This is a genomic window from Leisingera sp. (genome assembly GCF_982940295.1).
This window is the reverse complement of the sequence record NZ_CEYXRG010000018.1, coordinates 1-56,235: the sequence shown is the minus strand read 5'-3', so window position 1 is coordinate 56,235 and position 56,235 is coordinate 1. Positions and strand designations below refer to the sequence as shown.

53 protein-coding genes (1 of these 53 only partly in view) are annotated in these 56,235 nt (G+C 66.5%); 37 read left to right on the top strand and 16 right to left on the bottom strand.

The genetic code is table 11. The features are described from left to right. The 5 genes in view from AC4HIX_RS15895 to AC4HIX_RS15875 are tightly spaced (at most 57 nt apart) and all read left to right on the top strand, a layout consistent with a single transcriptional unit that may run on beyond the window. Positions 1-761: the 3' portion of a hypothetical protein gene (locus tag AC4HIX_RS15895; protein ID WP_490399692.1), read on the top strand. Its footprint begins 430 nt before the window's first position; only the last 761 of its 1,191 coding nucleotides appear in the window; its start codon lies off the left edge, out of view; the stop codon is at positions 759-761. A 55-nt stretch (positions 762-816) separates the two neighbouring features. After that, positions 817-2,877: a dynamin family protein gene (locus tag AC4HIX_RS15890; RefSeq protein WP_490399691.1), complete on the top strand. Its 2,061-nt coding sequence runs from the start codon at positions 817-819 to the stop codon at positions 2,875-2,877. Next, a complete protein-coding gene (locus tag AC4HIX_RS15885) occupies positions 2,874-3,866 on the top strand; it encodes a dynamin family protein (RefSeq protein ID WP_490399690.1) in 993 nt (330 codons plus the stop codon). The genes AC4HIX_RS15890 and AC4HIX_RS15885 overlap by 4 nt, the downstream gene beginning before the upstream one ends. Positions 3,867-3,923: 57 nt before the next feature. Further along, the gene (locus tag AC4HIX_RS15880) at positions 3,924-4,307 is read left to right on the top strand and encodes a hypothetical protein (protein ID WP_490399689.1); all 384 of its coding nucleotides are present in this window, start codon (positions 3,924-3,926) and stop codon (positions 4,305-4,307) included. After that, positions 4,304-5,086, top strand: coding sequence for a hypothetical protein (locus AC4HIX_RS15875; RefSeq protein WP_490399688.1), 783 nt, complete (start codon positions 4,304-4,306; stop codon positions 5,084-5,086). Before AC4HIX_RS15880 ends, AC4HIX_RS15875 begins: the two co-directional genes overlap by 4 nt. Positions 5,087-5,107: 21 nt before the next feature. Here the strand turns inward: AC4HIX_RS15875 and AC4HIX_RS15870 are convergent, their stop codons facing one another. The 4 genes from AC4HIX_RS15870 to AC4HIX_RS15855 all read right to left on the bottom strand — a co-directional run bounded on the left by AC4HIX_RS15870 (position 5,108) and on the right by AC4HIX_RS15855 (position 8,111). After that, positions 5,108-5,632 carry a redoxin domain-containing protein gene (locus AC4HIX_RS15870; protein ID WP_490399687.1) on the bottom strand — a complete coding sequence of 175 codons (525 nt, stop codon included), beginning with the start codon at positions 5,630-5,632 and terminating at the stop codon, positions 5,108-5,110. Between the two features lie 77 nt (positions 5,633-5,709). Continuing rightward, positions 5,710-6,462, bottom strand: a complete 753-nt coding sequence (locus AC4HIX_RS15865) for a hypothetical protein (protein ID WP_490399686.1) — start codon at positions 6,460-6,462, stop codon at positions 5,710-5,712. A gap of 285 nt (positions 6,463-6,747) precedes the next feature. Beyond that, positions 6,748-7,080, bottom strand: coding sequence for a GYD domain-containing protein (locus AC4HIX_RS15860; RefSeq protein WP_475054400.1), 333 nt, complete (start codon positions 7,078-7,080; stop codon positions 6,748-6,750). 140 nt (positions 7,081-7,220) lie between these two features. Then, a complete protein-coding gene (locus AC4HIX_RS15855; RefSeq protein ID WP_490399685.1) occupies positions 7,221-8,111 on the bottom strand; it encodes a LysR family transcriptional regulator in 891 nt (296 codons plus the stop codon). Positions 8,112-8,216: 105 nt separating this feature from the next. On the opposite strand from AC4HIX_RS15855, the gene AC4HIX_RS15850 reads away from it, so the two are divergent. Beyond that, complete coding sequence (locus tag AC4HIX_RS15850) at positions 8,217-8,507, top strand: putative quinol monooxygenase (RefSeq protein WP_490399684.1); 291 nt, start codon at positions 8,217-8,219, stop codon at positions 8,505-8,507. 22 nt (positions 8,508-8,529) lie between these two features. Further along, positions 8,530-9,546, top strand: coding sequence for a zinc-binding alcohol dehydrogenase family protein (locus AC4HIX_RS15845; RefSeq protein WP_490399683.1), 1,017 nt, complete (start codon positions 8,530-8,532; stop codon positions 9,544-9,546). A gap of 20 nt (positions 9,547-9,566) precedes the next feature. Here the strand turns inward: AC4HIX_RS15845 and AC4HIX_RS15840 are convergent, their stop codons facing one another. Then, entirely contained in the window at positions 9,567-10,025 is a 459-nt protein-coding gene (locus AC4HIX_RS15840) for an Lrp/AsnC family transcriptional regulator (RefSeq protein WP_475054392.1), read from the bottom strand. 113 nt (positions 10,026-10,138) lie between these two features. On the opposite strand from AC4HIX_RS15840, the gene AC4HIX_RS15835 reads away from it, so the two are divergent. Both AC4HIX_RS15835 and AC4HIX_RS15830 read left to right on the top strand, forming a co-directional pair. Further along, on the top strand, positions 10,139-11,341 hold the full coding sequence (locus AC4HIX_RS15835; RefSeq protein ID WP_490399682.1) for a methionine gamma-lyase: 1,203 nt from the start codon (positions 10,139-10,141) through the stop codon (positions 11,339-11,341). A 22-nt stretch (positions 11,342-11,363) separates the two neighbouring features. Next, entirely contained in the window at positions 11,364-13,760 is a 2,397-nt protein-coding gene (locus AC4HIX_RS15830; RefSeq protein ID WP_490399681.1) for a thiamine pyrophosphate-binding protein, read from the top strand. A gap of 42 nt (positions 13,761-13,802) precedes the next feature. Here AC4HIX_RS15830 and AC4HIX_RS15825 read toward each other — a convergent pair whose 3' ends face one another. From AC4HIX_RS15825 to AC4HIX_RS15800, 6 genes are read right to left on the bottom strand one after another with little or no spacing between them, the layout of a single operon-like run. Next, positions 13,803-14,576 (bottom strand): LamB/YcsF family protein, encoded by a 774-nt coding sequence (locus AC4HIX_RS15825; RefSeq protein WP_490399680.1) that lies wholly within the window; start codon positions 14,574-14,576, stop codon positions 13,803-13,805. A gap of 9 nt (positions 14,577-14,585) precedes the next feature. Next, entirely contained in the window at positions 14,586-15,602 is a 1,017-nt protein-coding gene (locus AC4HIX_RS15820; RefSeq protein WP_490399679.1) for a 5-oxoprolinase subunit C family protein, read from the bottom strand. Then, positions 15,599-16,345 carry a 5-oxoprolinase subunit B family protein gene (locus tag AC4HIX_RS15815; RefSeq protein ID WP_490399678.1) on the bottom strand — a complete coding sequence of 249 codons (747 nt, stop codon included), beginning with the start codon at positions 16,343-16,345 and terminating at the stop codon, positions 15,599-15,601. The genes AC4HIX_RS15820 and AC4HIX_RS15815 overlap by 4 nt, the downstream gene beginning before the upstream one ends. Then, a complete protein-coding gene (locus AC4HIX_RS15810) occupies positions 16,345-17,640 on the bottom strand; it encodes a TRAP transporter large permease (protein ID WP_490399677.1) in 1,296 nt (431 codons plus the stop codon). Before AC4HIX_RS15810 ends, AC4HIX_RS15815 begins: the two co-directional genes overlap by 1 nt. Positions 17,641-17,649: 9 nt before the next feature. Further along, positions 17,650-18,198: a TRAP transporter small permease gene (locus AC4HIX_RS15805; protein WP_490399676.1), complete on the bottom strand. Its 549-nt coding sequence runs from the start codon at positions 18,196-18,198 to the stop codon at positions 17,650-17,652. 58 nt (positions 18,199-18,256) lie between these two features. Beyond that, positions 18,257-19,228 carry a TRAP transporter substrate-binding protein gene (locus AC4HIX_RS15800; protein ID WP_490399675.1) on the bottom strand — a complete coding sequence of 324 codons (972 nt, stop codon included), beginning with the start codon at positions 19,226-19,228 and terminating at the stop codon, positions 18,257-18,259. Positions 19,229-19,434: 206 nt separating this feature from the next. Here AC4HIX_RS15800 and AC4HIX_RS15795 point away from each other — a divergent pair, with 206 nt between their 5' ends. Continuing rightward, positions 19,435-19,956: a winged helix DNA-binding protein gene (locus tag AC4HIX_RS15795; protein WP_490399674.1), complete on the top strand. Its 522-nt coding sequence runs from the start codon at positions 19,435-19,437 to the stop codon at positions 19,954-19,956. Between the two features lie 28 nt (positions 19,957-19,984). On the opposite strand, the gene AC4HIX_RS15790 is transcribed toward AC4HIX_RS15795, so the two are convergent. Next, entirely contained in the window at positions 19,985-21,268 is a 1,284-nt protein-coding gene (locus AC4HIX_RS15790) for a replication initiation protein (RefSeq protein ID WP_490399673.1), read from the bottom strand. A gap of 590 nt (positions 21,269-21,858) precedes the next feature. Here AC4HIX_RS15790 and AC4HIX_RS15785 point away from each other — a divergent pair. Both AC4HIX_RS15785 and AC4HIX_RS15780 read left to right on the top strand, forming a co-directional pair. Further along, on the top strand, positions 21,859-23,283 hold the full coding sequence (locus tag AC4HIX_RS15785) for an AAA family ATPase (protein ID WP_490399672.1): 1,425 nt from the start codon (positions 21,859-21,861) through the stop codon (positions 23,281-23,283). Beyond that, the gene (locus AC4HIX_RS15780) at positions 23,261-24,352 is read left to right on the top strand and encodes a ParB/RepB/Spo0J family partition protein (protein WP_490399671.1); all 1,092 of its coding nucleotides are present in this window, start codon (positions 23,261-23,263) and stop codon (positions 24,350-24,352) included. Before AC4HIX_RS15785 ends, AC4HIX_RS15780 begins: the two co-directional genes overlap by 23 nt. 260 nt (positions 24,353-24,612) lie before the next feature. Here AC4HIX_RS15780 and qhpR read toward each other — a convergent pair whose 3' ends face one another. Then, a complete protein-coding gene (qhpR, locus tag AC4HIX_RS15775) occupies positions 24,613-25,668 on the bottom strand; it encodes an AraC-like transcriptional regulator QhpR (protein WP_490399670.1) in 1,056 nt (351 codons plus the stop codon). Positions 25,669-25,828: 160 nt separating this feature from the next. On the opposite strand from qhpR, the gene qhpG reads away from it, so the two are divergent. From qhpG to AC4HIX_RS15725, 10 genes are all read left to right on the top strand, one after another. Continuing rightward, on the top strand, positions 25,829-27,187 hold the full coding sequence (gene qhpG, locus AC4HIX_RS15770; protein ID WP_490399669.1) for a flavin-dependent monooxygenase QhpG: 1,359 nt from the start codon (positions 25,829-25,831) through the stop codon (positions 27,185-27,187). Next, on the top strand, positions 27,163-28,686 hold the full coding sequence (gene peaA, locus AC4HIX_RS15765; protein ID WP_490399668.1) for a quinohemoprotein amine dehydrogenase subunit alpha: 1,524 nt from the start codon (positions 27,163-27,165) through the stop codon (positions 28,684-28,686). Before qhpG ends, peaA begins: the two co-directional genes overlap by 25 nt. 16 nt (positions 28,687-28,702) lie before the next feature. Further along, positions 28,703-30,127 (top strand): quinohemoprotein amine dehydrogenase maturation protein, encoded by a 1,425-nt coding sequence (gene peaB, locus AC4HIX_RS15760; protein ID WP_490399667.1) that lies wholly within the window; start codon positions 28,703-28,705, stop codon positions 30,125-30,127. Next, entirely contained in the window at positions 30,124-30,447 is a 324-nt protein-coding gene (gene qhpC, locus AC4HIX_RS15755; protein WP_019297900.1) for a quinohemoprotein amine dehydrogenase subunit gamma, read from the top strand. The genes peaB and qhpC overlap by 4 nt, the downstream gene beginning before the upstream one ends. Before the next feature lie 13 nt (positions 30,448-30,460). Beyond that, positions 30,461-31,540: a quinohemoprotein amine dehydrogenase subunit beta gene (peaD, locus tag AC4HIX_RS15750; RefSeq protein WP_490399666.1), complete on the top strand. Its 1,080-nt coding sequence runs from the start codon at positions 30,461-30,463 to the stop codon at positions 31,538-31,540. After that, positions 31,537-33,282, top strand: a complete 1,746-nt coding sequence (locus AC4HIX_RS15745; RefSeq protein WP_490399665.1) for an ABC transporter ATP-binding protein — start codon at positions 31,537-31,539, stop codon at positions 33,280-33,282. Before peaD ends, AC4HIX_RS15745 begins: the two co-directional genes overlap by 4 nt. Then, positions 33,279-33,935 carry a S8/S53 family peptidase gene (locus AC4HIX_RS15740; protein WP_490399664.1) on the top strand — a complete coding sequence of 219 codons (657 nt, stop codon included), beginning with the start codon at positions 33,279-33,281 and terminating at the stop codon, positions 33,933-33,935. The genes AC4HIX_RS15745 and AC4HIX_RS15740 overlap by 4 nt, the downstream gene beginning before the upstream one ends. After that, a complete protein-coding gene (locus AC4HIX_RS15735; protein WP_490399663.1) occupies positions 33,932-34,924 on the top strand; it encodes a helix-turn-helix domain-containing protein in 993 nt (330 codons plus the stop codon). Before AC4HIX_RS15740 ends, AC4HIX_RS15735 begins: the two co-directional genes overlap by 4 nt. A gap of 15 nt (positions 34,925-34,939) precedes the next feature. Beyond that, complete coding sequence (locus AC4HIX_RS15730) at positions 34,940-36,343, top strand: aldehyde dehydrogenase family protein (RefSeq protein ID WP_490399662.1); 1,404 nt, start codon at positions 34,940-34,942, stop codon at positions 36,341-36,343. A 67-nt stretch (positions 36,344-36,410) separates the two neighbouring features. After that, entirely contained in the window at positions 36,411-38,111 is a 1,701-nt protein-coding gene (locus AC4HIX_RS15725; RefSeq protein WP_490399661.1) for an AMP-binding protein, read from the top strand. Positions 38,112-38,118: 7 nt separating this feature from the next. Here the strand turns inward: AC4HIX_RS15725 and AC4HIX_RS15720 are convergent, their stop codons facing one another. Next, the gene (locus tag AC4HIX_RS15720) at positions 38,119-39,141 is read right to left on the bottom strand and encodes a nucleotidyltransferase family protein (protein ID WP_490399660.1); all 1,023 of its coding nucleotides are present in this window, start codon (positions 39,139-39,141) and stop codon (positions 38,119-38,121) included. A gap of 164 nt (positions 39,142-39,305) precedes the next feature. On the opposite strand from AC4HIX_RS15720, the gene ehuR reads away from it, so the two are divergent. From ehuR to AC4HIX_RS15655, 13 genes are all read left to right on the top strand, one after another. Then, a complete protein-coding gene (gene ehuR, locus AC4HIX_RS15715) occupies positions 39,306-40,700 on the top strand; it encodes a MocR-like ectoine utilization transcription factor EhuR (RefSeq protein WP_490399659.1) in 1,395 nt (464 codons plus the stop codon). A 95-nt stretch (positions 40,701-40,795) separates the two neighbouring features. Next, positions 40,796-41,812, top strand: a complete 1,017-nt coding sequence (locus AC4HIX_RS15710) for a TRAP transporter substrate-binding protein (protein ID WP_490399658.1) — start codon at positions 40,796-40,798, stop codon at positions 41,810-41,812. A gap of 69 nt (positions 41,813-41,881) precedes the next feature. After that, positions 41,882-42,448: a TRAP transporter small permease gene (locus tag AC4HIX_RS15705; RefSeq protein WP_490399657.1), complete on the top strand. Its 567-nt coding sequence runs from the start codon at positions 41,882-41,884 to the stop codon at positions 42,446-42,448. A gap of 10 nt (positions 42,449-42,458) precedes the next feature. Continuing rightward, the gene (locus AC4HIX_RS15700; RefSeq protein ID WP_490399656.1) at positions 42,459-43,745 is read left to right on the top strand and encodes a TRAP transporter large permease; all 1,287 of its coding nucleotides are present in this window, start codon (positions 42,459-42,461) and stop codon (positions 43,743-43,745) included. Positions 43,746-43,757: 12 nt separating this feature from the next. Continuing rightward, complete coding sequence (locus AC4HIX_RS15695) at positions 43,758-44,195, top strand: universal stress protein (protein WP_490399655.1); 438 nt, start codon at positions 43,758-43,760, stop codon at positions 44,193-44,195. 10 nt (positions 44,196-44,205) lie between these two features. Then, the gene (gene eutA / locus AC4HIX_RS15690) at positions 44,206-44,970 is read left to right on the top strand and encodes an ectoine utilization protein EutA (protein WP_490399654.1); all 765 of its coding nucleotides are present in this window, start codon (positions 44,206-44,208) and stop codon (positions 44,968-44,970) included. A gap of 18 nt (positions 44,971-44,988) precedes the next feature. Then, positions 44,989-45,996, top strand: a complete 1,008-nt coding sequence (gene eutB, locus AC4HIX_RS15685) for a hydroxyectoine utilization dehydratase EutB (RefSeq protein WP_490399653.1) — start codon at positions 44,989-44,991, stop codon at positions 45,994-45,996. Further along, positions 45,989-46,981 (top strand): ectoine utilization protein EutC, encoded by a 993-nt coding sequence (gene eutC / locus AC4HIX_RS15680; protein WP_490399652.1) that lies wholly within the window; start codon positions 45,989-45,991, stop codon positions 46,979-46,981. Before eutB ends, eutC begins: the two co-directional genes overlap by 8 nt. Before the next feature lie 19 nt (positions 46,982-47,000). Further along, positions 47,001-48,188, top strand: coding sequence for an ectoine hydrolase DoeA (doeA, locus tag AC4HIX_RS15675; RefSeq protein WP_490399651.1), 1,188 nt, complete (start codon positions 47,001-47,003; stop codon positions 48,186-48,188). A 3-nt stretch (positions 48,189-48,191) separates the two neighbouring features. After that, a complete protein-coding gene (gene doeB, locus AC4HIX_RS15670) occupies positions 48,192-49,184 on the top strand; it encodes a N(2)-acetyl-L-2,4-diaminobutanoate deacetylase DoeB (protein WP_490399650.1) in 993 nt (330 codons plus the stop codon). A 13-nt stretch (positions 49,185-49,197) separates the two neighbouring features. Further along, positions 49,198-49,677: an Lrp/AsnC family transcriptional regulator gene (locus tag AC4HIX_RS15665; RefSeq protein ID WP_027234599.1), complete on the top strand. Its 480-nt coding sequence runs from the start codon at positions 49,198-49,200 to the stop codon at positions 49,675-49,677. A 115-nt stretch (positions 49,678-49,792) separates the two neighbouring features. Next, positions 49,793-51,268: an NAD-dependent succinate-semialdehyde dehydrogenase gene (locus AC4HIX_RS15660; RefSeq protein WP_490399649.1), complete on the top strand. Its 1,476-nt coding sequence runs from the start codon at positions 49,793-49,795 to the stop codon at positions 51,266-51,268. 80 nt (positions 51,269-51,348) lie between these two features. After that, positions 51,349-52,722, top strand: coding sequence for an aspartate aminotransferase family protein (locus AC4HIX_RS15655; protein ID WP_490399648.1), 1,374 nt, complete (start codon positions 51,349-51,351; stop codon positions 52,720-52,722). A 45-nt stretch (positions 52,723-52,767) separates the two neighbouring features. On the opposite strand, the gene AC4HIX_RS15650 is transcribed toward AC4HIX_RS15655, so the two are convergent. Continuing rightward, complete coding sequence (locus AC4HIX_RS15650) at positions 52,768-53,463, bottom strand: MOSC domain-containing protein (protein WP_490399647.1); 696 nt, start codon at positions 53,461-53,463, stop codon at positions 52,768-52,770. After that, positions 53,460-54,002 (bottom strand): MarR family winged helix-turn-helix transcriptional regulator, encoded by a 543-nt coding sequence (locus AC4HIX_RS15645; RefSeq protein ID WP_490399646.1) that lies wholly within the window; start codon positions 54,000-54,002, stop codon positions 53,460-53,462. The genes AC4HIX_RS15650 and AC4HIX_RS15645 overlap by 4 nt, the downstream gene beginning before the upstream one ends. A gap of 143 nt (positions 54,003-54,145) precedes the next feature. On the opposite strand from AC4HIX_RS15645, the gene AC4HIX_RS15640 reads away from it, so the two are divergent. Together AC4HIX_RS15640 and AC4HIX_RS15635 are read left to right on the top strand one after the other, a co-directional pair. After that, complete coding sequence (locus AC4HIX_RS15640) at positions 54,146-54,853, top strand: ABC transporter ATP-binding protein (protein ID WP_490399645.1); 708 nt, start codon at positions 54,146-54,148, stop codon at positions 54,851-54,853. A gap of 3 nt (positions 54,854-54,856) precedes the next feature. Beyond that, positions 54,857-56,050: an ABC transporter permease gene (locus AC4HIX_RS15635; RefSeq protein ID WP_490399644.1), complete on the top strand. Its 1,194-nt coding sequence runs from the start codon at positions 54,857-54,859 to the stop codon at positions 56,048-56,050. Positions 56,051-56,235: the final 185 nt, after the last annotated feature.

Sequence of the window (56,235 nt, the reverse complement as noted above, 5' to 3'; positions counted from 1 at the left end):
CACTGCAGCAGGCCGCTGCCATGGCAGACATCGTCCTGTGGTGCAGCGAAACCTTCCCGGAGGCCGATCAGTCCCTGTGGGCGGCCATGCCCGACAGCACAAAGGACCACAGCTTCCTGGTCCTCACCATGGCCGACCGCCAGATCATGCGCGGTGCCCTCTCCGGCCTGATCGAGGCGCTGGAGCCAGTGGCCGCAGAGGAGTTCCTTGGCGTCTACCCTGTGGCCGCGATCCAGGGGCTGACGGCGCAGGCAGCCGACACCCCGGCGGAAGACCTCTGGCGCTCGAGCGGCGGCAAGCAGCTTGCGGATGATGTAAAACGCCAGATCGACCTGGGCCGCGCCTCGGACGCGGATCAGGCTGAGCTCCTGATCCGCCAGTTCGGCGGAGAGCCCTTGGCAGACACACCCGCTCCCGCAGCCGCAACCGCTGAAACCCAGCAAGCTCCAGCCGCCAGCCTGGCGGCCGCGCTGGACCAGCTGCAAACCGGCGCCGAGGACATGCTGGCCCAGGCCGAAGCGGCCGGCGGCCCGCAGGCGGGACCCGTTCTGGCACAATGCATGGATCTGATCCGCGGCCTGTCTGCCTCGCTGGAGGCCCTGCCCGGCAGCGCCGCGTTGACGGCTGCAAAAGAGGCCGCCCAGGACGGCGAGGAGCTCCTGATGCTGTGTCAGCTGGAACAGGACGAAGACGCGGCAATCGACGCGGTGACGCTGCTTTTCCAGCTGAAAAAGGAGCTTGCCGAAGACCCGCCCGGATAAAACCGCCCGGAAACGCGCCCAAAAACAAGCCAATGCAGGAACAGAAGACCCAACCATGAACATGGAAGCCCAGATCGAGAGTGCCACCGATATCCGCGCCTCTGCGCGGCCGACCAACCTGAACGCCGGGCTGGAGCCGCTGGCGGCCTTCGCCCGCAAGGCGCAGCGGCTGGACACCGCGCTGGCCGCCCTTGCCGGTGTGTCGGGCGAGCGCGTCCGGCGCAGCCTGACCCGCCTGCAGGCGGAGCTCGGCGCCTTTGAACCCAGCGTCACGCTGCTGGGGCAGGTGAAATCCGGCAAGACTTCTCTGGTGAACGCGATGGCGGGCTGGGCCGACCTGCTGCCGTCTGATGTGAACCCCTGGACCTCGGTTGTCACCTCGCTGCACTTGGAGCCGGGCGAAACCCGCACCGAAAACAAGGCCTGCTTCCAGTTCATGACCGAGGAGGAATGGGACCGGCTGCTCAACAAGGGCGGCCGCATCGGCGAGATGGCGGGCCGCGCAGGCGCGGACAGCGAGCTGCAGAAGATCCGGACCCAGATCGAGGAGATGCGTGAGCGCTCCCGCCAGCGGCTGGGCCGCAAGTTCGAGCTCCTGATGGGGCAGAAGCACGAATACGGTTATTTCGACAAGAACCTGATCGAACGCTACATCTGCCTCGGCGACGACTTCGGCGACGAGCAGCCGGGCGCGCTGGACGAACAGGGCCGCTTTGCCGATATAACCCGCGCCGCCGACCTCTACCTCAATTGCCGGGCTGTGCCGCACCGCCTCTGCCTGCGCGACACGCCGGGTGTCAACGACACCTTCATGATGCGCGAGCAAATCACCATCCAGGCGATCCGCGACAGCCGCATCTGCGTGGTGGTGCTGTCGGCAGGCCAGGCGCTGACCTCGGTCGACATGGGCTTGATCCGGATGATCTCCAACCTCAAATCGCGTGAGGTCGTGATCTTCGTCAACCGCATCGACGAACTGGCCGACCCCGCAAATCAGATCGCTGAGATTGAGGCCAGCATCCGCCAGACCCTTGCCGACCACCATGGCCCGCAGGAGGCCGCGATCCTGTTCGGCAGCGCCTATTGGGCCAATAAGGTGCTGACCGGCGGGCTGGAGGACATGGACAAAACCAGCTCCGCCGCGCTCCTGAACTGGGCCGAGGCTTCGGTCAACGCCTCCCACGCCAAGGCCACTGCCCAGAACATGGTGTGGGAGCTGTCGGGCATCCCGGCACTGAACCGCGCTGTCTCCGAGCGCATCGCCGCCGACCTCGGCACACCGCTGCTGGCGCGCATTGCCGCCTCCGCGACCACCGCCGCCACCGGCCAGCAGGCCGCCAACGCGGTCCTTGTGCAAGGCGAGGGCAGCAGCGGCGGCGCCAGCATGCACGACGTCCGCACCGCCTTTGAGGATCTGTGCCAAACCCATCTGCAAGCGCTGGAGGCGGAGATAGAAGTCGTCCTCGGCGCCTTCCGCGACCGCGCTGACCGGGCGCACGCCACCTTTACGGACCGCGCCACCCACGCGCTGATCGACCATCTGGAGAAATGGGGCGAGGACTGCCATTGGGAGTACGACCCGGCCGGGCTGCGGATGCTGCTGCGCTCCGCCTATTCCGTCATGGCCAGCCGCCTGCAATCCGCCGCGCAGACCCGCTATGAGGCCGCCGTGCAGGATGTGGCCGAGCTGCTCTACGACGGTTTCGGCCCGGCGGTCGAGGGCATCCAGCTGGCGGTGCCTGAGGTGCCCCAGCCCGCCTCCCCCGTCGCCCTGGCGCAGTCCATTGCACTGGATTTCAACGACAGCTGGTGGGCCTCCTGGTGGCGCCGCACCCGCGGCTACAAGGCCTTTGCAAAGCAGTTCCGCAGCCTGATCGAGGGCGAGACCGAAGATTTCATGACCCAGCTCAAGACCGTGCAGACGGCAGAGGCCAGCGCCGCAATCCTCGCCCGGCTGCAGGCCTTCCTGGACGAACAGCGCGACATCCTGCTGGAAATCGCTGACTGCAGCCGCGGCGGCGGCGACATGCAGGCGCTGTTCGCCGGCGAGGAGGCCCGCCAGCGCCAGTCCCGGACCGCCAATGCCTTGGAAACCCTCAGGAGCTTCACCGCATGACCTATCAAACCGCCATCACCGCCCCCCTCGCCCCGGAAGCGGCCCCGGCGCGCAAGCCGCGCCTGGCCTTGATGGGTGAATTCAGCGCCGGCAAAAGCACGCTCACCAACCTGCTGGCCGGCCGCGCCCCGCTGCCCACCCGCGTCACCGCTACCCGCTTGCCCCCGGTCTGGCTTTCGCACGGGGCCGAAGGTGCCCGCATCATCGGCACCGATGGCAGCGATACTCCGGTGCCGCTCGAAGACATCGCTGATGCGCCGCTGGAGAGCACCGCTTTGATCCGCCTGACCCTGCCCGCCGAGGCGCTGGAGCTGTGCGACCTGATCGACATGCCGGGCATTTCCGACCCCAACATGCCCGCCAGTGTCTGGCAAAACCTGCTGCCCGAAGCCGACAGCGTTATCTGGTGCACCCACGCCACCCAGGCCTGGCGCCAGTCCGAGGCCGCGGCGTGGGAGGAGATTTCCAGCCGTATCAGCGGCCCCAGCACCCTGCTGATCACCCACTTCGACAAGCTCCGCAATCCCCGCGACCGGGACCGCGTGCTGCGCCGCGTGCAAAACGAAACCGGCGATGCCTTCAACGCCATCTTCCCGCTGTCGCTCAGCCAGGCGCTGACCGCGGGCGAGGATATGGAGGCCTGGAAGACCAGCGGCGCTGACCGCTTTGTCGAATATCTGGTGGACCTGCTGCTGAACTGGGAAGAGCCCGGCCGCCGCCCGGTCCAGGCCGCAGCCCCTGCTCTGCCCCTGCCTGCCGCGCAAGCTGCACCCCAGGCGGGCGGAGGACCGCGCGCCGAAGTGCTGGATTTCGGCAGCAAGCGCGAAGCCGCCACCCAGGTACAGCCGCAGACACAGGTGCAGGCCCAGGCGGGGGCCGGCAGCGCCGATCCCGCCAGCCGGGTGATGCCGCGCCGCGTGGCTCCTCCGGCCAAGCGCAGCCAGCGTCCGGGCCGCGTCCGCCCTGAAACCCAGCCTGCCGGAGACTGATACCGCCATGCCAGCCGCTGCCGCCCCGGATTGCCTGCGCCGCAAAGGAGACCCAAGGTGACGCTTGCCCGCCAGCTCGACACCCTGCGCCAAAGCGCGGAGGGCTGCCGCCTGGCGGCCTTCGGCGATCTGGGCGCCAGCATCGTCCTGCGCAGCAGCAGCGCCGCCAGCCACCCGCAGGAATACCTCGACGCGCTGTGCCAGCAGGCCCGCCGCAGCTTCCTGCTGCTTGACGCCGCGGTGCAGGCCGGGCCGGAGGCCGCCCGCCCGCCCGCCGATGACATCCTGATGCTTGCCCCGGGCGAAGCCCGCCTTTGCATCCGCGCGGCCGACGGATCCGGCGACGCGCTGCTGTGCGTTTGCAGCGACGCAGACACCGCCGCCCGCCTCGCCGCCCCGGCCCGCACACTGCTGGCCAGCCTGAACGGAGGGCCAGGATGACAAGCCCCGCCCGCCAGATCCCGGGCGCTGAGCCCGCCCCGGACGCGCTGCACCAGGCGCTGCGGCAGCTGGCGCAGCCGGTGCAGGCGCTGACCGCCCGCACACAGCACGCCGCCGCGGGGCGGGAACCGCTGCTGCCCGCCGTGCTGCGCGAGATCGGGGAGACAATGCTGCCGCGCGAGATCACCCTCTGCATCGGCCAGACCCCCGCCGCCATTCTCATCGCCGCCCACCGCAGGCTCGCAGGCCTCACCCTGAAGGGCACGGCGGAAGCGGGCGCCGCGCCGGAGGATCCCGCCGCCGCCGCCCGGCTGTTTGCCGCCCGGCTGAGCAGGCTGGAGGCGGAGGCCGCAGGTGCCGGGTTCTCTCTCCGCCGCCGCCCCTGCAAGGCTCCGGAGGGCGCAGGGAGCTGCACCCCGGAAATGCTGAAGGAAGCACTCGCCGCCCCTGCCCGAAACCCGCTCAGCAGCATCCGCGCCGCTGCCGCAAAACACGCGCTGGCATGGATCCACTGCAGGCCTAGCGGGCAAGCACCGGACACCGGCGGCCCCCCGCCCCTCCTCAATCAGCTGCAAGCGGTCCGCAGCGCCTATGCTGCCAGCGCCGCCCGCCCGGGTTCGGCCAGAATGCCTGCCCGCAAGCCGGACTGCACGCTGCTGCCGGTGTCACCTGAAATCCGCATTCTGGCGGCGGCGCACGAAGAGGAGCTCCTGCTTCTGGCCCTGCCGCCCGAAGCTGTTCCCGGCCTGATCGAAACCTGGAACGCCCTGTTCTCCTGATGTCTCCCGGCCCGGCGCGGGTCAGACCGTGCAGCCCGACGGGCCGCAGCCGTCCACGGCCCCGTCCGGCGCCGTGCCCGCCGCCGCCGGTACGCCTTCCGCCATCAGCGTGGCAATTTCCGCCCCCAGCCGCAGCTCCGGGACCTCGCCGAAGTGATGCGCGCGCAGCTCCCCGTCCCTGCCGATCAGCAGCAGGCTCGGCGTTCCGCGCATCCCGTAGGCCTCCATCGTGCGCGGCAGCGGCCCTTCGCCGGGGCGGTCAACGCCCACCGGAAAGGTAATCCGGTATTCCTTCAAAAACGCCTCCAGCGACACCGGCGTCATCGCCGCATGGTGCTCGAACACCGTGTGCAGGCCCAGCACTGCCACCCGGTCCTGCGGAAAGGCGGCTCGTACCCTCTGCGCCAGCGGCAACCCGTGGCTGACACACCCAGGGCACAGCATCTGGAACGCCTCGATCACCACCACCCGGCCCCGCAACGACTGCAGGGTGACGGGACCGGGGCTGTTGAACCATTGCAAGGTATCAAGTTCGGGGGCGGGCATGTCTTTCTCCTTGTCTCCGCTCAGTCAGAAACGCTGCCCCGGCCCGCCCGCCAAAGGGGCCGCCGGGGCAGCAGATGTCACAGCTTGCCCGGCAGGCTCAGGTCGCCAGAGGCCACATCGAACACATCGGTCACGCACAAGAGCGGCGCGTGGATATTCGCGTTCACCCTCAAGGCCGCCGTCACCCCGTCATAGGCCGCGCCCTCCAGCGCCACGTCCCGGCCAAAGGCTGCCGTCACCGCAATTTCCGGCCCGTCGAACACCGGCGAAAATCCGGGGCTGTCAAGGAAGATCGGGAATCCGGGCCAGGTCGCGGGCAGTTTGGGCGTTTCGCCTTCCGGAATGTCCCGCACCGCCAGCGCACCGGGGCCGCAGGCCTCAGTGGGGGTCAGCACCACCCAATGGCTGTGCCAGATCACCCCGTCATTGGCCGGGTCACCATCCCCGTTCTCGTCATAAAGCGGCGTGTCGTCGAAATCCGGATGGCTGGTCGCGGCCAGCGCAAGAATACCGGTGCCGCCCTCAAAACCGACTGCCGACGGGTCCAGCGAGGTCGGCCAGACATAGGACAGCACCTCTGCCCCGCCCACGGCGCCAGCCGCCTCGGGCACCTCAGCGCCTGCGTCGCCGTTGGTGGTCATGTGAAAGGTCACCAGGTTGCCGTTGCGGTGGGCATGGGCCGCCAGGATGTCAAAAGCCGACCGCGTTCCCTCCGCTGCTGCCGACAGGACAGCGCCCTCCTGATTTACCGCATGGGTGTGGCCGTCATCCGCCAGGGCCGCGCCTGCGGCCAGCATCAGCGACACGCCCGAAATGATTGAAATCCGCATTGCCAGAGTCTCCGGTTCAGTTTGTGACGACTCCTTTTAGTTTCGACTCGCTACATTATGCAAGTATTATTTCGACTCGCTATCATTAGGCGCGAACTGGAACCTATCTGACCCGCACCGCAGACATCCGCACTTGAGGGGCAGCGCGCGCCAGCCCGCCGCCCCTCAAGCGGAAATTTCGGGGAAGGCCCCCCGGAAGCGCGCCCCTCTAGCCTCCGCGCACTGATCGCAGGCGGCTTCCGCACAATAGATCTGTCAGATTACAAAACCCGGCTCAGGTTTCGCTTACTGGCCGGGCGCCTTGTATGCGCTTGCAATGCTGCCGGCTTTTTTCTGCATTTCGGTGAATTCACCCGAGGTGAAGGCGCGCACGGTCTTGAGGTTGCTGACCGCGCCGCTGGCACCGGCCGCGATCAGTCCCGCCAGCAATGCAGACACATCGTCAATGTTCACCTGGATGGCAAAATCGCTTTCCCCCGTGGTCAGGAAAAAGCTCTCCTGGGTGCCGCCAGCCGCTTCGACAAGAGCGCGGGACGCAGCCTCGCGGTCACTGGGACTTTCGACCATCGCCTTCATGGCAGAGGACGTATAGCAACCGGTCACGATAAATCTTGGCATTCTGACTCTCCCTGGGGGTGGTGAGGCGAGCCGCTCCTGGGCACGATGCCGGACAGTCCGGCCCGCATGCCCCCGGGGCCGGATAGTAGCACAGACCGGGCCATTTGGCATTTGAAACCGGGCCGGGGCCAGCGCCCGCGCTACGTCCTGACCGCCAGCGCCGCGCTGATCGACTCCGCCAGAGCCCGGACGCGCCGCGGCTGCGCGCGCCCCGGTGGGAACATCATCTGCAGCGGATTGGGCGGCGGCAGATGGTCTTCCAGCAGCGCCACCAGCCGCCCGGCCTTCAGGTCGCCCGCCACATCCAGCTCCGATTTCAGGATGATCCCCTGCCCCGCCAGCGCCCATTGCCGCACCAGCCAGCCGTCATTGACGGTCTTGTTGCCGCGCACCGTCACCGCCTGCTGCGCCTTGCCGCTGCCAAAGCGCCAGACGTTGTCCAGGGTCCGCCCGAACCGCATCACCAGGCAGTTGTGCCCCGCCAGATCGCCCGGCTTCGCCGGCGCGCCATGCGCCGCGATGTATGCGGGCGCGGCGCAGACAATCCGCTGGAACTCCCCCAGGCTGCGGATGCGCAGGGTGCTGTCGGTCACCGCGCCAAACCGCAGCGCAATATCGAACCCCTCGCCGACGATATCGACATACCCGTCGGACAGCGACAGCTCGATGGAAATCGCCGGATGCGCGGCAGCAAAGTCGGCCACCACATCCGACACGATGCTGCGGCCCAGATCCACCGGCGCGCTGACCCGCACCGGTCCCGACAGCGTCTGCGCCTCGTGGCGGATACGGGCATCCAGATCGTCGACCTCTCCCAGCACCACCCGCGCACCCTCCACCAGCGTCCGGCCCGCCTCCGTCAGGCTGATGGAGCGGGTGGTGCGGTTGAACAGGACCACGCCGTAATGCGCCTCCAGCGCCGCCAGCCGCTCTGACACGGTGGTGGCCGACAGCCCCAGCTCACGCCCGGCTGCCACCAGGCTGCCCTTCTCGGCAATCTTCAGAAACAGGCGGATGTTGTCGATCAACATTATACGGATTCTCCGGATTATCATTCCGACCTTGGCCCGTTTATCCGGAAATCGCCAGCGCGTATCTTCCCCTCAGCAAATCGACACACCCAAAGGACCAAGCCAATGCCCAACCTGACCATTGTCGCCAACATCACCGCAAACCCCGGCAAGACCGATCTGGTGAAGGCCGAGCTGGAAAAGCTGATCGCCATCACCCGCGCCGAAGAGGGCTGCATCACCTACGATCTGCACCAGGACAACGAAAACCCCGCCCACTTCATGTTCTATGAAACCTGGGAGAGCCGCGAGCTGTGGCAGACCCACATGCAGGCCCCGCATCTGGCCGCCTACATGGACGCCACCGAGGGCGCAGTGGCCGAATTCACCCTGCACGAAATGACCCTGATCGGCTGAGACGACGCAAGGAAGGACCAAAATGATGAAAGCTGTAGGCTACACCAGCACCGGCCCCATCGACCGCCCCGGCGCGCTGATTGATTTCGAGACGGACAAGCCCGAACCCGCAGGCCACGACCTTCTGGTCCGGGTTCAGGCGGTCTCGGTCAACCCGGTGGACTACAAGATCCGCCAGAACCGCGCGCCCGAGGGCGATACCCCTGCCATCCTTGGCTGGGACGCGGTGGGCGAGGTGGTCGCAACCGGCGGGGCCGCCACCCGGTTCAAACCCGGCGACCGCGTCTGGTACGCCGGTGCCATCGACCGCCCCGGCACCAATGCCGAATACCACCTGGTGGATGAACGTATCGCGGGCCGCGCCCCAGCCTCCGCCGCCAATGCCGCGGCCGCGGCGCTGCCGCTCACCACGCTGACCGCGTATGAGATGCTGTTCGACCGGCTGGAGGTGGCCCGCCCTGTGCCTGGTGCGGCCAATGCGGTTCTGATCATCGGCGGCGCCGGCGGTGTCGGCTCCATCGCCATTCAGTTGCTGAAACAGCTGACGGATGCCACCATCATCGCCACCGCCTCGCGTCCCGAAACGCAGGACTGGGTGCGGGAGCTTGGCGCAGATCACGTGATCGACCACTCCAAACCGTTGCCGGACCAGATCGCTGCCCTTGGCATCGGCGCCCCGGCCTTTGTCTTTGCCACCCAGCACTCCGGCAGCTACGTGCCGCAGATCGCAGAGCTGATCGCGCCGCAGGGCCGCTTCGGGCTGATCGACGACCCCGAAAGCTTTGACATCATGCCGTTCAAGGGCAAATCCGTGTCGATCCACTGGGAGCTGATGTTCACCCGCTCGCTGTTCACAACCGCGGACATCGCCCGCCAGGGCGCCATTCTGGATGAGGTTGCCGGACTGGTCGATGCGGGCCGGATCAAGACCACCGCAACCGAGGCCTTCGGGACCATAACTGCCGCCAACGTCACCCGCGCCCACGCGCTGCTGGAAAGCGGCAAGGCCCGCGGCAAGATCGTGCTGGAGGGCTTCTGACGCCCCCCTCTGCGGACCGGTCAGGAGGCCGGCGGGAACACCGCCGTCTTCTTGACCGTGCCGTACACGAAACTGGTGTCGATCGAGGCAATGCCGCCAATCGGGTGAATGCGGTTGCGGATAAAGCTCTCATAGGCCTCCAGATCCGGCACCAGCACCCGCAACTGGTAATCCATCGCCCCGGTCAGCACATGGCACTCCAGCACCTCGTCCATCCGCCGCACCTTGCCTTCAAAGCTCTGCACGTCGGTTTCATTGTGCCGCTCCAGCCGGATCCGCACAAAGACGGTGATCGCCATGCCATAGGCGGCGGCGTCCACATCGGCGCTGTAGCCGCGGATTACCCCGCTCGCCTCCAGGTTCCGCACCCGGCGCAGGCAGGGCGAGGGCGACAGGTTCACCGCCTCGGCCAGATCCTGGTTGGTCATCCGCCCGTCCCGCTGCAAGGCGCGGATGATCTGTCTGTCTTTGCTGTCCACAAGGCCCCCGCTTGGCAGATTATGCCAAAATCTATTCCGATACTGGCATAATTGGCAATCCATCACCCTCCGGACAGGCGCAATATGGCAATAACAGAGATAAGGAGCCCGACATGAAACGTTCCGCAGGATTTGCCACCCGCGCCATTCACCACGCCTATGACCCCCAGGACCACGACGGGGCGCTGACCCCGCCGCTGCACCTGACATCGACCTTCACCTTCGAGACCGCCGAAGCCGGCGGCGAGATGTTCGCGGGCGAGCGTCAGGGCCATATCTACAGCCGCATCTCCAACCCCACCTGCGACCTGCTGGAACAGCGTATCGCGGTGCTGGAAGGCGCCGAGGCCGGCCTTGCCCTCTCCAGCGGCATGGGCGCGATCACCGCAGTCTTGTGGACGCTGCTGTCGCCCGGCGACGAGGTGATTGTCGACAAGACCCTTTACGGCTGCACCTTCGCCTTCATGCGCCACGGGCTGGCGAAATGGGGCGTCACCATCACCCACGTCGACATGACCGACCCGGAAAACCTGCGCGCAGCGGTCTCTGACAAGACCCGCGTGGTTTATTTCGAGACCCCGGCCAACCCGAACATGCGTCTGGTCGACATTGCCGCCACCGCCGAGATCGCCCATGCGGCCGGCGCCACCGTGGTGGTCGACAACACCTATGCCACGCCCTACCTGACCCGCCCGATCGAACACGGCGCCGACATCGTGCTGCACTCCGCCACGAAATACCTGGGCGGCCACGGCGATGTGGTGGCCGGTCTGGTCGTTGGCACCGCCGAGCAGATCGCCGAGATCCGCCTGGTTGGCATGAAGGACATGACCGGCGCGGTGATGGCGCCGTTCAACGCGATGCTGATCCTGCGCGGCATCAAGACCCTGAACCTGCGGATGGACCGCCACTGCGCCACCGCCCGCACCGTCGCCGCCTATCTTGAGGCGCATCCCGCCGTCGGCGCGGTGTATTTCCCGGGCCTCGACAGCTTTGAACAGCACGCCATCGCGGAGCGCCAGATGGACCAGCCCGGCGCCATGATCGCCTTTGAGGCCGAGGGCGGCCTGGCCGGCGGCATCGCCCTGATGAACCGCCTGCAGATGATCCAGCGCGCGGTGTCGCTGGGCGACGCCGAAACCCTGATCCAGCACCCGGCGTCGATGACCCACTCCACCTACACCCCGGAAGAGCGCGCCGAGCACGGCATCAGCGACGGCCTGATCCGCCTGTCGGTCGGGCTGGAAGACGCCGAAGACATCATCGCCGACCTGGAACAGGCCCTGCCCCCCGCAGCCCTCCAGGCCGCCGAGTAAACCGCCCCTCAAGGAGACCGCCATGCGCCCCGATCCTGCCCATCTCAAGACCATCGAACAGCGCCTGCTGTGGCTGTCGCACTGGATGGTCCACCACGCCAACCACATCCGCCCCAAGGCGGACGGCATCAAGGTGGGCGGGCATCAGGCATCCTCCGCCTCGATGGTCTCGATCATGACGGCGCTCTATTTCTCTGCCCTGCGGCCCGAGGACCGGGTGGCGGTGAAACCCCATGCCGCCCCGGTCTTTCACGCCCTGCAATACCTGATGGGCAACCAGACCCGGGAGAAGATGGAGAACTTCCGCGGCTTCGGCGGCGTGCAGAGCTACCCCAGCCGCACCAAGGACGTGGACGACGTGGACTTCTCCACCGGCTCGGTCGGGCTGGGCGTGGCAATCACCTCCTTCGCCTCGCTGATCCAGGACTACATCACCGCCAAAAGCTGGGGCGCAGACGCCCCGATGGGGCGCATGGTGGCCCTGGTCGGCGACGCCGAACTGGACGAGGGCAACATCTACGAAGCCCTGCAGGAAGGCTGGAAAAACGATCTGCGCAATTGCTGGTGGATCATCGACTACAACCGCCAGTCGCTCGACGGCATCGTCCGCGAGGGCCTGTTCGAGCGGATCGAGAAGATCTTCGACGCCTTCGGCTGGGACGTGATGCGGGTGAAATACGGCGTCCTGCAGCGCGCCGCCTTTGCCGAACCCGGCGGCGACAAGCTGCGCGGCTGGATCGACGCCTGCCCGAACCAGGAATACTCCGCCCTCACCTTCATGGGCGGCGCGGTCTGGCGCCAGCGGCTGCTCGACGACCTCGGCGACCAGGGCGACGTCACCGCCCTGATCGAACGCCGCAGCGATTCTGAGCTGGCGGCGCTGATGGAAAACCTCGGCGGCAACTGCGTCGAGACCATGGCGGAAACTTTCGACGCCATCGACCACGACCGCCCGGTTTGCTTCCTGGCCTATACGGTCAAGGGCTGGGGCACCCCGATTGCGGGCCACAAGGACAACCACGGCGGCCTGATGAACACTGCCCAGTTCGCCCAGTGGCAGGCCCATATGGGCGTGCCCGAAGGCCAGGAGTGGGAGCCCCTCGCCACCGTCCAGGACCCGGCAGCCTTGCGCAAATTCCTGTCCGAGGTGCCGTTCTTTGCCCAAGGCACCCGCCGCTTTGCCGATGCCCGGCTGCCGGTGCCCGACATCGCCGCCCCTGCCGGCCGCGAGATTTCGACCCAGATGGCCTTCGGCAAGATCCTCGACGATCTCTCCAAGGGCAGCAGCCAGCTGGCCGACCGTATCGTCACCACCTCGCCGGACGTGACCGGCACCACCAATCTTGGGCCTTGGGTGAACCGGCGCAAGCTGTTCTCCCGCACCGCCCAGGCCGATGCCTTTATCGAACACCGCATCCCCTCCACCGCGAAATGGGAGTTCACGCCGGAGGGCCAGCACATCGAGCTGGGCATCGCCGAGATGAACCTGATGCTGCTCCTGGGCGCGGCGGGCCTCTCGCATTCGCTGTTCGGCAAGCGGCTGATCCCCATCGGCACCGTCTACGACCCCTTCGTCAGCCGCGGCCTCGATGCGCTGAACTACGCCTGCTACCAGGACGCGCGCTTCATCCTGGCGGGCACCCCGTCCGGCGTCACCCTCGCCCCCGAAGGCGGCGCGCACCAGTCCATCGGCACGCCGCTGATCGGCATGTCCCAGGACGGCCTCGCCGCCTTTGAACCCGCCTTCGCGGATGAACTGGCGGTGATCATGGAATGGGCCTTCGACTACGTGCAGCGCGACGGAGAGGGCGACCCGGACGAGCGCACCTGGCTGCGCGACGAAACCGGCGGCTCGGTCTATCTGCGCCTCACCACCAACCCGCTGGAACAGCCCGGCAATCGGGCGGATGACGCCTTCCGCCAAGGCACCATCGACGGCGCCTACTGGCTGCGCCCGCCGGGGCCGAACTGCGAGGTGGTGATTGCCTACCAGGGTGCCGTCGCACCCGAAGCGATCAGGGCCGCGGGCATGATTGGCGAGGCGCGCCGCGACATCGGCGTGCTGGCGGTGACCTCCGCCGACCGGCTGAACTCCGGCTGGACCGCCGCCCAGCGGGCGCGCTCGCGCGGCAATACCGCGGCCCAGTCCCATGCCGAAACCCTGATGGGCGCGCTGCCGCCGCACTGCAAGCTGATCACCGTGATCGACGGCCACCCCGCCACCCTGTCGTGGCTCGGATCGGTCGCAGGCCATCAGACCATTCCGATGGGGGTGGAGCATTTCGGCCAGACTGGCACCATCGGCGACCTCTACCGCCACCACGGCATCGACGCCGCCGCCATCGTCGAAAAGGTGAACGGCCTCACCGCAGGCAAACAGGCCGCCCGCGGCGCCTTTGCCGCCATGGCGCGCAGCTGAGGCCTGAAAAAAGCGGGGGCTATCTGCCCCCGCTTCACCCTTTTACAGCACTTCGCCGCTGAACTGGGCCAGCGCCACGCCGCTCTCCTGCAGCGCGCGGCGCACATCGGCGGCAATCGCCACCGCCGTGGGCGTGTCGCCATGCAGGCAGATGGTGTCGATCCGCGCCGGGATGCGCTTGCCGCTGGCGGTGATGATGGCGCCCTCGCGCACCATCTCCACCATCCGCCGCCCGGCCTCTGCCGGATCATGGATCACCGCACCGGGCAGGCTGCGGTCCACCAGCGTCGCATCGTCGTTATAAGCACGGTCGGCAAAGATCTCGCAGGCCGTCTTGCAGCCCAGCTCCTGCGCCGCCTGCTGCTGCGCGGTGCCCGCCAGCACCATCACGATGATCTCCGGATCCACCGACAAGGCCGCCTGATAGCAGGCCCGCGCCATCGCCAGGTCTTCCGAGGCCATATTGGCCAGCGCCCCGTGCAGTTTCAGATGCCGCACCGCGCCGCCCGCCGCGCGCGCCATCGCCTGCGCCGCGCCCAGCTGGTAGCGCACCATATTGCCCAGCGTCTCATGCGCCACCGACATGCGGCGGCGGCCAAAGCCCTGCAGGTCGGGAAAACCGGGATGCGCGCCGATGCCGGTGCCCTTGGCCACCGCGTGTTTCATCGTCGCCGCCATCACATCCGGATCGCCCGCATGATAGCCGCAGGCGATATTGGCCGAGGTCACGATATCCAGCAGCCCGGCATCATCGCCCAGCGACCAGGCGCCAAAGCTTTCCCCCATATCGGCATTCAGATCGACAGTTCGGGTCATGTCATCTCCTCACAAGACATCTTCTTCACCGGCAATCACGCCGCTGATCAGCTGATAGGACAGCAAGTTCGCCATGGTGCGCGGATCACGGATCAAGGGATAGCACTGGCTGCGCAGCCCCTCGCGCCGCTCCGCCTCGGCCCGCTCCAGCTCTACCGCCTCCTCCAGCGGAATGAAACGGAAGTGCAGCTCCGCCCCCGCCGCCGCCTGCGCCAGCAAGGGCAGGTCGCACGGCAGCACCGTGCCGATCCGCGGGTAGCCGCCGGTGGTCTGGCTCTCCGCCAGCAGCACGTAGGGCGTGCCATCGCCAGTCACTTGGATATCGCCGGGAACGATCACCTCCGACACCACCGTGCGCGCGCCATCGGGGCGGAAGCCCTCGCCGTCGCTCTCCATCGGAACGCCCATCCGGTTGCCGCGGGCGCCGCGGCGGAAGGCCGTCTGCTCGAACCGCGTCAGCTCGGCCTGCGGGAACAGCGAAGTCTGCAGGCTCGCCACAACCCGCACGGTGCCGCCCTCGAACCGGTCGTCCGGCGCCAGCCCCAGCCCGGTGGTGCGGCCGCTGTCAGGACCGGTTTCCAGCACGTCGCCTTCTTTCAGCGGCGCGCCGATGCCCGCCGCCAGATGCGCCGAGCGCGCGCCCAGATGCTCCGGCGTCTGAATGCCGCCGCCCACGTGCAGATAGCCATAGCTGCCGCTGCGTGCCGCGCCGATCACCAGCCGCGCCCCCGCAGGCAGCAGGTGGCTGGCGTTCCAGGCCACGGCGGTGCCGTCGATGCTCGCCCGCATCGGCGCGCCGGTCAGCGCGATGCGCAGATCGCTGTCCGCCTGGAACTCGCCGCCCATACCGGCCATCTCGACCGCGGCCAGATCCGCGCCCTGCCCCAGCAACGCCGCGCCCTCGGCCAGCGCCAGCCGGTCGGCGGCACCGCCGCGCGAGACCCCGTATTCCAGCCAGCCCGGGCGGCCGCCGTCCTGAACCGTCACCCCAGGTCCTGCGCGCAGTACGGTCAACGTGCCGGTCATGACAGATACTCCGCCTTGGCGCCGCCCAGCGGATCGCGCCGCAAGCCCTGCAGCTCTTCCGGCGTCACCGGGGTGAATTGCACCTCATCGCCGGGGCGCAGCAGGAACGGCTCCTCCGCATCCGGGCGGAACAGCCGCACCGCGGTCTGGCCCGCGTGCATCCAGCCCGTGGGCGTGGCGACCGAGAACAGCACCAGCTGCCGGATCGCCACCGCCAGCGCGCCTTCGGGGATGCGGGTGGTCAGCTGGGTCTGGCGCGGAATGTCCCACGCCTCCGGCAGCTCGCCCAGATAAGGTTGGCCGGGGGCAAAGCCGATGGTCTGCACCCTGACCCGCGCCGCCGACAAGGAGGCCACCGCCTCTGCCTCTGTCATCCCCGCGGCCTCTGCCGCCTGCGGCAGCTGCGGCGCCAGCTCGGTGCCGAACACCGCCGGGATCCGCCACAGGCGGCGCTGGCCGGGCAGCTCTGCCGCGTACCAGTCGCGCTGCGCCAGCAGCGCCCCCAGCCGCGCCCGCAGAGCCGCATGGTCCAGATGCCGCAGGTCGAACCGCACATAGGCCGAAACCAGCGAGGTGGAGACCTCCTCGACTCCGTCCCAGCTTGCCTCCGCCAGGGCGGCGCGGAACGCCAGGGCGGCGCGGTTGGCCGGCTCGCTCAGGCGGCTGCCAAAGCTCACCAGCATCCCGTCCACCCCCACCGTGCGGATTTCGGGGCCGGGAGTTGCTGCACTCGCCTCAGCCATCACATCTGCTCCGGCAGGAAGGTCACGATGGACGGGAACAGCACGATCAGCACCAGCGCCACGACCATCAGGAAGAAGAACGGCAGCGCCGCCTTGGCCACGGTCAGAATGTCCCGCCCGGTCAGCGACTGCAGCACAAACAGGTTGAAGCCGACCGGCGGCGTGATCTGCGACATCTCCACCACGATCACCAGGAAGATGCCGAACCACAAGGGATCAATCCCCGCCTCCAGCACCATCGGCATGATCACCGAGGCGGTCAGCACCACCACCGAAATCCCGTCGAGGAAGCAGCCCATGATCACAAAGAAGATGGTCAGCGCCGCCAGCAGGGTGAAGGTCGACAGGTTCAGCGAGCCGATCCACTCCGCCAGAATGCGCGGAATGCCGGTGAACCCCATCGCCACGGTCAGGAACGACGCCCCCGCCAGGATAAAGGCGATCATGCAGGAGGTGATGGTCGCCCCCATCAGCCCCTCGGTAAAGCTCTGCCGGGTGAGCGAGCCGGACTGCCACGACAGCAGCAGCGCCAGCACCACGCCAACGGCGGCGGCATCGGTGGGCGAGGCAATCCCCGCATAGATCGAGCCGATCACCCCGCCGATCAGCAGCACCACCGGCAGCAGCCTGCGGGCGCGCTTCAGCTTCTCGCGGAAGGTGGCCGCAATGTCCTCGGTCGGCAGCTTGCTGCGGTTCAGCAGCGCCCAGACCACAACATAGCCAACGAACAGCCCGACCAGCAGCACGCCGGGCAGCACGCCTGCGACAAACAGCCGGGCGATGGATTGCTCGGTCGCCACGCCATAGACGATCAGGATGATCGACGGCGGGATCAGCAGCCCCAGCGTGGCGGACCCGGCCAGCGTGCCAATCACCAGCTTTTCGGGGTAGCCGCGCCGGGCCAGCTCCGGGATCGACAGCTTGCCGATGGTGGCAGCGGTGGCCGCGGACGACCCCGACACGGCGGCAAAGATCCCGCAGGCAAAGACGTTCACATGCAGCAGCTGCCCCGGCAGCCGGTTCATCCAGGGCGACAGCCCGGTGAACATGTCCTCCGACAGGCGCGAGCGGAACAGGATCTCACCCATCCAGATGAACAGCGGCAGCGCCGCCAAGGCCCAGGAGTTGCTGTGGCCCCACATGGTGGTGGCCATCACCAGCCCCAGCGGCGCCTCGGTGAACAGCGCCATGGCGGCGATGCCCACGCCCAAGAGGGCAAAGGCCACCCACAGGCCGGCGCCCAGGAACAGGAAAAGAAGGACCAGAAGAATGATGGAAAGCGCGGCAACCGACATGATGATCCCCTATTCGCTCAGAAGATTTTCGCCCTTGCCCTCCCAGGAGGGCAGCGCGCCGCGCAGCATGCAGACCAGCTCGTCCGCCAGCGCCAGGGTGAGGATCGCAAGGCCAAGCGCCACCGGCGCCTGCGGCAGCCACAGCGGCACCGACACCATGCCCGCGCTGCGGTCGCCGAACTCCAGCGACTCCAGCAGCAGCAGCCCCATGTACCAGGTGGCATAGCCGCTCATCGCCAGTGCCAGCAGGGTCACCCCCAGCTCCGCCGCCCGGTGGGCAGCCTTCGGCAAGCGGTTGGTCACCAGCGTCACCCGGATATGGCCGCCTGCGCGCAGCGCATAGGCCAGCGCCAGAAAGGTCGAAGCCGCCAGGAAAAAGCCGGTGAAATCCGCATAGGACGGGATCGTCAGGCCCACTCCGGTTCCGGTCAGCGCCACCGCGATCTTGTCAGCGAGGTTCAGGCACACCTGTGCAAAGACCAGCGCCACAATGGCCACGATAAACAGTGCTGCCAGCCCCCCGGCCGCACGGTAGATGAAATCAAGCACAGCCCGCATGGCCGCTCCTCCTCCCCAGGAGACCGGACGCCGCACCCGGCGTCCGGCCATGGTCACGTTACTGCTGGTAGGCGTTCAGCAGGGTGGCACCGGCCTCCCCGGCCTCGCCCTTCCAGTTTTCCAGCATCTGCGCCCCAATCGCGCGCAGGCCTTCCATCAGCTCTTCCGACGGCTCGGACACGGTGATGCCGTTTTCCTTCAGCACCTCGATCTGGCTGCTGGTTTCGGCCCGGCTCATCTCCCAGCCGCGCGCCTCGGCCTCAGCCGCGGCTTCCAGGATGGCGGTCTGGGTCGCTTCGTCCAGACGGCGGAACGCGCGCTTGTTCACCACCACGATGTTTTTCGGGATCCAGGCCTGAATGTCGGTGTAATGGGTCAGGAAGTCCCACGCCTTGGAGTTCACGCCGGTGGAGGGCGAGGTGATCATCGCCTCGACCCGGCCGGTGCTGAAAGCCTGCGGAATGTCCGGCACTTCAACCTGCGTCGGCGCGGCGCCCGCCAGGTTGGCGAACTGCTCCAGCGTCGCGTTGTAGGTGCGGAACTTCAGCCCCGCCAGATCCTCGACACTGTTGATTTCCTTGGTGGTGTACAGCCCCTGCGGCGGCCACGGCACGGCGTACAGCGCCATCAGCCCCTGCTCGTCCAGCAGCCCGTCGATCACGTCCTTTTGCGCCGCCCACAGCCGTTCGGCCTCTTCATAGCTGGTCGCCAGGAACGGCAGCGAGTCGGCGCCGAACGCCGGGTTGTCATTGGCCAGCAGCGACAGGAAGAACTCGCCCGCGGGCACCTGGCCGCTGCGCACTGCCTTGCTGATTTCGGGGTGCTTGAACAGCGATCCGGCCGAATGGACCTTGATCTCCAGCCCGCCCTCGGTCGCCTCGGCAACGTCGCTGGCAAACTCTGCGATGTTCTTGGTGTGGAACGTGGCGTCCGGATAGGGCGTCGGCATGTCCCAGGTTGCGGCAAGAGCCGGGACGGACAGCCCGGCGATCAGGACGGCCGCGCCGCCCAGCATACGCGAAAATTGCATTTTCTCCTCCCAATGCGAAACATTGCAATAATGTATCCATAACGCTGATAATTTGTCAACGTTTTGCCAAGATGCAACCTCCACCCCTGCCCCGTCCGGCGGCCGCCAACGCTCTGACAGCCTGCTTGATCTCCTTGATACTTTACCCTTTTATGACCACATGCAGATAAAACGCCGGGGTTTTATCGACAAAGAAGGGGCAAAACATGGCCGAAAAGAAACCCGATTCCCGCCGAATCGTCTCCTCCCGCCACCTGGCAGAGGGCGAAGGCTGGGAGCTGTCGGAGCTGGAATTCGGCCTGATCATCGCCTCCAACGCCTTTTCCCGCTGGATGACCCGCTGCATGTCGGCGGCCGGCCAGCCGGATCTGAACCCGCTGGAAATCCTGATCCTGCACAACGTCAACCACCGCGGCAAGGACAAGCGCCTGTCCGACATCTGCTTCCTGCTCAACATCGAGGACAGCCACACGGTGAACTACGGCCTGCGCAAGCTGCTCAAGGCCGGGCTGCTGGCCTCGGAAAAGCGCGGCAAGGAAGTGTTCTACCGCACCTCCGCCGAGGGCGCAGAGCTGTGCTCGGCCTACCGCGACGTGCGCCGCCAGTGCCTGCTGGACGGTCTCTCCGCCGCCGACTTGCCGGGCAAGGACCTGCGCGAGCTGGCCCGCAGCCTGCGGGCGCTGTCCGGGCACTACGACCAGGCCAGCCGCGCCGCCGCCTCGCTTTGACGCAAGGGGGCAGTCGACGCCCCCTGCCCTATCCGGCCAGTTCCTCGAACGCGCCGGGTATCAGCTCCTCCCAGAACTCCGCCATCTGGCTGGCCAGCAAGGCCGCGGCCCAGCCGCGGTTGCGGAATTCCTCGCGGTCGATCTCATCCTCCAGGCGGCTCAGGAACAGCCGCTTGTCGGCATCCCGCTGCGTGGGCGAGCGCCCCGCCGCCAGATCGCGGATCCGCTCCAGCCGCTGCGCCCTCAGCGTGCGTTCCCGCGCCTTGGCCGCATCCTCTGCCGCAGCCTTACGCGCCGCTTCAGCCTCCGCCGCCTTGCGCGCCTCAGCTGCCGCCAGCGCTTCCGGGGAAACCTCTTTCACCGCCTCGGCAGGCGCATCCTTATAGTCGTCCCGCAGCGCCGCGCTCAGATAGCGCACCGGGCTGTCCACCCCCTTGCGCCCCTTCAGATAGCCGATCTTCTCCGAGACATACTCCTCTCCATGCTCGGCAATCCACTGCCGCGCCAGCCGGTCGCTCACCCCCAGTTCCATCAGCTGGCCGTAAACCGCACCCTGCCGCACCCCGGCGCCATCGTCGATATCCAGCATCGCGAGCTGCGGGTTCTCCTTGATCAGGAACCGCACCTCGGCCACCTGCCGCCCCATCTTCTTGAACTCCGGCGTCAGCAGGATGTTCGACGTCTTGTTCACCTCCGCCACCGCCGGCTTGATGATCTTGGCGTTCAGATGCTTGAAGCTCTCGTAATAGGCACTTCCGTCCACCCCCATCAGGCGGCGGAACAGCGCAATGTCCCACCAGCCGGTCGAGCCGGTCCGCACAAACCGGTAGCAGTTCTCATAAAGCGCCAGCGCATGGCCGCTGGTGAACCGCCGCTGAATGTTCAGATTGATGAGGGCAAAAACCTTGGGGTCATGCAGCTTCTCCGCCAGCGCCGGGCTGTAGGCGTATTCGCACACCCCGCCCTGCAGCTTGGCGTATGACAGCAAGGAGCTCACCCCCCACTCCTGCTTGCCGTTCTCATCCAGCATGTCCCATTCCGCCACCGTCTCCGCCAGGCTGCGCAGCGATTGCTTCAGCGTCTCCATATCGTTGGAGTTGTAGCCCACCATCATGCACAGCGTCTGCGCATCGATCTGGTGCTTGGGCTTGGAGATCAGCGCGTCATAGGCATTGAGCAACAGCACATTGGACAGCTTCCGCTGCAACAGCGTCAGCTTGCCCGAGACATGGATCGCGGCGACATTCTTCTTCACCGACCCCCGGCGCAACGGCCCGGTCAGCTTGCTGTGCGGGATATCGTCTGGATCCATCGCCCTGCCCTCTTGCCCCTGGCGGCTTGACGCTCTTGCGGGGATTCTGCTCTGGACAGACTATGGCGCAAAAGGAACCCGCGCTCAATCCCGGCTTGGGGACCCGTTTACGGGAGAAGGCCATCCCGGAAACGGGTACCTTTAAAGCGGACCGGCCCCCGCAGGCCCCGATTGGCGCCGAATTCCCCCGGTTTCCGGCCGTTCCGGGCGCTCAAACCGCCCGATTTCGGGTCTCAGGGGCGCGGGTACCCGTCCTCCCGCGAATCGGGCCCCTTGCTCCCGCAGACAGGTACCCATGATCCTGCAAACGGGTTCCTTTGCTCCCGGATGCGGGTTCCCAAACCGGATCAAGTATTTGAAATCAAACGGATTACCAGACCTAAAGACTCTAAACTGAATCAAAGATTCACAACATTTCAACCTGTTTGTGCGATAGTATTTCTTGGGGAAAAGAGACATATATTCCGCGGATTACGGACGGCAGCGGAAAACAGATGCGCTGCCAGATAATGATTCACTCTCTCCCACAGATGTGCGACAAAAACGGTGATAACACGCCAAACAGGCGATTTTACCGAGGCACACGAGACATGGCAAAGAAACCGGACACTCCCCTGCCCCCCTATTTCAACCTGGATCCGGAGGCGGCAGCGGCCAAGCTGGGCGAGCTGGTCGACACCGCCAGATTCGCCAAGGCCGCGGCGTTTGCAGGCCGGGGGCGCGATGATCTGGCCAAGCGCGGCTACGCCCCCGACGGGCGCAAGCGCTTGCGCAAATTCTCTACCTGGGAGATCACCCGTTACCTGATCCCCGTCGCCCCCGCGCACCTGCGCCGGGTCCTGAACAAGAACCCCGACTTGCCCCAGGGCGAGGGCGCCAGCGGCTCCAAATGGTTCACCTTGGAGGAGGTGCTGAAACTGCGCGACCATTTCGCGGAGGAAGGCATCTCCACCAAGGAATACCGCCCCTACCGCCCCGAAGGCCTGCCCGCCAAGGTGGTCGCCGTCGCCAACTTCAAGGGCGGCGTCGGCAAGACCTCGACCGCCGCGCATCTGGCGATGTCCGCCGCGCTCGACGGCTACAAGGTGCTGGTGGTGGACCTCGACAGCCAGGGCTCGATGACCTCGATCCTCGGCGGCCAGGTGGCCGACGAATGGCAAACCGTCTTCCCCCTGCTCGCCCGCGATTATGCCGAGGCGGTGGAGGCCGAGAACAAGGTCCGCGCCGCCGCTGGCTCAGACCCGATCCCGCTGGATGAGACTCTGACCGAGGCGCGGGAGGTTTCGCTGCGAAACGTGGTCCAGAAAACCCACTGGCCCAACATCGACCTGATCGGCGCCCAGCTGAACCTCTACTGGGCGGAATTCCAGATCCCGGTCTGGCGCATGGGCCTGCGCAACTGGGCGCTGTGGGACGCGCTGACCAACGCGCTGGACCAGGGCGGTGCGCTGGATGACTACGACATCATCCTGCTGGATACCCCCCCTGCCCTTGGCTACCTCACCATCAACGCGCTGGCCGCAGCCGACATCCTGATGGTGCCGCTGGGCGCGTCGTTCCTTGAGTTCGACTCGACGGGGCGTTTCTTCGACATGCTTTATTCCACCTTCGCCTCCATCGAGGATGGCGAGAACGCCGCCCGCCGCCGCGCCGGGCTGCCGGAGATGAAGTTCGAATGGGACGTGGTGCGCGCCCTGATCACCCGTTTTGACGCCAGCCAGCAGACCGATCTGGCCAATGTGATCCAGGCATATTTCGGCGACATGATGAACGCCTACCGGCAGGATTACACCGCCCTGGTCGGCCAGGCCGGCGAAAGCGTCTCCGGCATCTACGAGGCGGATTACCGCAACTTCAACCGCGAGACCTATACCCGCGGCCGCGAGGTGTTCGACCGCACCTATGCGGAATTCAAGGAGCTTCTGATCGGCAGCTGGTGGCGCGATCAGCAGATGGAGCAGGCAGAACAGACCCAGCAAGAGGACAGAGCAGATGGCACGCCGCAGACAGCTTGAGACCCCCTCGCCCGAGGCGCTGAAAGAAATCGAAGCCGGCATCGACCGCGACCTGGCGCGCAGCCCGGGCCTGCGGCCGCCGATTGCCGATGTGGTGGCCGACGCCGCCCGCCATGCCGACCCCCTGCCCCAGGCAGGCCGTGAGGCCGCGGCCCGCGACCGCGCCGATGCCGAACGGCTGCGCGCGGCGGAAGAAAAGGGGCTGGTGGCGGTGGAGCTGCCGATCACCGACATCACCGCCGAGGCGCTGAACCGCGACCGCATCGTCATGGACGAAGACGAGATGCAGGAACTGATGAGCTCGATCTCCGTCAACGGCCTGCGCCTGCCCATTGAGGTGTTCGAGCCGCAGAACCACGAGGACGCGGGGAAATACGCGCTGGTATCCGGCTACCGCCGCCTGACCGCGCTGCGCCGTCTCAATGCGCTCAGCGGTGGAGACCGGTTCCAGACCATCCCCGCCTTCATCCGCGCCCCCGGCAGCATCGCCGATGCGCTGGTCGCGATGATCGAGGAAAACGAGGTCCGCTCCGGCCTCAGCCAGTACGAGCGGGGCCGCGCTGCTGCCTCAGCGGTGCATGACGGCGTGTTCCCCACCGTCGACGAGGCGGTGGCGGTGCTGTTCCAGACCGCCTCCAAGGCCAAGCGCTCCAAGATCCGCTCATTCGCCCTGATCCACGAGGAGCTGGGCGACATGCTGGCCTTTGCCACCGGCCTCAACGAACGCCAGTGCCTGCGGCTTGCGGGCGCATTACGGGCCGGTCTGGCGGAACCTCTCCGCACCGCGCTGGAACAGGCCGGCGGGCGCTCAGCCGCGGAGGAATGGGATGCCATGCTGCCGCTGATCGAACAAGCTGAAGGCGCGCCGCAGGATCCCAGCCGCGGCGGCCGCCCGAAGGCCGCGCAAAAGATCGAACGCGCGCGCAAAACCCGGGTGGCCCGGGGCATCACCATCGAGCGTGAGCTCGGCCCCAGCGGTTATGCCATCCGCTTTTCCGGCAGCGAAGTGACCGCGGAACTGGTCGACGCAGTGATGGACAACGTGCGCCATCTGCTGGAAAACGGCTGAGCGGGCAGGGCGCTTGCCCCCGGTTTCGCAGCGAAACCCCCGGGCTTTGGCCGGGGGTTTTTCTTTGCTGGGGGACGTGCAGCCGTGGTGTTTCGCGGGGTTTCGCTGCGAAACCCAATGCCGCTCGCCCAACAATCTGCACTCTTGCAACGCATGAAATTCCTTCTAAGGGTTGTGACCGCACCGGCAGGTTTCGCTGCGAAACCTCTCCGTGCGGGCTCGGGCCGGGGGGAGCGCGACCCTCTCAACGGCGCAGCCGGTCAGTTGGCGGCTGAGACCGGTTTCCGGACCGTAGTCCCGGAACTGTCTGAACAGGACTGCTTGCGGAACTGGCTGGGGGTCGCGCCCTCGTGCTGGCGGAAGGCGCGCTCGAAAGCGGAGACTTCGGAATAGCCCAGCCGCTCCGAGATATCGTGCAGCTGCGCGCCCGGGGCCAGCAGCATGCGCTTGGCGATCTCCATCCGGCAGCCTGCAAGCAGGCGGGAAAACTTCTGCCCCTCATCCTCCAGCCGCCGCCGCAAGGTGCGGCGCGACATGCCCAGGGCGGCTGCGATGGCCGTCTGCTCAAATCCTTCGCGGCCGATCCGCATCAGCAGCTCGCGGCGCACCCGCACGGTGACTGGTGCATCGCGTTCGCTTTGACGGGCGGTGCGGACAATCGACTGCGAGGCGGATTTGAAGGCGGGGTTTTCGCGGTCCGCCAGTGGCAGATCGAGGAGGCCTGCGGAAAACACCAGCGTGTTCGAGGGCGCGCCGTACTGCACCGGGCAGCGCGGCCCGGCGGCGCTGCGGCTGTGCAGGGCGCTTGATTCGTGCTCCAGCGACAGCAGATCGGGCCGCCAGTCCGGCCCGGTGGCGGACCGGATCAGGCTGTGGAACACCGACAGCGTCAGCTCCGCATCCTGCTGCCGCGGCCAGATGCGGGTGTCGAGGATCCGGTAGGTCAGCCGCGCCTTGTCGCCATCGACCGTCAGCCGCAGTTCCGAGTCGCTTTGCACCATCGGAAAGGCATTGCGGAACAGCGCCAGCGCCGCCCCCAGCGTTGGCGCCTGCAGGATGTATTCCCCAAGCGTGCCAAGGTTTTGCAGGTTGAAGACCGAGCCCACCCGCCAGCCGAAATCGGGGAGGTTCAGCTGGCCGGAGGCATGTTCGCAGAAGTCCACGAATTTCTTCAGTCCGATCTCGCCGTCCAGGTCCTGCGGGCTGATCCCGGCGTTGCGGGAGATCGCGGCGGCATCGCCATTCATGAACTCAACGGCCCGCAGCGGGTCGTTCAAAGTGGAGGCGGAAATCCGGGGCTGATAGGTGTGTGGCATCGCGCAGTTCCTCAGGATTGCGCCAGAATACCGCAAAAATCCGCTATTCCAGAAAAATTGCCGTATGCGGCGCTGAAGCGGCCGATTCTGTCCGGAAATGTCGGGTTGTTGTCCGGATGTGTCCGCCACACGGCACCGCCCGGCGGGGCAGCCTAGGCAAATGGCACCTCAAACAGGCACCTTTGATATTGCGATTGCAGGCGGCGGCCCGGCCGGGTCGGTGGCGGCGGTTCTGCTGGCGCGGGCCGGGTTCAGCGTGGCGCTGGCCACTCTGCCGCCGCGCGGCCCCCGGTATGAGGGGATGTCCGCCCGCGTCGCCGCGATCCTGGCGCGGCACCGGCTGCCGCTGGCCGGGATCGGCCCTGCGGCGCAGCGCCATGTCAGCTGGGGCGCGTTCCAGGGCGGGCAGAACAGCGAGCATCTGGCCGACCGCCGTGCTTTTGATACCGGGCTGCTGGAGGCGGCACGGGCCGAGGGCGTGCATGTTGTCTTTGCATCGGTGTCCAGCGTGCGGCCCGATGCAGGTGAAATCCGCCTGGCCGATGGCACATGCCTGTCTGCCCGGCTGCTGTTCGAGGCCCGCGGCCGCCGGGCGCCGCGCCAATCCACGGAAATGCAGCGGACTGAACTGGCCGGGCCGGACACGATTTCGGTTGCCGGGTTTGTGCCGCCGCAGGCGGGAGATATGGAAACGCCGCGGATCGAGGCGCGGCCCGGCGGCTGGGTTTGGTCGGTGCCGGTGGACAGGGACCGGCTGTGGCTGCAGGCGGTGGGCGCTGCGGCCTCGCTGGGGCAGTCAGGTGGCAAAACGGCTGTGGCAGCGCTGTGGAGCGCTGCGGCGGGAGAGACCCAGCTGCCGCGCCGCCCCGTTGTGCATGCGATTGCGCCGCGGCTGGCGGCGCCGGATCTGGACCCGCGCTGCCCGCGGCTGGGTGATGCGGCGGTGGCGCTGGATCCTCTGTCGGGGCACGGGATGTTCTGGGCCGTGTCCTCGGCGCTGATGGCGGTGCCCATCGCGCGGGCGCTGCTGGCCGGAGAGGCGGACTTGGCGCGCGATTTCTACCGTAACCGGGTTGCAGAGACCTTCTGGCGGCAGGCGCGGGTGGGCCGGGATTTCTACCGCGAGGCGGGGTTTCAGACGCCGTTCTGGCAGCAGCGTGCGGCCTGGCCGGACGAGGCCCCGGCGCATGACACGGACATCCGCCCGCACACCGCCATGCGGGTGGTGGTGCAGGACGGTTTTCTGGCCCGGCGCGAGGTGCTGATCACCCGCGATGCCCCAGGCGGTGCGGCCTTTACCGCCGGGCAGGAGATCGTGCCGCTGCTGCGCCGCCTGAACGGCCAGCCGCTGCCGGACGCGGACCGCTTTCACAGCGCGGTTCTGCCCGAGGCCCCGCCGCAGGCGGCCCGGGCGATCCATCAATGGCTTTTGTCACAAGGGTTTACCGAGGGGGCGCAGATCCCCTGGGACACTGTAAACAGGGAGACTGAACCATGCAACTACGACCCCGCGGCCTGACGGCTGCACTTCTGATATCTGCGGCGGGCGCGGTGCCGGCACTGGCCAGCGAGGACCTGCTGAAAAACACCTGCTCAAGCTGTCACACGGCGGAGGAGGGCGGTCTGAGCCGGATCAGCGGCCAGCGCAAAAGCCCCGAGGGCTGGATGATGACCATCGTCCGGATGCAGCAGGCGCACGGGCTGGAGATCGGCGCAGAGGACCGCCGCGCCATCGTGCAGCATCTGGCGGACACGCAGGGTTTAGCACCGTCCGAGGCCGCGCCGTTCCGCTATGCGCTGGAGAAGGACCCGAACGCGCAGGAAAGCTTTGACGAGCCGTTCGCCTCGATGTGCGCGCGCTGCCATACCGGCGCGCGGGGGCTGCTGCAGAACCGCACGGCGGAGGAGTGGGAGCTGCACATGGATTTCCATGTCGGCCATTTCCCGACCATCGAATACCAGGCGCTTGGCCGCGACCGGGAGTGGTACAAGATCGCCCGCACCGAGATCGCCGGCTATCTGGCGGAGCAGAACCCGCTGGAGACGGCCGCCTGGGCGGACTGGCAGGCGGCGGAGAAGCAGCCGGTGGCGGGCGATTGGGTGGTGATGACCGACCTGCCCGGCATCGGCGAGGCCTATGGCAAGCTGACGGTCAGCGGCGATGCCTCGCCCTATCAGGTCAGCGGTGAGTTCATGACGGCGGACGGCACCGCGCATCCGGTGTCGGGGCAGATGAACCTCTATACCGGGTATGAATGGCGCGCCAATCTGGACATTGGCGGTACCGCCTACCGCCAGGTGCTGGCACTGTCAGAGGATGGCAACAGCCTGCAGGGCCGCCAGTTTGACCGCAGCAACGACGCCTTGGGCGCACCGCTGACCGGCGCGCGGGACGGGGCTGGCAGCGTTATCCTGGGCACGGTTCCTTCTGCCGTTCCGGCGGGTGAGGCGCAGGTGCAGGTGGTTGGCACCGGGCTGGACGCGCTGGACGCCTCTGCCGGTGAGGCGGCTGCGAACACCTATGGCGCGGGGCTGTCGCTGGCGGCGGAGGGCAATGGTGTTGTCACCTTCAGCGCGGGCGGGGCAGAGGGGCAGATCGCGCACTATGCCTCGGTCGACAGCTTGCGAGTGGAGCCGGAATTCACCATCGCCCGAGTCGGCGGCGGCAGCGAGGAAGGCCCGGCGGCGGTGCCTGCTTATTTCAACGCGGTTGGCATGTGGAACGGGCCTGACGGCGAGGCCGGGACCGATGATGATGTGCGCATCGGACGGGTTGAGGCGCAATGGACCGTGGCCAACGCGCATGAGCACGCAGCGCACATGAAAGATACTGAATTTGCTGGGGAAATGCAGCCAAACGGCATCTTTGCGCCCGCGGTTGCCGGCCCCAATCCGGACCGGCCATTTAGCGCTAACAATGCGGGCGAGCTGACAGTGCAGGCGGAGGCGATGGGCCAGCAGGCGGAGGCGATGCTGATCGTCACCGTACAGCGTTTCATCGACCCGCCGATCCGCTGAGACAGGGGGAGAGACCATGAAAGACTTTCACTATCAGCCGGCCAATGCGCACCGGGTTGAGGTCGAGGGGCGGGAGGTTCTGTTCCATGTGCCGACCACCTCGATCTTCGAGATGGATGGGGTGGACCGGGATATCCTTGATTATGCCGCGCAGGAGCAGGCGTTCTCCATGGATGAGTTCGAGGCGCGGTTTGCAGCGGAGGATGCGGCGGCGCGGCTTGATGGGCTGGTGCGGCTGGACATCGTCAATGACGGCCGCCCGCTGCAGCCGGAACGGCCGCCGATCGAGATCGAGACCTTCCCGCTGACCACCATCGTTCTGAACGTCAACACCGGCTGCAACCTGGCGTGCTCCTATTGCTACAAGGAGGATCTGGCGGTGCCGTCCAAGGGGCAGAAGATGGCCTTTGACACCGCGCGGAAGTCGGCGGAGATGCTGCTGGCGGAGAACCCGGACCGGGACAGCTATAACGTCGTGTTCTTCGGCGGTGAGCCGCTGTCGAACCTGCCGTTGATCCGGCAGGTGGTGGAGTGGGCCGAGCCGCATTTTGCGGCGCTTGGCAAGGAGGTGAACTTCAGCCTGACAACCAATGCGACACTGCTGACCGAGCCGCTGATCGACTGGCTGGATGAACACCGTTTCGGCCTGACGGTCTCCATCGACGGACCCAAGGCGCAGCATGACCTGAACCGCAAGACGGTGGGCGGCAAGGGCACCTATGACACCGTGGCCGCCAAGGCGCGGCTGCTGCTGTCGCGGTACAAATCGAAACCCGTGGGCGCCCGCGTCACCCTGACGGCGGGGATCACCAATATCGTCGAGATCTGGGACCATCTGATCAACGATATCGGCTTTGCCGAGGTGGGGTTCTCGCCGGTGACTTCCGGCGAGATGGATGCCTTCAACCTCAATGGTGCCGAGCTGCTGGAGGTGTTCGAGGGGATGAAATCCCTTGGCAGGCTCTATGTCGAGGCGGCGCTGGAGGGCCGCAACATCGGTTTTTCCAACATGCATCAGATGATGAACGACCTTTACGAAGGGCGCTCCAAGGCGCTGCCCTGCGGGGCCGGGGTGGGGATGCTGGCGGTCAACCACGATGGCGCGCTGAACCTGTGCCACCGGTTCACCGGATCGGAAATGGACCCGTTCGGCACCGTCGATGAGGGCATCAAGCGCAAGGAGCTGTCGGGGTTCATCAAGGCACGCTCCGACCGCACCGAGAAGGGCTGTGCCACCTGCCGGATCCGCAACCTGTGCGCGGGCGGCTGCTACCACGAGAGCTATGCCCATTTCAGTGACCCGATGATGCCGACCTATCACTACTGCGACCTGATGCGCGACTGGATTGATTTCGGGGTCGCCGCCTATGCCCGGCTGATCGCCCAGGCGCCGCAGTATTTTCACCAACATGTTGCGCCGAGGAGGGCGTTTGGAAAATGAAACCGCTCAATCAGAAAGCCGAACGCGTTCAGCAGGCCGCGGCCGAAGGCCAGATGGACGAGGTCCGCGCGATGCAGACCGTGACCGCCGGATGCGCCACCACATTCGACCCGGGCTGGGAGGTCGATCCCTTTGGCGGGCTTGCCGCCCTGTGCCAGCCGATGGAGGCGGACCTTTACGGCTGCTCCGACCCGTGCTGGTGGCCTGCGCAGGTGCCCGACATCATGGTCAACCACCCGAACTGGGACGAGGGCGCGCCCAATGCCGCCAAGGACTGGCGGGCGCTTGGCGCCACCTATCCCACCGATGCCGAAACCTGAGGAGACCCGCATCATGAAATCCGCGCTTTTTGCTGCTGCTGCGTTTTGCGCTTCAGCCCTGCCGCTGGCCGCTGGCGACCTTCTGGTGACGGTGGCCCGGCCCTCCAACCTCTATGTCTTTGATGCCCAGGACCGCTCGGTCAAGGCCGACTGCGATCTGGGGGCGAATGTGACGCCGGGCGTCATTGCCATGTCGCCGGACAACCGCATCGCCTATGTGCTGCTGAACCATTGGCAGGATGTGGTCGGTGTCGATATCGAGACCTGCGAGAAGGTGTTCCACGCGGCCCAGTCCGAGGGCGATGTGACCCGCCGCTCGCTGGCGTCGCTGGCGGTGTCCAAGGACGGCAGCCAGATCTACACGGTGCGCAATCCGGTGCGCAAGAAGACCGACCGGTATGAGGTGATGCAGCCGGAGTTTGCCGTCTATGACGCCGGTGCCGGGCTGGAGGCGAAGCCGTCCGCCACCTTTGAGGCGCCGCGCCGGTCCACCCTGATGGCGAGCGACCGCAACGGGCAGGTCTATGTGGCCGGGCATGAGATCTACCGGGTGGACCCCTCCAACGGTGAAACAGAGGTGGCGATTGCCAATGCCAGCTGGGACCGCCCCACCTACAGCCCGCCGGATGTGCTGGCGTTCTGGCCGACCGGCAGCCAGAACGACGAGATGCTGCTGATGTACACCGCCGCGGTGTTCACCGATGAGACCCAGCAGGAGATGGCGGATTTTGTCTGGGGATATCAGTCTGTTGACCTCACCACCGGGGAAACCGAGATCGCTGATTTTGCGTCCTTCGAGGTGCTGATGTTCTCCGCCGTGCGCAGTGCGGTGGATCCCAAGCATCTCTATGGCGTCTATACCCAGCTGTCCAAGCACAACCTGGAAACCCGGGAGCTGGTCAAGCGGGTGGACCTGCCGCACACCTACTACGTCATCAATGTCTCCAGCGACGGGAAAGAAATCTACGTCGCGGGCACCAACGACGATATCGGCATCTATGACAGCGAGACGCTGGAGCGGGTGGGCGAGATCCGGATGCCGTCGGGCGGGGATATGTCCGTCTCGACCCTGCATGTCGTGCCGCAGGGATGACCGGGCCTGCTGCCAAACTCTCCCCCCAGCCGGGCGGCGGTGCTGCCGCCCGGGCCGCCTGGCCGCGCCTGCCATCACGTGCGGGCGCGGCGCTTTTCACGCCTGCCACGGCGGCTTGGCTGCTGCCCATGCTGCGCCCGCACCGGCGGCGGCTTGCGGTGCTGTTGCTGATCAGCTTTGCCGCTGCCGGGCTTGGCCTGCTGCCGCCCTATATCAGCAAGCTGGTGATCGACCGCGGGCTGATGGCGGGGGATGCGGCGCAGCTTGTGATCTGGTCCGCGGCGCTGTTTGCTGTTGGCCTGCTAGCCACCGGCACCGGCGCGCTCAGCAATATCCTGCATATGCGCGCCTCGGTCCGGATGCTGGCGCGGATGCGGCAGCGGCTGCTGTCGCGGCTGGCCGCCAAGCCTGCCGGCTGGTTTGCCAGCCAGCGCGCGGGTGAGCTGCTGGCGCGGGTGGATGGCGACGCGGCGGAGGTGCAGAAATTTGCCTTTAACGCGGTCTTGGGCGGCTCTTCGGCGCTGATCCGGCTGGTTGGCGGCTCGGCGATGCTGATGGTGCTGGACTGGCGGCTGGGGCTGCTGACGGCGCTCTTGGCGCCTGCGGAGCTGGCCTTTCTGATCTGGGCGCGGCCCCGGACCGAGCGCCACGCGGCGGCGGTGCGCGAGAGGCAGGGGCGGTACAGTGCGGGGCTGTCGGAGACGCTGTTCGGCCTGCCCGCGCTGCAGGCGGCGCGTGGAACGGCATGGGCTGAGCGGCGCAGCCTGCGCGATCATGCCGGGCTGAGCCGGAGGCTGATTGCCCAGAACCTGTGGGGTGAGTTCACCCGCGCGGTGCCGGTGCTGCTGTCGGCCTTGACCCGGTCGGCGATCTTTCTGGCGGGCGGGCTGATGGTGATCCGGGGCGAGTGGCCGCTGGGCTCACTGATCGCGTTCGTGGCCTACATGGGGTTCATGACCGGGCCGATGCAGTCGCTGCTGGGCCTGTGGCACGCGCAGGCGCGGGTCAAGGTTGCGGCGGCGCGGCTGGATGCGGTGATGCAGGCGGATGGCCCCGCCCGGGCCGCCGGTTTTGCGCCTGCCGGGTATGCTCTGCGGCTGGCGGGCGTGACTGTTTCGCGCGGGGCGGCGGCGCCGGTTGGGCCGCTGACCCTGACCATTCCCGAGGGTGCCAAGGTGGCGCTGAGAGGGGCCAGCGGGGCGGGCAAGACCTCCCTGCTGGCGGTGCTGAGCGGGCGGGCGCGGCCCGTAGCCGGGCGTGTGACGCTGGGCGGTGCGGATCTGGGGCTGCTGGGCGGGGCAGCCTTGCCGGAGCGGGTCGCCTATGCCGGGCAGCGGCCGTTTACCCTGCGGGCCAGCCTGCGGGACAACCTGTTCCAAAGCCGCGCTTTCTGGGCTGATCCTGAGACTGAAGCGCGGGTCTGGGCGCTGCTGGAGTTGTTTGGCCTGGCCGAGAGGTTCCGCGGGGCAGGGGGGCTGGACACCATGCTGGGCGAAAGCGGGCTGACCCTGTCGGGTGGCGAGCGGCAGCGGCTGTGCCTGCTGCGCGCGCTGCTGCAGCCGTTTGATATCCTGATACTGGATGAGGCGCTGTCTGAGGTGGATCCCGCCACCGCCGCCCGGATCCTGGCCCATATCGACACCAGCTTCCCGAATACAACCCGCATCCTGACCGCCCATGGCGGGGCAGCGGCGGGCGGGGACTTCGATATCGAGATCGACCTGACGGAGGGGGCGGTATGACCCGCGCGCCGCTGATTGCGCTGATTGACGGGCCGCTGGCGGCGGATGCGCCGGGCCTCGCCGCCCGGATGGACCTGTGCGAGATGCACCCGCGGGCTGCCGAAAGCCCGGCGGCGCTGCATGCCAGCCACATGGCCGCCGCCATTCGGGCCAATGCGCCCGAGGCTCGCATTCTTGGACTCAGCATCTTTCCGGGGCGGCTGGCCACCTCGCTTGCCACCGTGGCGGAGGCGCTGCGCCAGGCCGCGGAGTCGGAGGCGGAGATTGTGCATTGCTCCTTTGGTCACGGTGAGGCCAGCCCGCTGCTGGTGGAGGCAGTGGCGGCGGTGCTGGTGGCGGGCAAGCTGCTGGTGGCCTCCGCCCCAGCGCGCGGAGCGCCGGTCTATCCGGCGGGGTGCGACGGGGTTCTGTCCGTTCAGGGCGATGCCCGCTGCGCGCGCGGCCAGTGGTCGCTGCTGGATCTGCCGGGGGCGCGGTTCGGGGCCTGCCCGGGCGCTCCCGGCGCGCCGGTGCGCGGCGCCAGCCTGGCGGCGGCGCATTTCACCGGGCTGCTGGCCCGGGCCTGCATGGACGGCGGGGTTGAGGCGATGCTGCGAGCTCCGTCCTTCACGGGCCGCGAGCGCATCGGGGCAGGGGGGCCGCAGGCGGCATGAACTGCTTTGACCATTGGAACAGCACCCTGCGTGCCAGCTGCGGCCACTATTATGCGGCCCCGGACCGGGAGGTGCGGGACTGGGCGGGAAGCTTTGACCTGCGCCAGCGCGGCGGCGTCGATGTGGCCGAAGTCCGCTGTCCGCCCGCCCGCATCGAGCGCACCCGCAAGGGCATCCTGCGCGATGATCAGGAGCATTTCTTTCTGCTGCGCCAGCTGGAGGGTGAAACCGGCATCCTGCACGCGGGGTGCGAGGTGCTGCTGCGGCCGGGGGAGTTTCTGCTGCTCGATTCCACCCGCGCGGCGGAACTGTGCGTCACCGGCCGGCCTGCCGCGTTTCTGTCGGCGCATCTGCCGCGGGCGCTGGTGCTGGAGCGGTGCCGGCAGATGCCCGCCGCAGGCTGCAAGATCACCCCGGCGCATCCGCTGCACGCCAGCCTGTGCGGGCTGCTGGATGGTGGCGGGGCGGAGGATAACGCGGGTTATATCTTTGACCTGGTGCCGTTGGCCTTTGCCGCTGGCGCGCGCCCGGGGGCGGGCAGTTTGGGCAGCCGCAAGCACCGGTTCCGGCTGGTGCGCGAAACGCTGGAGCTGCTGAGCGCAGACCCGGGGCTGACGGTGGACGCGCTGGCCGCGCGTACCGGGCTGTCGCGGCGCCAGTTGCAGCGGGAGTTTCAGGAGAACGGCACGACTTTCACCGAGTGCCTGACCCGCGCCCGGCTGGCCGCGGTGGCAGGCAAGCTGCGCCATGCGGCGCGGCAGGGCGTCCGGGTGCCGATTGCCCAGATCGCCTATGGCGCGGGGTTTGGCGATATCTCCCACTTTAACCGGGTCTTCCGCCAGCAGTTCGGCTGCTCACCGCGCGGGTTCCTCAGCACCTGCACTTTCAGCGGATTTTTGGCGCAGGACGCAAACTCTTTGGCACCGGCGCCCAAGACCGCGCAGGCGGGGCGTGGTTGTCTTTTTCAATCAAACCCGGCTGACGGATAAACAGGGAGAACGGCAATGGACTATGGCATGCTGATCAACGGCGAACAGGTCTCGGCGGAGCGCATGATCGAGGTGATCAACCCGGCGACGGAGGAGGTGTTTGCCCGTGTGCCGCATGCCTCTGAGGCGCATCTGGAGCAGGCGGTGGCCGCTGCCAAGGCGGCGCAGAAGGGCTGGGCGGAGACACCTATGGCGGAACGGCGCGCCAAGGTCGAGGCGCTGGCCGCCGCCATCGGCGAGGAGGCGGATGAGCTGGCGCGGCTGATCACGATGGAACAGGGCAAGCCGCTGCCCGAGGCGCAGGGCGAGGTGGCCTGGTCGCAAGGGTATCTGGCGCATACCGCGACGCTGGAGCTGCCGGACCGGGTTATTCAGGACGACGCCGAATTCCGGATTGAGACCCGGCACAAGCCCTTGGGCGTGGTCGCGGGCATCATCGCCTGGAACTTTCCGCTGCTCTTGTGCTGCTGGAAGATCGGGCCTGCGCTGATGGCGGGCAATGCGATTGTTTTGAAACCCGCGCCGACGACCCCGGTGGCGGCGCTGAAGCTGGGCGAGATCTGCGCCCGGATCTTCCCGGCGGGGCTGGTGAACATCATCACCGATGCGAACGACCTTGGTCCCAAGCTGACGGCGCATCCGGATGTGGCCAAGATCGGCTTTACCGGCTCGTCCGAGACCGGCAAGCGGATCATGGCGAGTGCTGCCGACACCATGAAGCGGGTGACGCTGGAGATGGGCGGCAACGATCCGGCGATCGTGCTGCCGGATGTGGATGTGAAGGCGGCGGCCGAAAAGGTCTATGGCGGGGCGTTCCTGAATGCGGGGCAGGTGTGCCTGGCGGTGAAGCGCGCCTATGTGCACAGCGATATCTATGAGGAGTTCTGCGGCGAGCTGGCGGCGTTGGCGGGGCAGGCGGTGGTTGATGATGGCATGAAGCAGGGGACGACGATTGGGCCGATCCAGAACAAGGCGCAGTTCGACAAGATCAAGGGGTTTCTGGAGGATGCGCGCGCCTGCGGGCAGATCATTGCGGGCGGCAGCGCCAAGGACGGTCCGGGGTATTTCGTGCCGCCCACCATCGTGCGCGATGTGACCGACGGCCAGAAGATCGTCGACGAGGAGCAGTTCGGTCCGGTGCTGCCGGTGATCCGCTTTGACGACGTTGACGATGTGATCGCGCGGGCCAATGCCTCTGATTACGGGCTGGGCGGCTCGGTGCATTCTGCTGATACGGACAAGGCCACCGAGATCGCCGGGCGCATCGAATCCGGTACGATCTGGGTGAACCAGCAGTTGAACATCGGTCCGCATATCCCGATGGCGGGCTTCAAGGGTTCCGGCCTGGGGGTGGAACAGTCGGTCGAGGGGCTGGCGGAATACACCCAGATGCAGGTGATCAACGTCGCCCGCGGCTGATCGCGTTTGAAATCCGGCCGGGCTGCCGCCGCGGCGGCCCGGTCCGCTCTATTAGCAGAGAACACCCATGACTGACCCGCAAACTGACCTCACCGCCCCGATTGACGGCCTGTCGCATGTGCAGGGGCCAGATGAGCCGCCGCTGCAGCATATCACCATCCCGGCACTGCTGCGGCAGGCGGTGGCGCAGCATGGCAGCCGCGAGGCGCTGGTGTTCCCGGATGCGGGCATCCGGATGACCTATGCGGAACTGGCCCGGAAGGCGGATGAGCTGGCGGCGGGGCTGCTGGAGCTGGGGGTCAAGAAGGGCGACCGGGTCGGGATCTGGTCGCCGAACCGCTGCGAATGGGTGCTGACGCAGTTTGCCACCGCCCGGATCGGCGCCGTTCTGGTGACGATCAACCCGGCCTACCGGCTGGCGGAGCTGGAATATGCGCTGAACAAAACCGGCTGCAAGGTGCTGATCGCGGCGGAAAGCTTCAAGAGTTCCAACTACCTGGGCATGATCCGCGAGCTGGCGCCGGAGCTGGCCGCAGCCGCCCCCGGCCGGCTGGCGGCGGCGCGGCTGCCTGCCTTGCGCCATGCGGTGGTGATGGCGGCGGATCCTGGCCCCGGGGTTCTGTCCTTTGAAACCTTGCAGGAGATGGGTGCGGATGCGGACGCCGCCGCGCTGGACGCACTCAGTGCGGGGCTGACGCCGGAAGAGGCGATCAACATCCAATTCACCTCCGGCACCACCGGGCTGCCCAAAGGCGCGACGCTGACGCATTTCAACATCGTCAACAACGCCCGGTTCGTCACAAGCCGGATCAAGCTGACCGAGGCTGACCGGCTGCTGATCCCGGTTCCGCTGTACCATTGCTTCGGCATGGTGATGGGTGTGCTGGGGGCGGTCTCGAAAGGTGCCGCAATGATCTTCCCCGGCGAGGCGTTTGAGTCGGCGGCAGTGCTGGATGCCGCCGCCGCGGAACGGGCCACCGCGCTCTATGGCGTGCCCACGATGTTTGTTGCCATGCTGCAGGAGCTGGACCAGAGCCCGCGCGACATTTCCTCCCTGCGCACCGGGATCATGGCGGGCGCGCCGTGCCCGATTGAGATCATGCGGCGGGTCAACCGGGACATGCATATGCAGGAGGTGACGATCTGCTATGGCATGACCGAAACCGCGCCGGTGTCCTTTCAAAGCTTCACCTCTGATCCGGCAGAGAAACGCTGCACCACCGTGGGCCGGGTGCATCCGCATCTGGAGGTGAAGGCGGTGGACGGGGAGGGGCGCACCGTGCCTGCGGGCGAACGCGGCGAGCTGCTGGTGCGCGGCTATTCGGTGATGCAGGGGTATTGGGATGACGCGGAGGCAACCGGGGAGGCGATCCGGGACGGCTGGATGCGGACCGGCGATCTGGGCACCTTTGATGCGGAGGGGTTTTGCAGCATTACCGGGCGGGTGAAAGACATGATCATCCGCGGCGGCGAGAACATCTATCCGCGCGAGATCGAGGAGTTTCTGATCCGCCATCCGGATATCGCGGATGCGCAGGTGTTCGGGGTGCCGGATGAGAAATTCGGCGAGCAGGTTTGCGCCTGGGTGGTGCCCGCGCCGGGCGCCAGCCTGGACGAAGAGGCGGTGCGCAGCCATTGCCGCGGCCAGATCGCGCATTTCAAGATCCCGCAGCATGTGCGGATCGTGGCGGAGCTGCCGATGACCGTCACCGGCAAGCCGCAGAAGTTCCGGATGCGGGACGAGATGGTGCGGCAGCTGACCGGCTGAGGCGGGCTCAGGACGGCAACGTGTCCAGCAGGGCGCAGGTCTCCGGCATCTGCTGCAGGCTGGCGGCGATGCGGGCGCGCCAGGCGGGGCCGCGCTCCATCGCGGTCTCATAGGCCTCGGCCAGGTCGTCGGGGCGTTCGGCGTGCAGAACCTTAATCAGGAAGGCCGCTTGGGCACGGTCCTTGCGCGATTTCAGCGCGTCCGTGCCGCCGCGGCGGCGGTCGGCGACGATCAGCTTGTGAATGGCAAAGCGTTCGGGCCGGGGGATCTGGATCAGCACGCCGGAGCGGTAGAGCAGCGGCGCCTGCAGCGGTTCGGCAATCAGATAGTTGAGGAAATGCAGGCTTTGGGCGCTGACGCCGAGGGCGGGCAGCTCGCGCAGGCCCTCCTGATCGCTGAAGGAGGGGGTGAGGAATTCCACCAAGGTGCGGCGGTCGGTCTGCCGCCAGCGCCAGACCTGGCCTTTTTCGGTCGAGGGCAGGGGGTCGAACTTCAGTTCCGAGAAGACATCGGCCAGCGGGGCGTCGACACTGTCCTGCAGCACCAGCGAGAGGCGTTCGAAACTGGCGATGTCGATGTCGTCGGTCATCGCCGCCTGGTCGAAGGTGATACGCACGCCCAGTTCGCCCTCGTAGCAGCGGAAAGCCTGGGTGCCGACCAGGGTGCCGCCCAGCCGGAACACCCCGGCGCGGGCCATGGCGGAGATCACCTGGCCGCTGCCGGCATCCGCCATCAGGTAGCCCTCGGCGCGCAGGGTGCGCATCAGGCGGGCGCGCTCGCGGCTGGCCTGTTTCTCGGCCTCGGCAATGGGTTTGTGCCGCTCCAGCCGGCTGCGGAGTTCCTCCGTGTCCTCGCCGATGTAACGGTCCACGGTCTCGGTGCCGATCCGGTAGTGGTCGTACCAGTAGCGTTTGCTGCCGATGGTCTTGAGCTTGGGGGCGCCGCGCAGGCCGGAGACGGCGCTGTCCTTGAGCGAGCGCAGAAGATCGGTCCAGGCGGCGGTGCCGGCGGCGGAGTGGTGCTGGATCACGGGGTTACCCCACAGAAAGTTCTTTGTGGGGTATGTATAGCCGGTTTTCCTACCCTACAAAATATTTTTTGTGGGGTAGAGCGTGCGGGAGATGAAACGGATGATTCTGTGCCGTGCGGCAATTGTGTTGGGAATTCCGGCGCGGGGCGCTATACAATTGCACCATGACAATCTGGTATCCCGATCCCGCCGCCCTGACATCGCCCCTGCACACCAGCCTTGCCGCCGCCATCGCCAAGGCCATTTCAGACGGCCGGCTGCCCAAAGGCACGCAGCTGCCGACCCACCGCAGGATGGCGGAGGAGCTGGGGCTGAGCGTGCATACCGTCAGCAAGGCTTATGAGGCCCTGCGGCGGCAGCGGCTGATTGACGGGCAGGTGGGGCGCGGCAGCTATGTGCTGGACCCGGATACGTCCAATGACCAGCCGTTCCAGCTGAGCTCTGAGAAGGGCGGCGGCTTTGATCTGTCGATCTCGCGGCCGCTGATTTCGCAGCATCACGCGGAGCGGTTCGAGCAGGCGCTGAAGGCGCTGCCGGAGGGGCTGGATCCGAGCTATTACCTGTCCTGCCGCCCGAACGTGGGCCATGACGCGCACCGGGCTGCCGGGGCGGAGTGGCTGAAAATCTGCGGGCTGGAGGTGCCCGCGGAGCGGATCATCATGACCAACGGCGTAAGCCACGGCATGTCGGCGGCGCTGTCGGCGCTGACCCGGCCCGGCGACACGGTGGTGTCGGACAAGATCACCCATCATCTGCTGGTGTCGGGCTGTTCCTACCTGGGGCTGAACCTGGCCGGGCTGGAGACAGATGCCGGCGGCATCCTGCCGGACGCGCTGGAGCGCTATTGCCGGGAGCAGTCGCCCAAGGTGCTGTTTTTGCTGCCCTCCTTGGCCAACTCCACTGCCGGGATGATGCCGGAGGACCGCCGCCGGGCGCTGGTGGAGATTGCCCGAAAATATGATCTGCACATCATCGAAAACGATGCTTTCGGCCCGGTGGCGGAGGACCGCCCGGTGCCGGTCTCGGCGCTGGCGCCGGAGCGGTCGATTTACCTGACGACCTTTACCAAATGCACGGTGTCGGGGCTGCGCGCGGGCTACCTGGCGGCGCCGGAGCATCTGCTGCCGGCGCTGACCGGGCGGATTGTGGTGTTCGGCTGGATGGCGACGCCCCTGATGTGCGAGCTGGCCACCCGCTGGGTGCAGGACGGCACCGCGCTGGAGCTGGCCCAGTGGCAGCGCCGGGCACTGGCGGAGCGGTATGCGATTGCCGACGACGTGCTGCAGGGCTGGCGCTGGCAGGGCCACCCGTCGGCGCTGCACCTGTGGCTTCCGCTGACCGAGGGCTGGACCACCGCCAGTTTTGTCTCCTACGCGCGGGAGCTGAAGGTGGCGGTCGCCCCGGATGCGCCGTTTCTGACCCCCAAAACCCCGCCGCAGAACGCGGTGCGGGTGTCGCTGGGCAGCGTCCAGGATCAGGACCGGTTCCGCCAGGCGCTGGAGCTGATTGCCGGAATGCTGCGCCGCCCGCCGGAGGGAGTCGCGCCCTTCACATACTGATTGTCCTGCAACAATAAAAAAATTGACATGCAGTACAATTCCTCTCAAGTCTGTCGCAACGGTGCGCAGGCACCGGTGAGACTTGGGAGGAAATCATGGCTCAGACAGTCACATTCAGCTTCGCCGCCCTGGCCGCGGTGGGGATTGCCCTGGCGGGCAGCGCGGCGCAGGCGGACACCTGGCGGTATGCCTTTGAGGAGGCGATGACCGATGTGCAGGGCGTCTATGCGCAGAAGTTCAAGGAAGAGATCGAGGCGAACTCGGATCACGAGATCCAGCTGTTCCCTTATGGCACACTGGGCGAATCCGCTGACATCATGGAGCAGACCCAGGATGGCATCCTGCAGTTCGTCGACCAGTCGCCGGGATTTACCGGATCGCTGATCCCCGAGGCGCAGGTGTTCTTTGTGCCTTACTTGCTGCCGACCGATCAGGATCACCTGGCGCGCTTCTACAGGGAGAGCAAGGCGATCAACGACATGTTCAAGCCGCTTTACGCGGATCAGGGGCTGGAGCTGCTGAACATGTTCCCCGAGGGCGAGGTGGCGATGACCACCAAGACGCCGGTGACCACCTGCGCCGATCTGGACGAGGTGAAGTTCCGGGTGATGACCAACCCGCTGCTGGTCGAAAGCTACAAGGCCTTTGGCGCCACCCCGACGCCGCTGCCCTGGGGCGAGGTTTATGGCGGGCTGCAGACCAATGTGATCCAGGGGCAGGAGAACCCGACGTTCTTCCTCTATTCGACCAAGATCTATGAGGTCACCGATTACATCACCTATGCCGGCCACAACAATTTCACCACCGCGGTGATGGCCAACAAGGATTTCTATGACGGGCTGAGCCCGGAGGATCAGCAGTTGGTGCGGAACGCGGCGCAGGCGGCCTATGACCACACGGTGGTGTACCAGCAGGAGGCGGCGGAGACCGAGCTGGCCAAGATCATGGAGGCCAAGCCGGAGATGCAGGTGACGGTGCTGACCGATGAGCAGCGCAGCTGCTTCAGGGAGGCGGCGGCAGAGGTTGAGGCCAAGTTCATCGAGATGACCGGCGACAGCGGTGCCGCGATCCTGGCACAGATGAAGGCGGACTTGGCGGCCACCGCCAACTGAGGCCTGTACCGCAATCGCCGCTGAGCGGGGGCTGCCCGCTCAGCGGTGCGCAGACCTTGGGAGGAAGGAATGCACCAGACACATGACTCCGCGCTGCCCGGTTTCCTGGGTGTGATCGACAGCGCCATCAGCCGCACCGAGTCGTTCCTGCTGGCCGCCGGTGTGCTGCTGATGGCGGCCAATACCGTGGCCAATGTGGTGGGGCGGTTCGTGCTGGGCAACTCCATCTTCTTTACCGAAGAGCTGAACCGGATCCTGATCATCCTGATCACCTTTGCCGGCATCAGCTATGCCGCGCGCAATGCCCGCCACATCCGGATGTCCGCGGTCTATGACCTGCTGCCGCCGCATCTGCGCAAGGTGATGGTGGTGGTGATTTCGGTGATCACCGCCGGGTTCATGTTCCTGCTGTGCTTTTACGCGGTGAAATACATCGGCGCGCAGGCGTCGCGCGGGCGGGTGCTGCCGGCACTGCAGATCCCGGTCTGGGTGATCCTGGTCTGGGTGCCTGCGGGGTTCTTCATGACTGGCGCCCAGTACCTGCTGACCGCGGTGCGCAATCTGACCTCCAGCGGCATCTACCTCTCCACCCATGTGCAGGAGGGGTACGAGGACGCGGAAGAAATCGAAATCTGAGGACGAAGCCATGGCTGCAACCATTTTCCTGACCATGATTGTCCTGCTGCTGCTGGGCTTTCCGATGATGATCCCGCTGATTGCCGGCGCGTTCATCGGCTTTCTGATGCTGTTCGGCGATCTGGCCCGGACCGAGACCATGGTGCAGCAGATGCTGGCGGGTATCCGGCCCGCGTCGCTGATTGCGGTGCCGATGTTCATCTTTGCCGCCGATATCATGACCCGCGGCCAGTCGGCCGGGCGGCTGATCAATGTGGTGATGGCCTATGTCGGCCATATCCGCGGCGGGCTGGCGATTTCCACCGCGGCGGCCTGCACCATGTTCGGCGCGGTGTCGGGATCGACCCAGGCCACCGTTGTGGCGATCGGCTCGCCCCTGCGCCCGCGGATGCTGCAGGCGGGGTACAAGGACAGCTTTGTGCTGGCGCTGATCGTCAATGCCAGCGACATCGCCTTTCTGATCCCGCCCTCCATCGGAATGATCATCTACGGGGTGGTTTCCAGCACCTCGATTGCCGAGCTGTTCATTGCGGGCATCGGCCCCGGCTTGCTGATCCTGCTGCTGTTTTCCGCCTATGCCTATATCTATGCAGTGCGCAACAACGTGCCGGCAGAGCCCAAGGCCACCTGGGGCGAGCGCCTGAGGACCATGCGGCAGGCGCTGTGGCCGATGGGGTTTCCGGTGATCATCATCGGCGGCATCTATGGCGGCGTGTTCAGCCCGACCGAGGCGGCGGCGGCCTGTGTGCTTTATGCGCTGATCCTGGAGGTCCTGGTGTTCCGCTCGATGTCGCTGGCGGATGTGTATGAAACTGCCAAATCGACCGGCCTGATCACCGCCATCGTGTTCATCCTGGTGGGGGCAGGGGCGGCGTTTTCCTGGGTGATCTCCTTCGCGCAGGTGCCGCAGCAGATCCTGAGCGCCATCGGCATTGCCGAGATGGGGGCCATCGGGGTGCTGTTCGTGATCTCCATCGCGTTCTTCATCGGCTGCATGTTTGTCGATCCCATCGTGGTGATCCTGGTGCTGGTGCCGGTGTTTGCGCCGGTGGTGAAATCGGTGGGGCTGGATCCGGTGCTGGTCGGCACCATCATCACCCTGCAGGTCGCCATCGGATCGGCCACGCCGCCGTTCGGCTGCGATATCTTCACTGCGATTGCCGTGTTCAAACGCCCCTATGCCGACGTGGTGCGGGGCACGCCGCCGTTCATCCTGATGCTGCTGGGCGTGTCGGTGGCGCTGATCTTCTTCCCGCAGATTGCGCTGTTCCTGCGCGACCTGGCCTTTGCCAAGTAAGGAGGCGCGGCGATGTTCACATCCATTCTGGTGCCCTTTGACGGCTCCCAAGGCGCAGAGGCCGCGCTGGTCAAGGCGGCGGACCTGGCCGAGCTGTGCGGCGCCGCGCTGACGCTGCTGACGGTCTACCGCCATCATTCGCTGCTGGAGGCCTCGATGCATGTGGTGCGCCCGGATCAGCCGGACGACCTGGACGAGATCATGCGCGGCCACGCCAGGGAGGTGGCCGAGCGCGGCAAGGCGCTGGCCATTGCGGGCGGCGTTCGAAATCCCCGCGCCTTTGTCAAAGCCGGGCCGGTGGCGCGCACCATCACAAGCTTTGCCAGGGAGCACGGGCATGACCTGATCGTGATTGGCAGCCGCGGCCTTGGCTCCTTGGAAGGCGTCCTGCTGGGCAGTGTCTCCCACAAGGTGACGAGCCTGGCGGAAACCCCGGTTCTTGTTGTTTAGGAAAGCGAAAATGGCCCTTGATATCCATGCCACGCCCTCGCGGGTTCCGGCCCGGCTGGACGAACGCCCGGTGCCCAAGCGGATCGCGCTGGTGGCGCTGGCGACCGACCACACGTCAGAGCGCGACTTTGCCCGGATCTGCGACCCGGACCGGGTGGGCGTTTATGTGAACCGTATCGAATTCGAGAACCCGACCACCCGGGAAACGCTGCTGCAAACCGGTCCGCGGCTGACCGCGGCGGCGGCGCAGATCCTGCCGGAGGAAGCGGTGGATGTGGTGGCCTATGGCTGCACTGCGGCCTCCATCGTTTTGGGCAATGATGCGGTCGCCGGGTATCTGAACGCGGCCAAGCCGGACACGCCTTGCGTCACCCCAAGCTCTGCCGCCTTTGATGCATTTGAGGCGCTGGAGGCCAGGCGGGTGTCGCTGCTGACCCCCTACAGCCCCGCTGTCACCGATGAGATGGCGCAGTATTTCGCCGCGTACGGGCCGGAGGTGGTGAGTGCCGCCTGTTTCGGGCTGACTGACGACCGCCAGATGGCGCGGATTTCCGAGGACAGCATCATCGAGGCCGGGATTGCCGCCTGCGATGCCGGGGCGGATGCGCTGTTTTTGTCCTGCACCGCGCTTCGCGCCGCTGTCTGCGTGCAGCGGATCGAGGACCGGCTGGGCAAGCCGGTTGTCAGCTCGAACCAGGCGATGGTCTGGCGCTGCCTGCGGCTGGCCGGGATCACGGATGCGGTGCCGGGCTATGGCCGGCTGTTTGAACTTTAACCAGGCAAGACAGGTCCAATGACTGAGAAAATCACCCTTCAGGACAGCTACCAGGCCCGGGCGCGGATCGCCGGGCGGGTCCGGCAGACCTCCCTTGTGGAGTCTCCCGCCCTGAGCAAGCTTTGCGGCGGCGCGGTCTCGCTGAAACTGGAGAGCACCCAGATCACCGGCAGTTTCAAGCTGCGCGGCGCCACCAATGCGGTGCTGGCGCTGAGCGAGGAGCAGCGCGCCGCCGGGGTGGTGGGGGTCTCCACCGGCAACCACGGCCGCGGGCTGGCCTATGCGGCGGCGCAGGCCGGGGTGCGCTGCATCATCTGCATGTCAGAGCTGGTGCCGCAGAACAAGGTCGAGGGCATCAAGTCCCACGGTGCGGAGGTGCGGATCATAGGCCGCTCGCAGGATGATGCGCAGGTGGAAGTGGACCGGCTGGTGGGTGAGGGCATGACCATGCTGCCGCCGTTCGACCACCGCGATATCATTGCCGGGCAAAGCACCGTGGCGCTGGAAATGCTGGAGCAGGCGCCGGATCTGGAGACGGTGCTGGTGCCCCTGTCGGGCGGCGGGCTGATTTCTGGCGTGGCGATGGTGATGAAGGCGGTGAACCCGGAGATCCGGGTGATCGGCGTCAGCATGGAGCGCGGCGCTGCGATGTATGAATGCCTGCAGGCCTGCAGGCCGGTGCAGGTGGAAGAGCTGCCGACGCTGGCGGATTCCCTCGGCGGCGGCATCGGGTTGGACAATGCCTATACCTTTGAGATGACAAAGGCATTCGTCGATGATGTGGTGCTGGTCTCCGAGACGGAAATCGCGGCCGCCATCCGGCACGCCTATTTCGAGGAGCGGCTGGTGATCGAAGGCTCCGGCAGTGTTGGCATTGCGGCGCTGCTGGCGGGCAGGATCGAGAATCCGGGGCGCTGCGCGGTGCTGGTGAGCGGCCAGAACATCGGAATGGACCTGCACAAGCGCATCATTGATGGTGAAGATGTGGATGTGGCGGCGGAGACCGGGGGAGGTGCGGATGCCTGACATCAAGATCCTGACGGAGGCGGAGCTGCGAGAACTGGTGCCGCTGGACGCGGGCGCGGTGGACTGCGTGGAGCAGGGCTTTAACACACTGGCGGGCGGCGGGGTGGAGATGCCGCCGATCATGACGCTGCCGGTGCCCGACCATAACGGCGAGGTTTGTGTGAAAACCGCCTATGTGCCGGGGATCGAGAGTTTTGCCGTGAAGATGAGTCCGGGCTTCTTCGGCAACCCAAAGCTTGGACTGCCCAGCACCACGGGGCTGATGGTGGTGTTTTCCAGCCGGACCGGCCTGCTGGAGGCGCTGCTTCTGGACAATGGCTACCTGACGGATGTGCGCACTGCTGCGGCGGGGGCGGTCGCGGCGCGCCATTTGGCGCGCGAGGATGCGGCGCATGTGTGCATCATTGGTGCGGGCGTGCAGGCGCGGATGCAGCTGAAGGCCATGACCCTGGTGCGCGGCATTCAAAGCGCCGTCATCTGGGCACGGGACAGCGCCAAGGCAGAGGCCGCCGCGGTCAGCCTGCGCAGCGAGCTGGGAATTGATGTCACCGCGGCCACGGACGCCGCGGCGGCAGTTGCCGGGGCCGATATAGTGGTCACCACGACTCCTGCCGCCGACCCCGTGATTAAGGCGGAGTGGCTGCAGCCCGGCCAGCTGGTGATCGCCGTGGGATCGGACCAGGAGCACAAATGCGAGCTGGAGCCCGCCTGTCTGGCCAAGGTGGACCTCTATGTGCCCGACAGCCAGACGCAATGCGCCGTCAAAGGCGAGCTGCGCAGCGCCATCGCCGTGGGGCTGATCGCCGGGGACCAGAGCTTTACTGAGTTGGGCGGGATTACCGCAGGCCGGGCTGCCGGACGCCAATCCGCCAGCGATCTGATCATTGCCGATCTGACCGGCACCGGTGTGCAGGACACCGCCATCGCAACCCTTGCAGGCTCCCGCGCTGATGCGGCGGGGGCAGGCGCCACTTTCACCAGCTGATCAACCAGGAACCACGCATATGGCAGACCCCAAGCTGTATTTCTCCCGCACTGAATACCAGGCGCGTCTGGACAAGACCCGGGCCGAAATGTCCCGCCGCGGGCTTGATCTCCTGATCGTCACCGATCCCTCGAACATGAACTGGCTGACCGGCTATGACGGCTGGTCCTTCTATGTGCATCAATGCGTTGTTGTCGGGATAGACGGCGAGCCGGTCTGGTACGGCCGCGGCCAGGATGCCAACGGAGCGCTGCGCACCTGCTGGATGGAGCCTGCAAACATCATCGGCTATCCGGACCATTACGTGCAGTCGACCGAGCGGCATCCGATGGATTACCTGTCGGCGCAGCTCAAGGACCGCGGGCTGGACGGCGGCGTGATTGGCGTTGAGATGGACAATTACTATTTCACCGCCGCCGCCTATGCATCGCTGCAGAAGCACCTGCCGAACGCGCGGTTCGGCGATGCCAACGCGCTGGTCAACTGGCAGCGGGCGGTCAAATCCGAGGCAGAGCTGACCTATATGCGGCAGGCGGGCAAGATCGTGGAGCGGATGCACCAGCGGATCTTTGAGCGTGTCGAGCCGGGGATGCGCAAATGCGATCTGGTGGCCGAAATCTATGACGCGGGGCTGCGCTATGACGCGGAGCTTGGCTTTGGCGGCGACTACCCGGCGATTGTGCCGCTGCTGCCGTCCGGCTCGGACGCGGCTGCGCCGCATCTGACCTGGGACGACCTGCCAATGAAGTCCGGCGAGGGCACGTTTTTTGAGATCGCGGGCGTGGTGCACCGCTATCACTGCCCGCTGTCGCGCACCGTGTTTCTTGGCAAGCCGACGCAGACCTTCCTGGATGCGGAAAAGGCGGTCCTGGAGGGGATGGAGGCCGGGCTGGAAGTCGCCATGGCCGGCAACACCTGCGAGGACATCGCCAAGGCGTTCTTCAAGGTGCTGAAGACCTACGGCATCGAGAAGGACAACCGCACCGGCTATCCCATCGGCGTTTCCTACCCGCCGGACTGGGGCGAGCGCACCATGTCGCTGCGGGCGGGTGACACCACTGTCTTGCAGGAAAACATGACCTTCCACTTCATGACCGGCCTCTGGATGGAGGACTGGGGGTTCGAGATCACCGAAAGCATCCGCATCGGGGCGAACGGGCCGGAGTGCCTGTCCGATGTGCCGCGCAAGATGTTCGTGAAGGACTGAGTCATGAAGCCAAATCCGATTTCCCCCACCATCCCGCTGGACCGGGACGGGGTGCACCACGGCTATCTCAAACTGCCTTACAGCCGCGATGACTCGGCCTGGGGTTCGGTGATGATCCCGCTGACGGTGATAAAGAACGGCGACGGCCCGACCGCGCTGCTGACCGGCGCCAACCACGGCGATGAATACGAAGGCCCGATTGCGCTGCATGAGCTGGCGGCGACCACCAGCCCCGAGGATGTGACGGGCCGGCTGATCATCGTGCCGGCCTTCAATTACCCGGCGTTCCGGGCGGGCACCCGTACCTCGCCCATCGACAGGGGTAACCTGAACCGCTCGTTCCCGGGCCGCCCGGACGGCACCGTGACCGAGAAGATCGCTGACTACTTCCAGCGCACGCTGCTGCCTATGGCGGACCTGGCGGTGGACTTCCACTCCGGCGGAAAGACCCTGGATTTCGTGCCTTTCGCCGCCGCGCATATCCTGGAGGACAAGGCCACGCAGGAGGCGTGTTTTGCCGCGATGAAGGCGTTCAACGCGCCTTATTCGGTGGAGCTCTTGGAGATCGACAGCGCGGGCATGTATGACACGGCGGTCGAGCAGATGGGCAAGGTTCTGGTCACCACGGAACTTGGCGGCGGCGGTTCCTCCACCGCGCGGGGCAATGCGATTGCCAAAAAGGGGCTGCGCAATGTGCTGATCCATGCGGGCATCCTGCGGGGTGAGATGCAGCTGGACGAGACGGTGAACCTGACGATGCCGGACGACGATTGCTTCCTGTTCAGCGAGGGCGACGGGCTGTTTGAGATCATGACCGATCTGGGCGCGCCGGTGGCGAAGGGCGATCTGGTCGCCCGGGTCTGGCCGCTGGACCGCACCGGCCATCCGCCGGTGGAATACCGCGCCCGGCGCGCGGGGCTGGTGATCAGCCGCCACTTCCCCGGTCTCATCAAATCCGGCGACTGCGTTGCGGTTGTCGGCGTCTCCGGCGGCTGATAGGGCGGAAGACATGCAACTGGACCAGCGCGATCTCGACATTCTGCGCGTGCTCTCGACGGAGGGGCGCATCACCAAGGCCGCGCTGGCCGACCGGATCGGCCTGTCGCCGACGCCTTGCTGGGACCGACTGAAGAAGCTGGAGCAAGCGGGTTTGATCGAGGGCTACGGCGCCCGCATCAACCTGCGCAAACTGGCACCGCATGTGACTGTGTTTGTTGCGGCCGAGATCGCCGATCACACCGCCGCCAGCTTCCGCGCCTTTGAGGCGGCGATGCAGCGCTATGACGAGGTCACCGCCTGCTGGGCGCTGGGGGGCGGGTTTGATTACCTGTTGCAGATCGTCACCCGCGACATCGATGCCTATCAGCGGCTGATCGACGAAATGCTGGACGCCCGCATCGGCCTGTCGCGCTATTTCACCTATGTGGTGACCAAGCCGGTGAAGGGCGCGGGCGCGCCGCCGCTGGATGTTCTGCTGGGGCAGGGCTGACCTCGTCTGCCGGGGCACCGGACGGCAGTTGTTTCTACTGCAGAGCCTCTGAACTTCAGTCACATCCTCTGTTCCAGTCCGGCACATTCCTCTGCAAGACATGAGGAGGACAATCATGACAGAGACCGCTCTCTCTGCCCGTGCGGACATTGCCGACAAGGCGCTGGTGCGCTCTTTTTCCTATATCGGCGGCAAGTGGCGTGCCGCGGGCAATGGCGAGACCTTTCCGGTCTGCGACCCCGCCGATGGCGCCGAACTGGGCCATGTGGCGAGCCTTTCGGCAGAGGAATCCTCTGCCGCGGTGGATGCGGCGCAGGCGGCGTTTGCGGGTTGGGCGGGGATGCTGCCGCAACAGCGCGCGGCCATCCTGCGGCGCTGGTATGCGCTGCAGCTGGAGCACAAGGAAGACCTCGCCCGCATCATGGTTCTGGAACAGGGCAAGCCGCTGTCGGAGGCCCGCGGTGAGATCGACTATGGCGCGGCCTTCGTGGAGTTCTATGCGGAAGAAGCCAAGCGCCCCAATATCGAGGGCGTCACCAGCCACCTGCCGGACGCCGAGGTGGAGCTGTGGCGCGAGCCGGTGGGGGTGGCGGCGCTGATCACGCCGTGGAATTTCCCCTCGGCGATGCTGACCCGCAAGGCGGCGGCGGCGCTGGCGGCGGGCTGCACCGTGGTGGCGCATCCGTCGGGCGAGACGCCGTTCAGCGCGCTGGCGCTGGCGGAGCTGGCAGAGCGCGCGGGCTTTCCGCCGGGGGTGTTCAACGTGGTGACGGGCAAAGCCTCCACCGTGGTGGAGCCCTGGACGGCCGACCCGCGGGTGCGGGCGCTGTCCTTCACCGGCTCCACCGAAGTGGGCAAGCTTTTGTACCGCCAGTCCGCCGGCACTGTGAAGCGGCTGGTGATGGAGCTGGGCGGCCACGCGCCGGTGCTTGTCTTCAAGGGTTGCGATCTGGACAAGGCCGTCAGCGAAACCATCAAGGCGAAATTCGCAACCTCCGGCCAGGATTGCCTGGGCGCCAACCGGATCCTGGTGGAGCGGGCGGTGTATGCCGAGTTCTGCGCCAGATTCACCGAGGCCGCAAAAGCGCTGACCCTTGGCCGGGGGATGGAGGATTGCGATCTGGGTCCGCTGATGAATGAAAAGGCGGTGCAGAAGCAGGAGGAGCACGTGGCAGACGCGCTGGCCAAGGGCGCGACACTGGCCTGCGGCGGCAGGCGGCATCATTTGGGTCCGCTGTTCTTCGAACCCACTGTACTGACCGACGTGCCGGCGGAGGCGCTGATCATGTCGGAGGAAACCTTTGGCCCCGTCGCCGCCATCGCGCCGTTTGACAGCGAGGAGGAGGCCGTGGCCCGCGCCAATGACAGCGAATACGGGCTGGTGGCCTATGTCCACAGCCACGATCCGCGGCGCATCTACCGCCTCAGCCGGGCGCTGCAATACGGTATGGTGGCTGTGAACCGCACCAAGGTGACCGGCGCGCCGATCCCGTTCGGCGGCACCAAGCAGTCCGGCCTGGGCCGCGAAGGCGCGCGGCTGGGCATGGAGGAGTTCACCGAGGTCAAATACGTCTGCCGCGACTGGGCGTGACAGACAAAAATCTTCGAAGATTTTTGCCAAGAGTTTTCGAAAACTCTTGGCCGCAGAACGCAAACGGAAGGAAAACACCAATGCTGAAGAACGACCAGCTTGACCAGTGGGACCGCGAGAACTTCTTTCACCCCTCGACCCATCTGGCCCAGCACGCCCGCGGCGAAAGCCCGAACCGGGTGATCAGGACCGCCTCCGGCGTGTTCATCGAAGACCGTGACGGCAACAAGCTGCTGGATGCCTTTGCCGGGCTTTATTGTGTGAACGTCGGCTATGGCCGCCAGGAGATCGCCGAAGCCATCGCCGATCAGGCGCGGGAACTGGCCTATTACCACTCCTATGTTGGCCATGGCACCGAGGCGTCGATCACGCTGGCCAAGATGATCCTGGACCGGGCGCCGAAGAATATGTCCAAGGTTTATTTCGGCCTCGGCGGCTCGGACGCGAATGAGACCAACGTCAAGCTGATCTGGTATTACAACAGCATCCTTGGGCGGCCCGAGAAGAAGAAGATCATCTCCCGCTGGCGCGGCTACCATGGCTCGGGACTGGTGACCGGCTCGCTGACCGGGCTGGAGCTGTTCCACAAAAAGTTCGATCTGCCGGTGGAGCAGGTCATTCACACCGAAGCGCCGTACTACTACCGCCGCAAGGATCTGGACCAGAGCGAGGAGCAGTTCGTGGCCCATTGCGCCGCCGAACTGGAAGCGCTGATCGAGCGCGAGGGTGCGGACACAATCGCGGCCTTCATTGGCGAGCCGGTGCTGGGCACAGGCGGCATCGTGCCGCCGCCGCCCGGTTATTGGGAGGCGATCCAGGCGGTGCTGAAGAAGCACGATATCCTGCTGCTTGCGGATGAGGTTGTTACCGGCTTTGGCCGTCTCGGCTCCATGTTCGGGTCGGACCACTACGGCATCGAGGCCGATATCATCACCATCGCCAAGGGTCTCACCTCCGCCTATGCGCCGCTGAGTGGCTCTATCGTCTCGGACAAGGTGTGGAAGGTGCTGGAGCAGGGCACCGACGAGAACGGCCCGATCGGCCACGGCTGGACCTATTCGGCGCACCCCATTGGCGCCGCGGCGGGGGTGGCGAACCTCAAGCTGATTGATGAGCTGAACCTTGTCAGCAACGCCGGTGAGGTGGGTGCCTACTTGAACGCCACTATGGCAGAGGCGCTGTCGGGACATGCCCATGTGGGGGATGTGCGCGGCGAGGGGATGCTGTGCGCGGTGGAGTTCGTGAAGGACAAGGACAGCCGCACATTCTTTGACGCCGCCGACAAGATCGGGCCGCAGATATCGGCCAAGCTCTTGGAGCAGGACAAGGTGATTGCCCGCGCCATGCCGCAAGGGGATATCCTGGGATTTGCGCCGCCGTTCTGCCTGACGCGGGCTGAGGCCGATCAGGTGGTTGCGGCCACCGTGCGCGCGGTCGAGGCCGTGCTGGGCTGATCCCGCCGCGACAGAGCTGCGCCCTGGCCTGCGCCGGGGCGCGGATCAGCTGCCGAGCAGGCGGGCGCTGGTGTCCTCTGCCGTGTCGCCGTCGGCCATGCGGGCAAAGGCGTGGCGCCAGCCCTCCGCCAGTTCGGGCAGCTGCGCCAGCGCCGCGGCTTCCTGCGCGGTGGCCTTGCGGCTGAGGCGGAGGCGGGTGACGCGTTCGACGCTCCAGTCCGGGTGCAGACGGTCGATGAGGGTGACGGCGCTGCCGACCTCCGCCTGGCCCGGCTCCAGCACCCGGTAGTACCAGCCGGTGCGGCCGGTTTTCTGAAACAGATAGGCCATCTTGGGGTTGCCGGTGTGCTGGCTGACCTTCCAGCAGGGCTGGCGGCCCTGGCTGATCTGCACCACCGCTGTGCCCAGCCGCAGGATGTCGCCAATACAGAGATTGGTCTCTGTCATCCCCAGCGCCGCGATGTTTTCGCCAAAGGCCGCCGGGACGGTGCCTGCCGGGATCTGGCCCTCGGCAATCCACTGCGGGTAGTGGTCCGAAGGGTAGTGGTGGATCGCCTTGTCCGGGCCGCCTTGGTTTTGGGGGTCGGCCTGGGCGTCGCCGGTAAAGCCCAGCTCCGTGATCTGCTGCGGGCCATCCGCGCGGATCTTGGCGATGGCTGAGGGCGGGCGGCCGGGCCAGCGCGCGGCAACAGAGCCGAGGAACAGCCCGGTGATGCGGGACGCGGGGGGTGTTGGGGTCATGCGGGAACCTGCTCGTGGCAAATTTTGTTTGTGTCTTCGGGCGACAGCGGCTCCGCCAGCAGACGGCAGAAGCCGCCCGGCCCGTCCGCCGAGAAATGCTTGCAGGCGCGGCATAGACCGAACGGCTGGCCTCCGTTTTGCGCGACCATGCTGCCCAGGATCTTCTCCAGCGCGGCTTGCAGCGCGGTCCGGTCCGCTGGGGGCAGGGCCGCGGCGGCATCGGCCAGGGCGCGGGGCAGGGCGGTGGCCTGTTCGCCCTTGGCGGTCAGGGCAAAGCGGATCACCCGCTTGTCGGAGTCGGAGCGTTCCTCCTCCACATAGTCCTTTTGAGCTAGCGCCTTGAGGGTCTGGGAAACGGTGCCGCGGGTGCTGCCGAGGTAGGCAGCCACATGCGAGGGGCTGCGGGAGAACCGGTTGGCGCGGGCGAGGTAATCCAATGCGGCCCGCTGCGCCGGGTTCAGCTCTGCCGCCCAGCTTTCGCCGGCGTCGAGGCGGGCGAGACGGCTGATCAGCTCGGTTATGCGGGCGGTTTGATCCATCCGCAATAGATAGCGAGTCGAAATGAATTGCGCAAGCCATCCGGCGCAGAAGCGGCCCGGCGGCGCCTGCGGGAAAGGTTGAGGCAGATCATTTCCGCGCCGCTGCCCCGTGTGGCAGACTGCGCCGGGAGAGGAGGACGGCTGTGGCGGATCCCGTCTTTACCATGAGAGGCGTGACCAAGGTCTATGACACCGGCGGTGCCAAGGTTCATGCGCTGGCAGGTGTCGATCTGGAGCTGCCAGGCGGCGAGCTGGCGGTGCTGCTGGGTCCCTCCGGCAGCGGCAAGTCGACGCTGCTGAACATCCTGGGCGGGCTCGACCATGTGACGGACGGGCGGGTCTGGTTCCGCGATCTGGAGCTGACCGCGATGCGGGACCGGGAGCTGACCCGCTACCGGCGCGATCATGTCGGCTTTATCTTCCAGTTCTACAATCTGGTACCGAGCCTGACCGCGCGCGAGAACGTGCAGCTGGTCACCGATGTGGCGCGTGACCCGATGCCGGCCGCCGAGGCGCTGGAGCTGGTGGGGCTGGGTCACCGGATGGACCACTTCCCGGCGGAGATGTCGGGCGGCGAGCAGCAGCGGGTGGCGATTGCCCGCGCCATAGCCAAGCGGCCCGGCGTGCTGCTGTGCGATGAGCCGACCGGCGCGCTGGACAGCAAGACCGGCATCCAGGTGCTGGAGGCGCTGCACCAGATTAACCGCGATTTCGGCACCGCGACGGTGGTGATCACCCATAACGCCGACATCCAGAAAATCGCGCACCGGGTGATCTTCTTTCAGGACGGGCGGATCAGCCGCATCCAGGAAAACACCGAGCGGCTGGCGCCCGCGGACATCAGCTGGTGAGCCATGCAAGCGCTTGACAGGAAACTGCTGCGGGATTTCAAACGGCTCTGGGTGCAGGCGCTGGCGATTGCCATGGTGCTGGCCTGCGGCGTGGCGATCCTGCTGACGGCGGTGGGCATGTACCAGGCGCTGCAGGGCACGCAGGAGGCCTATTACGGGCGGAACCGCTTTGCTGATGTCTTTGCCACGGCGCGGCGGGCGCCTGTCAGCCTGCTGCCGGAGATTGCCGCGGTGGAGGGGGTGCTGGCGCTGGAGGCGCGGGTCAGCGGTTATGCCAACCTCGACATGCCGGGACGGGCCAAGGCGGCGGTGGGGCGCATCCTGTCGCTGCCGGAGAGCGGCCCGCCGCAGCTGAACCTGCCGGTGCTGCGCAGCGGGCACTGGCCGCAACTGCCGGGGGAGGTTGCGGTCAACGAGCCCTTTGCGCAGGCCAACCGGCTGGTGCCGGGAGATAGCTTCCTGGCCAATCTGAACGGCCAGCAGCGGCGGCTGACGGTGACCGGCACCGCGCTGTCGCCGGAGTTCATCTATACGCTGGGGCCCGGCGCGCTGATGCCCGACAACCTGTCCTTTGGCATCATCTGGATGCGGCGGGAGGAGGCAGAGGCCGCCTATGACATGGCCGGTGCCTTCAATGACCTGACGCTGAAGACCGCGCGCGGGGTGCAGGAGGAGGAGGTGATCGCGCGGCTGGATGAGCTGCTGGAACCTTATGGCGGGCAGGGGGCGGTGGGACGGGCGCAGCACGGCTCGCACGCGATTGTCGATGCGGAGATCAGCCAGATGAAGGGCACCGCGATGGTGCTGCCGCCGATCTTCTTTGGCATCTCGGCGTTTCTGGTCAGCATGGTGATGGGCCGGATCGTGGCGCTGGAGCGCAGCGAAATCGGCCTGCTGAAGGCGGTGGGCTATTCCGATGCAGAGGTCTGCCTGCATTATCTGATGCTGGCGGCGCTGGTGGCGCTGGCGGGAATTGCGATCGGCTGGGCGGCGGGCACCTGGCTGGCGCAGCTGCTGGCGCGCCAGTATGCCCGGTTCTTCGACTTTCCCTTCCTGATCTACCGGGTGTCCTATTGGGCCTATGCGCTGTCGGCGCTGGCGGCGCTGCTGACCACCACCGCGGGGGCGGCGCGCGCGGGCGCGGCGGCAAGCGCCAGCTACCTCCCAGGATGGACAGGTACTTGGTTTGCCGGATAATCGATTTTTGGTGATTTTGATTTTGGTTTAACTTTAAATCGGAATTGACTAGACTCATGTTATATATCGCCTGTCATGTATGTTTTTTGCACTGCATAGTAAAACTTTTAGGTTTACCTCGAATTCCCATGCATAGTTCGCAGTAATGTAGTGAACACAACGTACAGTTTAAAAAAGAGGACCTG

Bases quoted from the DNA above. Each gene is read 5' to 3' on its own strand.
- AC4HIX_RS15725 (WP_490399661.1), top strand. From the start codon at position 36,411: ATGACTGACCCGCAAACTGACCTCACCGCCCCGATTGACGGCCTGTCG.
- eutA (WP_490399654.1), top strand. From the start codon at position 44,206: ATGGCCCTTGATATCCATGCCACGCCCTCGCGGGTTCCGGCCCGGCTG.
- AC4HIX_RS15810 (WP_490399677.1), bottom strand. From the start codon at position 17,640: ATGTCGGTTGCCGCGCTTTCCATCATTCTTCTGGTCCTTCTTTTCCTG.
- peaD (WP_490399666.1), top strand. From the start codon at position 30,461: ATGAAATCCGCGCTTTTTGCTGCTGCTGCGTTTTGCGCTTCAGCCCTG.
- ehuR (WP_490399659.1), top strand. From the start codon at position 39,306: ATGACAATCTGGTATCCCGATCCCGCCGCCCTGACATCGCCCCTGCAC.
- AC4HIX_RS15650 (WP_490399647.1), bottom strand. From the start codon at position 53,463: ATGACCCCAACACCCCCCGCGTCCCGCATCACCGGGCTGTTCCTCGGC.
- AC4HIX_RS15790 (WP_490399673.1), bottom strand. From the start codon at position 21,268: ATGGATCCAGACGATATCCCGCACAGCAAGCTGACCGGGCCGTTGCGC.
- AC4HIX_RS15865 (WP_490399686.1), bottom strand. From the start codon at position 6,462: ATGCGGATTTCAATCATTTCGGGCGTGTCGCTGATGCTGGCCGCAGGC.
- AC4HIX_RS15825 (WP_490399680.1), bottom strand. From the start codon at position 14,576: ATGACCCGAACTGTCGATCTGAATGCCGATATGGGGGAAAGCTTTGGC.
- AC4HIX_RS15780 (WP_490399671.1), top strand. From the start codon at position 23,261: ATGGCACGCCGCAGACAGCTTGAGACCCCCTCGCCCGAGGCGCTGAAA.
- AC4HIX_RS15860 (WP_475054400.1), bottom strand. From the start codon at position 7,080: ATGCCAAGATTTATCGTGACCGGTTGCTATACGTCCTCTGCCATGAAG.
- peaA (WP_490399668.1), top strand. From the start codon at position 27,163: ATGCAACTACGACCCCGCGGCCTGACGGCTGCACTTCTGATATCTGCG.
- AC4HIX_RS15845 (WP_490399683.1), top strand. From the start codon at position 8,530: ATGATGAAAGCTGTAGGCTACACCAGCACCGGCCCCATCGACCGCCCC.
- AC4HIX_RS15785 (WP_490399672.1), top strand. From the start codon at position 21,859: ATGGCAAAGAAACCGGACACTCCCCTGCCCCCCTATTTCAACCTGGAT.
- AC4HIX_RS15795 (WP_490399674.1), top strand. From the start codon at position 19,435: ATGGCCGAAAAGAAACCCGATTCCCGCCGAATCGTCTCCTCCCGCCAC.
- AC4HIX_RS15730 (WP_490399662.1), top strand. From the start codon at position 34,940: ATGGACTATGGCATGCTGATCAACGGCGAACAGGTCTCGGCGGAGCGC.
- peaB (WP_490399667.1), top strand. From the start codon at position 28,703: ATGAAAGACTTTCACTATCAGCCGGCCAATGCGCACCGGGTTGAGGTC.
- AC4HIX_RS15870 (WP_490399687.1), bottom strand. From the start codon at position 5,632: ATGCCCGCCCCCGAACTTGATACCTTGCAATGGTTCAACAGCCCCGGT.
- AC4HIX_RS15850 (WP_490399684.1), top strand. From the start codon at position 8,217: ATGCCCAACCTGACCATTGTCGCCAACATCACCGCAAACCCCGGCAAG.
- AC4HIX_RS15660 (WP_490399649.1), top strand. From the start codon at position 49,793: ATGACAGAGACCGCTCTCTCTGCCCGTGCGGACATTGCCGACAAGGCG.
- AC4HIX_RS15890 (WP_490399691.1), top strand. From the start codon at position 817: ATGAACATGGAAGCCCAGATCGAGAGTGCCACCGATATCCGCGCCTCT.
- AC4HIX_RS15830 (WP_490399681.1), top strand. From the start codon at position 11,364: ATGCGCCCCGATCCTGCCCATCTCAAGACCATCGAACAGCGCCTGCTG.
- qhpR (WP_490399670.1), bottom strand. From the start codon at position 25,668: ATGCCACACACCTATCAGCCCCGGATTTCCGCCTCCACTTTGAACGAC.
- AC4HIX_RS15745 (WP_490399665.1), top strand. From the start codon at position 31,537: ATGACCGGGCCTGCTGCCAAACTCTCCCCCCAGCCGGGCGGCGGTGCT.
- AC4HIX_RS15820 (WP_490399679.1), bottom strand. From the start codon at position 15,602: ATGACCGGCACGTTGACCGTACTGCGCGCAGGACCTGGGGTGACGGTT.
- AC4HIX_RS15835 (WP_490399682.1), top strand. From the start codon at position 10,139: ATGAAACGTTCCGCAGGATTTGCCACCCGCGCCATTCACCACGCCTAT.
- AC4HIX_RS15800 (WP_490399675.1), bottom strand. From the start codon at position 19,228: ATGCAATTTTCGCGTATGCTGGGCGGCGCGGCCGTCCTGATCGCCGGG.
- eutB (WP_490399653.1), top strand. From the start codon at position 44,989: ATGACTGAGAAAATCACCCTTCAGGACAGCTACCAGGCCCGGGCGCGG.
- AC4HIX_RS15645 (WP_490399646.1), bottom strand. From the start codon at position 54,002: ATGGATCAAACCGCCCGCATAACCGAGCTGATCAGCCGTCTCGCCCGC.
- AC4HIX_RS15885 (WP_490399690.1), top strand. From the start codon at position 2,874: ATGACCTATCAAACCGCCATCACCGCCCCCCTCGCCCCGGAAGCGGCC.
- qhpC (WP_019297900.1), top strand. From the start codon at position 30,124: ATGAAACCGCTCAATCAGAAAGCCGAACGCGTTCAGCAGGCCGCGGCC.
- AC4HIX_RS15655 (WP_490399648.1), top strand. From the start codon at position 51,349: ATGCTGAAGAACGACCAGCTTGACCAGTGGGACCGCGAGAACTTCTTT.
- qhpG (WP_490399669.1), top strand. From the start codon at position 25,829: ATGGCACCTCAAACAGGCACCTTTGATATTGCGATTGCAGGCGGCGGC.
- AC4HIX_RS15815 (WP_490399678.1), bottom strand. From the start codon at position 16,345: ATGGCTGAGGCGAGTGCAGCAACTCCCGGCCCCGAAATCCGCACGGTG.
- eutC (WP_490399652.1), top strand. From the start codon at position 45,989: ATGCCTGACATCAAGATCCTGACGGAGGCGGAGCTGCGAGAACTGGTG.
- doeA (WP_490399651.1), top strand. From the start codon at position 47,001: ATGGCAGACCCCAAGCTGTATTTCTCCCGCACTGAATACCAGGCGCGT.
- AC4HIX_RS15855 (WP_490399685.1), bottom strand. From the start codon at position 8,111: ATGTTGATCGACAACATCCGCCTGTTTCTGAAGATTGCCGAGAAGGGC.
- doeB (WP_490399650.1), top strand. From the start codon at position 48,192: ATGAAGCCAAATCCGATTTCCCCCACCATCCCGCTGGACCGGGACGGG.
- AC4HIX_RS15805 (WP_490399676.1), bottom strand. From the start codon at position 18,198: ATGCGGGCTGTGCTTGATTTCATCTACCGTGCGGCCGGGGGGCTGGCA.
- AC4HIX_RS15635 (WP_490399644.1), top strand. From the start codon at position 54,857: ATGCAAGCGCTTGACAGGAAACTGCTGCGGGATTTCAAACGGCTCTGG.
- AC4HIX_RS15705 (WP_490399657.1), top strand. From the start codon at position 41,882: ATGCACCAGACACATGACTCCGCGCTGCCCGGTTTCCTGGGTGTGATC.
- AC4HIX_RS15875 (WP_490399688.1), top strand. From the start codon at position 4,304: ATGACAAGCCCCGCCCGCCAGATCCCGGGCGCTGAGCCCGCCCCGGAC.
- AC4HIX_RS15740 (WP_490399664.1), top strand. From the start codon at position 33,279: ATGACCCGCGCGCCGCTGATTGCGCTGATTGACGGGCCGCTGGCGGCG.
- AC4HIX_RS15710 (WP_490399658.1), top strand. From the start codon at position 40,796: ATGGCTCAGACAGTCACATTCAGCTTCGCCGCCCTGGCCGCGGTGGGG.
- AC4HIX_RS15695 (WP_490399655.1), top strand. From the start codon at position 43,758: ATGTTCACATCCATTCTGGTGCCCTTTGACGGCTCCCAAGGCGCAGAG.
- AC4HIX_RS15735 (WP_490399663.1), top strand. From the start codon at position 33,932: ATGAACTGCTTTGACCATTGGAACAGCACCCTGCGTGCCAGCTGCGGC.
- AC4HIX_RS15700 (WP_490399656.1), top strand. From the start codon at position 42,459: ATGGCTGCAACCATTTTCCTGACCATGATTGTCCTGCTGCTGCTGGGC.
- AC4HIX_RS15665 (WP_027234599.1), top strand. From the start codon at position 49,198: ATGCAACTGGACCAGCGCGATCTCGACATTCTGCGCGTGCTCTCGACG.